Here is a 57,671-nt window from a genome sequence, read left to right as displayed (position 1 = left end):
CTACCCTTCGGCCACCGGCTACGGTGCGGCCCAGACGAACTTCGGCGAAATCACCAACAAGGGCTTCGAAGTGGCCTTTACGGCGGTGCCGGTTGAAGCCGCTGGTTTCCGCTGGAGCAGCACGTTCAACTTCAGCCGCAACCGCAACATTATTGCCAGCACAAACGCCAACGGCGACACGCTTATCCTGGGCAATACATTTGCCGGTCAGGTACGCTCGGTGCACATCCCTGGCCAGCCCTACGGCGTGCTGCTGGGCACCGCCCCCCTGCGCGATGCCAACGGGGAGTTGTACATCAATCCCCTGGACGGCCGCTTGGTACTGTCGCCGAAACTCAAGGTTATCGGCAACCCCAACCCCGACTTCCTGATGGGCTTCATCAACCAGTTTACCTACAAGGGCATTACGATGAACGTAGTGGTGGACTACCGCAAGGGCGGCTCGCTGTATTCGACCACGCTGCAAGAGGAACTGGGCCGCGGGGTAACGAAAGACACCGAAGACCGCAACCGGCTGGTGGTGCTCAACGGGGTTCGTTGGGACCCGGTTACCAAGAAAGCCGCTGTTGACGCAAACGGCACGGTTATTCGCAACACCACGGCCATCACGGTCAACGACCTGTACTTCTCCAGCGGCGGTGTAGGCGGCGGCGCGGCTTCGAACGGCTACAACGAGCAGTCCGTGTACGACGCCACCACGGTGCGCCTGCGGGAAGTTTCGCTGGGCTACGACCTGCCCAAAGGCTTCCTCGGCAAGACGCCCTTCAGCCTCTTCAACATTTCTGTTTCGGCCCGCAACATTTGGTGGTACTCGCCTAACCTGCCCAAGAACAGCAATTTTGACCCCGAAACCAGCACGTATGGTGCCAGCAACCAGCAGGGCTATGAGTTCACCAACGCACCAACCACCAAGCGCTTCGGCGTGAACGTGCGGGCGAACTTCTAAAACATTTGAATTCGGCTTTTTGTCCTATGAAATTTTTGAAATTTTGCCTGGTACTGGCTTCGGCTGGTACGTTGGCCGTAGCCCCTGGCTGCAAAGACTTTTATAATGTCAACGTAAACCCTCTGACGCCAACGTCAGTGGGCCTGTACTCCCTGTTGCCTGTGACGCAGGTAAACATGGCGGAAGCCTTGGGTGACAACATCGGCGGCCTGAGCCAGTACACCATGGCCCTGATGCAGCAGCTCTACAATACCCGCAGCATCGGCAACTTCCAGCAAACCGGTGATTCTTTCAGCGGCGAATGGGCAACGCTCTACCGTGGCGTACTTATCAACAATGAGCGCATCATCACGCAGGGTACTACCGAGCAGCGCTGGAACTATGTGGGCATTGCCCAGCTCCAGAAAGCCTACGTTTTCAGCCAGATGGTTGACGTGTGGGGCGACATTCCTTATTCTGAAGCCTTGAAGGGCGAAGTAAACCCGGCCCCGCGCTTCGATAAGGACGAGGATATTTACAACGGCACCGCCAGTATTCAGGGCCTGTTTTCGCTGATTGACGAAGGACTGGCCAACCTGGCCAAGACCGGTTCGGTACCAACCAAACCTACTTTGGGCGACGTTGACCTGATTTATAAAGGCGACCTGGACAAGTGGGCGCGCTTTGGCCGCACCCTCAAGCTGAAGCTGTACAACCAGCTGCGTAAAACCACCTCCGCAGCTACCGTACGGAATCAGGTTGAGCCCCTGCTGAATGGAACCGCCGGTCCGCTCATGGCCGAGGAAGTTGGTGACTTTCAGCTTGGCTACCTCAATACGGCCAACCCCGATAACCGCAACCCGGGCTACGTGACCGACTACAATGCCAACCCAGAAAACCGCATCGGTCGGTATTTCTACGAAGGTATGCTGACGCTGAATGACCCGCGCAAACCGTATTATTTTTACAACCAGCTGGCCGTTGGTGCCTCGACGACTAACCAGGACTACATCAGCCCCCTGGACCCGCGTTTCGTAACGGTGCGCCCCGGTACGTCGAGCCAGTACGCCAGCGTAGCCAGCACGGCCAGTGTTCAGACCGTACAGGGCCTGTACCCCGTAGGTGGTCGCTACGACGATGGCAAGGGTGGCAAAACCGGCACTACTTCGGGCAAGGCGGAAGCGCCCCAGCGCCTGCTCACGTACTACAGCCTCAAATACACCGAAGCCGAGCTGCGCCTGACCGTATATAACGATGTGGCCGCTGCGCGTCTCGCGTTCAGCGATGCCCTGCAGGCCTCATTCAACAAAGTGAACGTCATTGCTACGGCTGATGGCAGCCCTGTTATTCCGGCCGCCAGCATCACGACCTACAAAAACAGTGCTTTGGCGCGGTTTGATAACGCGGCCACGGCCGAAGACAAGCTCGAGGTTATCATGTACGAGAAGTACGTGGCAAGTTTTGGCTACGGCGTAGATGTTTACACCGACTTCCGCCGCACGGGCCATCCCACCATCCGAGTATCGCAGGAAGCAGTATCGCTGAGCGCGCCCAACAGTGGCCTGCTGGTTGACGACGGCGCTACCCGGGCCAATGGACCGTTCCCCTTGCGCCTGTACTACCCCACCAACGACCTGACGCTGAACCCCAACTCACCCCGCTCCCAGCGCGACGTGACCGCGCCCATTTTCTGGGACAAGTAGGAAGGTGTTCTCTCCTCTTTAACGTCTGACTTCATCTTTGTTGATTCATGAAAAACTATTTTGCCAGTTGCCTGCTGTTGCTCTCGGCAGTTGCTGGGCTGTCGTCTTGCCGCGAAAGCAGCAAGCTTCCCGAGCCTAAAAACGAAAGTGTTCCGCTGATTATCCCGGAAGTAAACGCCGACAAATCCTTCTTCCCTTACAGAAGAAGCCAGCTGTCCGAACAAATTCGGATGGATAGCCTTTCTTCACGGCCAGCCTATTACACCCGGCCCGAGTTTCAGTTTGTCGTGAACCCTTCGCAAGGGTACGCCGAGCTGCAAACCGTTGAGGTATATAAGAGCTTCCGGCGCGGCGGAGCATTCGGCCCGCGGGTGAAAGTTGGGGATATCACCAGCTTTCCAGCTACTGTTACCCTCACCAGCCAGGAAGCTCTTAAGGACCTGTATCCTAGTGCTGTGCCCGGCACTCTCGCGGTGCTAGCAAATCCTGCGGTTCCCACGCTTAACAACCGTATTATCCGGAACGACGCCATTGTATTCACGTTTGAATACGTGCTTAAAGACGGGCGACGCATCGTCCTCACCCCGGTCTCGGCCGACAACACCCTACTTGCCAGCTCGCTGATTAACGCTCCGTTGGCTGCAATTGCCATCTTCAAGTAAAAATCACGGGCCAGCCGCCACATGGTGGCTGGCCCGTGAATTGGCTGAGCACCGCCAACGGTCATTGCGGTTGTAAAAGGCATTAGATAGTGCCCTTCACAACTTTTAATGAAATTTTAATGAAAAAAGAGTGCCCGGAATCAGTCGATTCCGGGCACTCTTTTTTCATTAAAAGCTGCTGTGTAAATGCTTGAATAACGTTGCAATACAGTTTGTTAACCTATTTTCATCACACAACCTGTTACAGATAGCATACATATAAATAATTGTTAATCAGTAGTTTAACATATTTAACGACCTTTAGCAAAATGCTTACGAATGCAGCAATTTTTGGCAGTCATTGTTGGTCATATGCTAACGATATGATAACAATGGCTTATTTTTGATAATCTCAACAGTTCCCCAATTTTTACCCTTTTTCAATTTTAACCCTTAGCCCATGAAAAAAATCTTACTCATGAGTCTGATGCTCATGTTTACCCTTCTTCACGGAGCGATGGCGCAAACGCGCACCGTTTCGGGGAAGGTAACAGACCAAGTATCAGGTAACGGCCTGCCGGGTGTTACGGTGCTTCTGAAAGGCACCACCAACGGCGTTTCCACCAATGCCGACGGGGCATATAGCCTGACAGTACCAGAAAATGGTGGCACTCTGGTATTCAGCTCTGTGGGCATGGTGGGACAGGAGCGCGCCATTGGCAACAACTCCCAGATATCACTGGCGCTGGCAACGGATACCAAGCAGCTCAACGAAATTGTGGTGACCGGCTACGGTACCCAGGAGCGCCGCGACCTGACCGGCTCCATCGCGACGGTGCAGGGCGAAGCCATTGCGGATTTGGCCACGCCTAGCTTCGCCCAGCAATTGGCTGGCCGGGCCGCTGGCGTGAACGTGCAGACGCCAACTGGTCTGCTCGGGCAGCAACCCCGCATTCAGATTCGGGGCACTAATTCCATCTCTTCGGGCACTTACCCGCTGGTGGTAGTAGACGGGCAGCCTATTTTCACGGGCAATACCAGTGCATTCGCCAATGGTTCGAACGCACTGGCGGACATCAACCCCAACGACATTGAGTCGTACGAAGTACTGAAGGACGGTTCTGCAACCGCTATTTACGGCTCGCGGGCGGCCAACGGCGTTATCCTTATTACCACCAAGCGTGGGCGCAAAGGCAAAGCCAACGTTACGTACGACACCTACCTCGGCGTAGCCAAAACCCTGAAGCGCTATGAAGTGCTGGGCGCAGCTGACTTTATTGCTATCAGCAACGAAAAGGAGCGCAACGCAGGCGGCCCGGGCACCATCGCGGCTCCTTACAACGACAGCAACGGCAACCCGGTAAGCACCAACTGGCAGGATGAAATCTTCCGCACGGGCTTCCAGCAGAACCATGTGGTATCGGTGTCGGGGGCAACCGACAAAACCAACTACTACTTCTCGGGCGGCTTCACCGACCAGACCGGCGTTATTAAAGCCAACTCGCTGCAGCGTTTCAGCTTCCGCTCCAACCTTGATTCGGAAGTAAAAAGCTGGCTGAAGGTGGGCATGACGCTTGGCCTGAGCCGCACGCAAACCCTGGGCCTGAACACGGCGGTAAATACCTTGTCGGGCAACGTGGCCAACGCGCTGGTGCTGCTGCCCAACGTGCCTGCCCGCAACCCCGATGGCACGCCGTACTCCAATGCCGCCGGGGCCCTGGGCCAGGGCAGCAACAAAGCAGGCATTTCCTTCGCGTACCCCAACATCATTTTCCCGCTCGAGAACAACATTTACCGCTCCCTGAGCTACCGCATTCTGGGCAGCGGCTACCTCGAAGTAGAGCCGGTGAAGCACCTGCGCCTGCGCTCGCAACTGGGCACTGATACCCAGCTGCAGGACGACTTCCAGTACCTTGACCCCCGCCAGGGCGACGGCAAGGGCCCGAACGGCTCCGTATTCCAGTCGTTCAGCCCCAGCATTCGCTGGAACTTCATCAACACGGCCACCTACAACAACGTCATCGGCGAAAACCACAAAATCAACGTGGTAGTGGGTGCCGAATACCAGAAAACCACGACCTCCTACTATCAGGCGCAAGGCACCGGCCTTTCTGACCGCACCCTGGGCCAGAATGGCATCATCAGCTCCACAATTTCAACCCCCACGGTTTACGGTGACTTCCTGGAAAACGGCCTGCAATCGTACTTCGGACGCTTGAACTACTCGTTCAAAGACCGTTACCTGGTTAGCTTCACGCTGCGTTCGGATGAACTTTCGTCGCTGCCGGTAGCCACCCGCCGCCATGCCTACCCCGGTGGGTCGCTGGGCTGGCGCATATCGGAAGAAGGCTTCTTCAAGAATTCGTCGCTGGTTAATGTCTGGAATGAATTCAAAATCCGTGGTTCGTATGCTTCGGTTGGCAACACCAACATTGGCTACTTCCCTTACGTGGGCTACTATCAGCCAGCCCAATACGCTTCGCAGCCGGGCATCAGCTATGGTCAGTTCGGCAACGACCAGCTGAAGTGGGAAACCTCGAAAAAGCAGGATTACGGTATTGACCTCGGCTTTTTCAAAGGCCGCCTCAATGTGTCGGCCGACTACTACCGCAACGACGTGGATGGCTTGATTCTGGCTGTGCGCACGCCTCTGTCGGTGGGCATCCCCAACAACTCGTCGTACAACGCCAACGTGGGCGCCATGTACAATCAGGGCTTCGAGTTGACGATTGGCACGCAAAACGTTCGCAACGAGAACTTCACCTGGACTTCCAGCTTCAACTTTTCGACGAACAAGAACCGCGTTACCGCGCTTAGCAACAACGAAGACCTGCTCTTCACCTACAACATCACCCGCGTAGGCGAGTCGGTGGGTTCGCTTTACGGCTACGACTACCGCGGGGTAAACCAGGCCAACGGCAGCCCTATTTACCGTCGTCTTGATGGCGTGCTGGTACAGGGCAGCACCGCGCCCTCCGGCACCACGGCCAGCCGCTACTACATCTACGACCCGGCCAACCCCGGCGCGGCCTTCGTCAACAGCGGCACGGGCGCTAACCTGAGCTCGCTGACGGCTGCCGATAAAATCGTATTGGGCCAGACCAACCCGAGCATCTTCGGTGGCCTTGGCAACAACTTCACCTACAAAGGCTTCGACCTGGATGTGTTTTTCCGCTATAGCCTCGGCAACAAGCTGATGAACATCACGCGCCAGCAAATGCTGCGTACGGACTTCCTCAACAACAGCACCGAAATCCTGACCCGCTGGCAGAACCCCGGCGACCAGACCGATGTGCCCCGCATCGCATCGGGCAACAGCGGCTTTGTGAACCAGGACGGCAGCGGCTCGTCGCGGTTTGTAGAAAGCGGCAATTTCCTGCGGATGCAGAACATTACCCTCGGCTACAACCTGCCCGCACGCATCCTCGGCCCCACTACGCTGAGCCGGGTACGGGTATTCGTACAGGCCCAGAACGTGTTCACCGTAACCAAATACAAGGGTGTTGACCCCGAAGTAAACAACTCCCCCACCTCGAACAACACGACGGGAGTTGACTACAACAGCAACCCGCAGCAGCGGGTGTTCACCGGCGGCGTCAACGTAGCCTTCTAATTTTAAATCTTGCTATTTTCATGAAGAACATATTCAGCATAATTGCCGGCAGCCGCCAACGGGTTCTGGCAGTAGCATTTACCGCTACGCTGGGCCTGGGAGCTTGCCAGGTGACGGACCTGCAACCGAAAGATGTACTTTCGGAGACAGCCGTTTACAACGACCCGGCGCGCATTGCGCTGGCCGTAGCCGGTGTTTACAACTCGGCTCAATCGGGTTTTTACGACCCTCTGAACGGCACGGCTCTGGGGGTTCGCGGCTATCCTTTTGGCGCTGCGTCCATTGACCTGGGCGATGCCCGGGGCGAAGACGTGACCGATATGCTCGGCTTCTTCGGCATCGTGTTTTCGAACACCGTGACGACGGCTAGCCCGAACATTGTCAACATGTGGTCGAACTGCTACGCCCTGGCAAACCAGGCCAACGCCACCATCGAAGGCGTTCGGAAAGCGGCTGCGGCCGGGATTATCACCGCTGCCGATGCCGCCGTTTATGAAGGCGAGCTGCGTTTTCTGCGGGCGCTGGCCCACCACGAACTGGTGCTGAACTATTCGCGCCCCTTTGCCGAGAATGGCGGCACCAGCCCTGGCGTGCCCTACCGCGACACGCCGGTGAACACCATTGCCGGACTGGAGCTTGCCAAAACGCAAGGCCGCGGCACTGTAGCCGATGTTTACACCAAAATCCTGGCCGACCTCGACTACGCCGAAGCCAACCTGCCGGTAACCCGTACCCTGGCCATTACGCCCGCTCCACCGGCTCCGTCGGTAACGCGGGCTACCAAAGGTGCGGCCATTGCGATGAAGCAAATCATCCGGCTGCATCAGGCCAACTGGACCGAACTGATTAAAGAAGGTAACAAGCTCATCACGGGCACAACTACTTTCACCAGCCCGGCTCCCTTCGGAGGCTCAACGGCACAGTACCAGCTGATGCCCACGCAGCGCGCGGCTTTCCCCGGCGGACCAGTTGCCACGGCTGAGAGTGTCTTTTCAATTGAAAACAGCACTGCTGACAACACGGGTGTAAACGGCGGCCTGTCGAGCGTATTTGCCACCACCACCATCAACGGTCGCTCTTTGCTCGGGGTCAGCCCCATTCTCTACAATGCGCCCTTCTTCACCTGCGCCGACCTGCGCCGCACCGCGATGATGGTGGCCAACCCAGCCGCTCCGTCGTGCTACGTTATCAGAAAGTACACCGACCCGGCTAACAACTCTGATTTTGCCCCCATCATTCGGTACGCCGAGGTGATACTGAACCAGGCCGAAGCCCTGGCCCGTACCGGCAACAGCCCCCTGGCTCTCAGCATGCTAAATGCCGTGCGCAACCGCTCGGTAACCACCCCTGCTGACCAGTTTGCCGCCGGCTCGCTTACTGGCAATGCCTTGGTTCAGGCCATTCTGAACGAGCGCCGCATTGAGTTTGTGGGCGAAGGCAAACGTTGGGGCGACATTTCACGCCTTTCGTCGGAGCCTGCTTTTGCTCCCATTCCAGGGGGTGGCATCCCGGCCAAGTTCTATGGCAACCTGGGCAGCAGCCAAGTTTCGCTGGCACGCTATGCCTGCGGCAACACCGGTTTGCTCACCGGCCAGCTGGTTTCGGCTACGCCGGCCACGGCTACGCAGTTTCTGTGGCCTATCCCGGCCCTGGAAGTTGGCAGCAACCCCACGCTGGCTGCTCAGCAGAATCCTGGTTACTAACCGCTGCGCGTGCTTGCTACACACAAAAAATCCCGGCCAATTGGCCGGGATTTTTTATTTATCTACGCGAGTGAGGCTAAAGAATGTACTGGCTCAGGTCGCGGTTTTTCACCATGTTGCTCAGCCGCTCATCCACCAAACCGGCGGTGATGAGGATGCGGGCGTTGGCCCCAATCTTATCGGGCACGTCGTAGAGGATGTCGTTGAGCAAACGGCTCATGACGGTGTGCAGGCGGCGCGCCCCAATATTCTCCACCTCGGCGTTCACCTCGAAGGCAATTTCGGCCACCCGCTCTAGGGCAGCATCTTCAAAGGTCAGCTCCACTTCTTCGGCTTTCAGCAGGGCCTCGTACTGCTTGGTGAGCGCATTTTTGGGGTCTTTGAGAATGCGGACGAAGTCTTGCTTGGTGAGGCTTTGCAGCTCGACGCGGATGGGGAAACGGCCCTGTAGCTCGGGAATGAGGTCCGAGGGCTTGGAGACGTGAAAGGCGCCGGCAGCGATAAACAGGATGTGGTCGGTGTTGACGATGCCGTACTTGGTATTCACGGCCGAGCCTTCCACAATAGGCAGCAGGTCGCGCTGCACGCCCTGGCGGCTCACGTCAGGGCCACCGCCACCGCTTTTGCCGCCGCTGCTGGCCACCTTGTCAATCTCATCGATAAAGATGATACCGGCATTTTCGCACTGGCGCACGGCTTCGTCCTTCACTTCGTCCAGGTCGATGAGCTTGGCAGCTTCCTCGTCGAGGAGGAGCTTACGGGCTTCGGCCACGGTGACTTTGCGCTTGCGGGTCTTTTTGGGCATCATGTTGCCCAGCATGTCCTGCAGGCCCGAGAGCGTGCCTTCGTCCATGCCGGGAGGTGCCCCCATCACGCCTATGCTGGGGCCAGCCTGCGCCACCTGGATTTCGATTTTGCGGTCTTCAAGCTCGCCGTTTTTGACTTTCTGCCGGAACCGCTCGCGGGTGCGCTCGTTGAGCTCGGCATCGGAATGGGGCGCTTCGTCTCCTCCCCCGCTGCCGAAACCGAGGCCGGTTTTGGTACCCGCAGGCTGCGAGATGGCCGGAATCAGCGCATCGAGAATAAGCTCTTCCACGGCATCAGCGGCCTGAGATTTCACGGCTTCCTGGCGGCGGGCCTTCACGCGGTTGAAGGACTGCTCGGCCAGGTCGCGCACCATGCTTTCCACGTCGCGGCCCACGTAGCCCACTTCGGTGAACTTGCTCGCTTCCACTTTCACAAAAGGGGCGTCGGCAAGGTGGGCCAGGCGGCGGGCAATTTCGGTTTTGCCCACGCCGGTGGCCCCAATCATGAGGATGTTATTGGGTACTATTTCGGCCTGCATCTCGGCCGGGGCGTGGAGGCGGCGCCAGCGGTTGCGCAGGGCAATGGCCACGTGACGCTTGGCCTCGTGCTGGCCGATGATGTATTTGTCGAGTTCGGCCACGATTTGGGCCGGGGTGAGGAAATCTTGGTTGAGCATTCGTTCTGATGGATTTTCGCGCAGTGTTTCGCGGTGTTAAAACGCAGTGTTCCGCAGTGTTGTTCAGGCAAGAACCACTGCGGAACACTGCGTTTTAACACCGCGAAACACTACGCGAAATAATTATTGCGCTTCTTTCTTCTTAAACAACGAATTCAAATTGCGCGAAATGGTAAAATACTCGCTGGAGCCAGCCGCCTGCAAGGTGGCGTGGGTGTAGTCAATCTGGAAGGTGCTAATCTTCAGCATTACGCCAAACGACAAGCCGGCGCTGCCGCTGGTGTTTTCTAGGCGCAGTTCGCGGCGCTGCAGGTGGTTGTAGGCGGCGCGGAGCTGAAACCCCTTGCCGAGGATGAGGGCGGCGCTGGCGGTGAAGTGCCGGGCCAGGTTATCGCCAAAGCTTTTGGTCGCCTTTTTCTCGTTGCCGCTGGCATCGAGTTGGCCGCGGGCATTGGGGTCGAGGTACTGAATGTCCCACTGCTGCAGGTGGTGGGCCGTGAGCGAGAAGCGCAGCGGCATGTGCTCGGGCTTCACGGTGGCCCCGATTTGCACATCGAGCGGCAATGGGCCGCGCTCAGTGCCGGGATAGGGTGAGAACTGGTATCCGGCATTTTTCACGGCCAGGCCCGCCGTAAAGTCTGCTGTGGGGTGCTTATACACCACGCCCGCATCGGCCACGCCGGCCAGCGAGCGGCTGCCCGCAATGCTGGACACGGCCAGTTTGGTAGTGGCTCCAAACGTGAATTTGCCCTTGGTATAGGAATCCGTCACGCCCACGGTGTACTCGTTCACGCTAAACGTTCCCAAGCTATTGCCGGCCGGGTCGTAGCTCTCGAAGCTGCCATAGTTGAGGTAGGTGACGCCCACGCCGAAGCGCCCGGCCTTCTCGGTATTGAAGACGTAGGCGGCGGTGCTCTGCTTGATATCGGCCAGGTAGGCCACGTAGCTCAGGGCTAAGCGGCCGTCCATGTCGGCATTGAGCAGGGCGGGGTTGCCGTAGAGCATGGTGGGGTCGTCGGTGCGGGCCGAGACGCTCATACCACCCAAAGCTGCCAGGTGGGCGCTGGGCGGCAGGTCCAGAAACGGAAACACGGTACGGCCACCCAACTGCTGCGCGGCTGCCGGCCGCAGCCCCAATCCGCCCATCAGAAGTAAAAACCCGGTAACCCGGCGCGTGGAAAGCTGCTTCATATAGCTAAGGTACGGCGGAAGAAAGGCCTCTTTTGGGCGATAACGCAACGCCCAGCCCGGAAATTACTTTCGGGCCGCTTTTCGTACATCAAAACGTCGTGCGGAGCGCCGCCGAAGCGCTTCTACCACGAGAGTAACTAATTACTTGTGTAGTAGAAGCGCTTCGGCGGCGCTCCGCACGACGTTCTCTGAGTAGATATTTTAGAGCTACTGCACCTCCACGCTGGGGCCGGGGGCAGGCACGGGCTCGTCGCGCACGGGCAGCTTCTGCGGGTGCGGCACCAGCTCATCGAGCAGGGCCACGCGCAGCACGTCGTCCACACGGTCGGCGTAGTGGATGGTGAGGCCCTTGAGGTAATCCTCCTGGATTTCTTCGATGTCCTTGCGGTTTTTCGGGCAGAGGATGATGTCCTTCATGCCGGCGCGGCGGGCCGCCAGCAGCTTTTCCTTGATGCCGCCCACGGGCAGCACTTTGCCGCGCAGGGTGATTTCGCCGGTCATGGCCAGGTGGGCGCGCACCCGGCGTTGGGTGAAGGCCGAGGCCATGCTGGTGAAAATGGCGATGCCCGCGCTGGGGCCGTCCTTAGGCACCGCGCCTTCGGGGAAGTGAATGTGCAAATCGTACTGCTCAAACAGGCGGTAGTCGATGCCGATTTCATCGGCCCGCGAGCGCAGGTAGCTGAGCGCCGTAATGGCCGATTCCTTCATTACATCGCCCAGCTGGCCGCTCAGCGTGAGCTTGCCGCGTCCCCGGCTCAGCAGACTTTCCACGAAGAGAATATCGCCGCCCACAGAGGTCCACGCCAGGCCGGTTACCACGCCGGCCGTTTCATTGTCCTGGTACTGGTCGCGGTCGAAGATGGCCGCACCGAGGATTTTGCGAATTTCGGCCGGCTCCATCGTGGCGGGCAGGGCCTCCTTGCCGGCCTTGCGGCGGGCCAAGTTGCGCGTCACGGCGGCCAGCTTGCGCTCCAAGCCGCGCACGCCGCTTTCGCGGGTGTAGTCGTCGGCCACGCGGTGCAGGGCGGCATCAGTAATTTTTACTTCGGCCTCACCCAGGCCGTGCTCCTTGAGCTGCTTGGGCCAGAGGTGTTTGCGGGCAATCTGTACCTTCTCTTCCTGGGTATAGCCGGTCAGGTCGATGATTTCCATACGGTCGCGCAGGGCGGGCTGGATGGTGTCGAGCGAGTTGGCTGTGGCAATGAACAGGACCTTGCTCAGGTCGTACTCCACCTCCAGGTAGTTGTCGGTGAAGGTGGCGTTCTGCTCGGGGTCCAGCACTTCGAGCAGGGCCGAGCTGGGGTCGCCGCGGAAGTCACTGCTCACCTTGTCAATCTCGTCGAGAATGATGACCGGGTTTGAGGCTCCGGCCTTCTTAATCTGGGCAATAATGCGGCCGGGCATAGCCCCCACGTAGGTTTTGCGGTGCCCGCGGATTTCGGCCTCGTCGCGCACGCCGCCGAGGCTCATGCGCACGTATTTGCGGCCCAGCGCCGTGGCAATGCTGCGGCCCAGGCTGGTTTTGCCCACGCCGGGAGGGCCGTAGAGGCACAGAATCGGCGCTTTCAAATCCTGCTTCAGCTTGAGCACGGCCAGGTATTCGAGGATGCGCTCCTTCACCTTTTCGAGGCCGAAGTGGTCGGCATCGAGGATTTTCTTGGTTTGCTTGAGGTTGAACTTGTCCTTGGTGTACTCGCCCCAAGGCAGGTCGAGCAGGAACTCCACGTAGTTCATGTTCACCGAATAATCGGGGGCCATGGGGTTGGTACGGGTCAGCTTCTCCATCTCCTTGCGAAAGTGAAGTGCTACAGCCTCAGGCCATTTTTTGGTTTCGGCGCGGGCCTTTAGGCGGTGCACGTCTTCTTCGGAGCCGTCCTGGCCCAGCTCATCCTGCAGGGTTTTGAGCTGCTGGCGCAGGAAGTACTCGCGCTGCTGAGCATCGATGCCGGTGTGCGTTTTGGAGCGGATGTCCTGCTTGATTTCGAGTAGCTCGGCCTGACTGAGCAGGGCTTCGAGCAGAAGGCGGGCCTGCTCTTCGGGGTCGGCCAGTTCCAACAGGCGCTGCTTGGCGGGCAGGTCGAGCTGCACGTTGCTCGACAGGAAGTGCGTGAGGAAAGCCGGCGACTGAATGCCGTCGAGCATGGCCCGGGCTTCCATCGGAATCTCGGGCGTGAGCTCCAGCACTTTGGTTGCAGCCTCGCGCATGGCCTGGAGCAGGCCAAATTCGCCGGGAATTTCGGGGTTCAGCGCCACTTCGGGGAAGTAGCTGACGCGGGCCACCAGCGGCGTGAAGCTCAACTGTTCTTCTACCGTGAAGCGCACCTGCCCTTGCAGGATGATGGTAATCTGGCCGTCGGGCTGTTCCAGCAGCTTCAGAATGCGGGCCAGCGTGCCCACAGAATGCAACTCCTCGGTGGTGGGCTCGTCGGCATCGGGGTTGAGCTGGGCTACCACGCCGAGGAGTTTATCGTCGGCGTAGGCTTTGCGCACCAGCTTCACGCTTTTTTTGCGCGTCACGGTCACGGGCAGCACCACGCCGGGAAACAGCACGGTGTTGCGGACGGGCAGGATGGGCAAGGTGGGCGGAGCGTCATCGCCTTGCAGCAGGTGTTCGGGGTCGGCGGCCATAATGGCAATGGCTTCGGGTTGGGAATTAGCGTCGCTAAGCGTGCGAACCTGAGCCGCAGCGGATGTATAAAAAGAGGCCAGATGCATGAAAGGGAATAAAGCAGAAGCAACGGCCGCAGGTGCCAGAATGGCAGTTTGGGGCCTTTTGATAGGGAAGATACAAGGTACGCTTTCCCGGCGCGTTTGGGCTTCAAGGGCCGTGCCAGCGAGCCAAAGCCGCCAAAGCGGCGCACCAGCACCCGCGGCGGGCACCAAATATGGCTAATTCCCTAAATTGTTGGCAACTTGCGCAATATTTTATGGTCAAAACTCTACCCATGTCGGCTTTATTGCGTCGAGGCTGGTTGCTTTTGTTGCTGAGCGTGGCGGCGTGGCTACTGGCCGCGCCCACTGCGCAGGCCCAGCGCCGGCCCGCCAAACGAATTCCCGCCGCCGCCGCCCCTTCGGCCGATACCACCAGCGGCGGGGCATCGGCCGCGCCCAAAAAGGCGGCTGCCCGCAAGCCGGCCGCTACGGCCCCCAAGCCGTCCATTGCGCCCGGCACCTACCGCGTGCGCGGCCTCAACAGCCGCGTGAGCCGCAAGCTGCACCTGCGGCCAGACGGCACGCCCGACTTTATTTTCATCAACAAATACCCGTTTTTCGAGGACAAGAAGGCGCTGAAAGCCATTGCTAAGGCCGAAAAACGGCGGCAGTACCACCAGACGCGTCTGCTGCTGGAGGACTATGTGGCCAAGTTCGGGCCGGTGAACTTTGAGAAGAACACCAACATGCTCTGGCGACTGGGCCAGCTGCTGGAGCGCGACAGCCAGACCGTGAAAGCCAAGGCCTACTACCGCCTGGCCCTGAAGCACAGCCGCGCCGACACCAAGCGCGTGCAACTCTACTACGACTCACTGGAGCAGAAAAACACCGACCTGTATGTGCCCCTGAAAACGTACTACGACCTGGTGGAGTACCGCAAGAACCTCAACACCTTCCACCCGCCCAAAGGCGTGTACACAACCATGGGCGACGCCATTAACAGCAAGGCGGCGGACTATGGGCCGGCACTGGCCGGCAACGACTCGCTCCTGATTTTCAGCAGCAAGCGCAAGCGGCGCGGCCTGACCGGCGTGGTGGACGAGGACCTGTACCTATCGCGCCGCGAGGGCGTGAGCTGGACCGATGCCGAGCCGCTGCCCAAGCCCATCAACTCGCCCAACAACGAGGGCTCGGCCTGCCTGAGCAAGGATGGGAAGACGATTTACTTTGCCCGCTGCGAGTGCGCCACCTGCCACGGCAACTGCGACCTCTACACCGCTACGCGCGGCAAAGACGGCAAATGGAGCGCCCCCAAAAGCCTGGGGCCGATGGTGAACTCGCTGGGCTGGGACTCGCAGCCCACGCTGTCGCAGGGCGAGGACACGCTGTATTTCGCCTCGGACCGGCTGGGTGGGTTTGGGCTGTCGGATATCTACTACACCCGCAAGCTGAAAAACGGGCAGTGGAGCCCGGCCGAGAATGTGGGGCCGGTGGTGAACACGCGCGAGAACGAGGTGAGCCCGTTTTACCACCCCCTGTACCACGTGCTGTATTTCAGCTCGCGCGGGCAATTGCTGAATTTTGGCGATTTCGACATTTACAAAACCTACCGCGTGGGCGGGCGCTGGCAGGAGCCGAAGAACATTGGCCCACTGGTGAACGGCAAGGGTTCGGAGTATTATTTCACCATCGACAGGGAGAGCAAAAACCTGTACTACGCCCGCTCGGAGGCGCAGGAAATCAATAATCTGGACCTGTATTCCTTCCCGCTGCCGATGGAGGCGCAGCCGCTGGCCACTACCCGCGTGGAGGGCACGCTGATGGATTCGGTGAGCAGCAAGCCGCTGAAGGGCATCGTAAGCATCATCGACACCGACAACGGCGTGGAGGTGGCCAGCAAGTTTATCCGGCCCGATGGCACGTTTGACTTTGAGTTGATTGAGGGCTCGCACTACGCCATGCTTATTCAGAGCAACGACTTTTTCTCGGTGGAAAAGCAGTTTGCGCTGAAGGGCGACACGGTGATGACGCTGCTCACGAACAGCATCGACTACAAGCTGCCGCTCATTTTCAAGAACCTGGAGTTTGAGCCGGGCAAGGCCAACGTGCTGCCCAGTATGCACACCACGCTGGACCGCATTGCGCTGTTTCTGGTCGACCACCCCACCTTCCGGCTCAGCATTTCGGGCCATACCGACACCAGCGGCGACCCCGAGGTGAACGAGAAGCTCTCGCAGGACCGGGCCGAGGAAATTCGCAAGTACATCGAGCGCAAAGGCAAGCTGGCCCCCAACCGCATCGAGAGTTTCGGCTACGGCTCCAGCCGCCCACTCAAGGACGAGGTGACCGAGGCCGACGCCAAGGTGAACCGCCGCGTGGAGTTCAAGCTCATCAAGCCCGAAGGCGGCGACAAGCCCGCCGACGGCGGCGGGGCCTGGAAGTAGTATTCCCCCTACTCTACCGCTTCAATTCGAACCGTTTTGCCGTTGAAAACGGCTTCCTCCCCAGCTCGCAACCCTTTGAGAGCCACAGCCACGGGCGCAGCGGGTGATACCGCGAATACATCCGTCCCCTCCAGCTTGCCGGCACTGATGCTGATGTAGAACCGGCCCAGGCTGGTGCTTACCAAGGCCCCAGGGCGCGCGGTATCGCAGGGAGCATCGGGACTGATGCGGGCCAGCTCAGCTTGCAACTGCTGGGCCTGCTGCATGTGGGCAGCGTTACGGTCGCGCTCGGCGTTGGCCATTTCGCGGCCGGTTTCATACTTGTCGCCGGCGCTGCTTTTGGTTTCGGAGGAGGAAGATTCCTGGGCGGCCTGCATGGCGGTGCGGGCGGCGCTGATGCGCTGCTCGATGAAGGCTTGGCAGGCGGCGTGGAGGGCGGGTTTGACTGGGCTCATTTAGGAAGTGTGCAAATGGATAACTACCCGTTCGGGGGCAACCGCTGCTATCTGCCGCTCACATTGCCATTTGGCCTGCGGAGTTAAGCCTTGAATCGTATTGCCATCGGCAATAATATCGCCGTGCTCATACACGTAATAAGCGTAATTCCACAAGGCCTGCCCGACGGCACTCTCATCCAGCCCAGCAAAACGAATTTGAAAATCAGGAAGGCCTAACTGGTGTAGTCCCACCGTATCCATCAGAATTTCACCGTCTGTTCCGTTGCTGATATTGAACAGCCGCACGTTTACGAGCCCGTGTAAGGTTCGTTGGTCGGGGTTGGTCCAGGCATCAATTAGGTCTTCGGGCGCAATAAGTTTCTGAATGGCTACCAGATAAACTACCTGCGGGTGTAAGGAATGCGTGGTTGCCACCAGAAAATCCATGAATAATTGCAGCCGGATTTTATAGTCCAGTGTACGCGACATGAAATCGGAAACCAGCACCTCGTAGTTGCAAGCTTCCGCATTCTCTGCGGCTTCCGCCCAATGCCAGTTTTGTTGCAGAGCCTCGGGGGCAACTTCGGCATTTTCATTTCCCGCATTTGGCTGCATGATAGTCCATTGCGCGGGTATGCTTCCATCCTTGAATTCCACCTCGATGCTAGGAAAGGAAAAAATTGCTACACTCTCGGTATCCGGGCTATGTACGCTCGGATAAGCGCCTGCAAGCGACTCGATGATATTGTTCTTATCGATGGTTGGCTTGGCAGCAAACAGCAGCTTGGCGGTCAGCAACTGCGGATAGTTTCTGAGCGGTTCTTCTGGAACAGCGTCTGCTTTTTTCTTTTTCCCGAAATCAAAGAAGCCCATTATTTTGAATTGCGTTTATCGTCCGTAATTAGTCCCTCCGCCACCTTCCTGTCATTCCCCAGGCGCGGCACCTTGTTCTGGCCGCCCAGCCTTCCCATGCTTTTCATGTAGCGCTGGAAGGCCCCGGTGGGCAGCGGAGTGAGGAGCAGCGGCACGAGGATGTTGCCCCGGCGCAGGTCGTCGTAGTAGGTGTTGCGGCGGCGCAGGGCGTTGTCGAGCGCGGCGGCGAAGGCGGCGGGGTCGTGCGGGGGGCGTGCGAATTCCACCAGCCACTCGTGGCGCGAGGGCGTGGCGGGGTCGTCGCTCACGAGCGGGGCCACGGTAAATTCGGTGACTTCGACCTCGGGCGTCTGGGCCATGACTTCGCGCAGGGCCTGCTCCACCTCCTCTCCTATCACATGCTCGCCGAATGCCGAGAGGAAATGCTTGATGCGGCCTGTGACCACCACGCGGTACGGCCGCAGGCTCACGAAGCGCACTGTGTCGCCGATGCTGTAGGCCCACAGGCCGGCGTTGGAGGTAAGAACGACAGCATAGTTGCGGTCCAGTTCCACGTCGGCAATGGTGAGGCGGGGCGCGTCGGGCTCGAAAAACCGCTCGGCGGGGATGAATTCGTAGAAAATGCCGCTGTTCAGCAGTAGCAGCAGGCCGGGGTTGCCGGGCTCGTCCTGGAAGGCCAGGAAGCCCTCGGAGGCGGGGAATAGCTCGATGCTGTCCACGGGCCGGCCGATGCTTTCGAAGAGCTTGGCGCGGTAGGGTTCGAAGTTGACGCCGCCGTACACGAACAGGTTGAAATCGGGGAAAATATCCTTAATGGGCCGGCCGGTGCGGGCCGTAAGGCGGTCGAAATACATCTGCACCCACGGCGGAATACCGGAAATCAGGGTCATCTTCTGGCCCAGCGTTTCATCTACGATGCGCTCCAGCTTGGTTTCCCAGTCTTTGATGATGTTGGTCTCGTAGCTGGGTAGCTGGTTACGGCGTAAGTATGCTGGCACGTGGTGGTTGGCAATGCCCGAAAGTCGGCCCGTGCGGATGCCATGATGCATCTCCAGCGCCGGCGAGCCCGACAGGAATATTAGCTTGCCATCCAGAAACCGGCTGCGGCCGGTGCGGTAGATGTAATACAAAAGCGCATCCCGCGCCCCGTCGATGTGGTTGGGGATGCTGTCCTTCGTAATGGGGATGTACTTGGTGCCGGAGGTGGTACCGCTGGTTTTGGCCAGGTACAGCGGGCGGCCGGGCCAGAGCACGTCGGCCTCCCCGGCCTGGGTGCGGTCGAACCAAGGCTTTAGGGCTTCGTAGTCGCGCACGGGCACTTGCCGGGCCAAATCGGCCGGCGTGCGGACGCTGCCTAGTTCGTGCGCCCGGCCGAAGGCGGTGCCGGCCGCCGTGGCCGTGAGTTTCGTCAGCAGCTCGCGCTGGGTAGTTTCGGGGCGGTGCTGCCAGCGGGCGTAGCGCCGGACAATGTAGCGGGCCAGGGGCTGGCTCAGGGTGGCTTTCAATCCCATAAATCCGAAGTAAAAGGCCATTGGATGGGCGGCGAAGGTACGTTGGCTGAGTCCAGCCATGGCAGCCGGGGCAACCCGCGCTATTGACTACCGTTAAGGTTTTGAGCTGGGCCGCTACGGCAGCCAGCACCAATCCATTAATCCACCAACCCACCAATTCCCCTCATCATGGCAGACCACGCAGGCAAAGCCGTCTGGAACGGCGACATTAAAGGCAGCGGCACCCTCACCACCGACAGCGGCCTCCTCAACGCGCCCTACTCAGTAGGCAGCCGCTTCGAAGGCAAGCCCGGCACCAACCCCGAAGAGCTCATCGGCGCGGCGCACGCCGGCTGCTACACCATGTACCTCACCAGCGTGCTCACCAAGCACGGCCACAAGGTAGAAAGCATCACCACCACCAGCACCGTGACGATGAACCCCAACAACGGCCACCCCATCATCGAGCACATCCACCTCCGCACCGAGGGCCACGTCACGGGGGGCAATATCAATGCCGACGACTTCCAGAAGCACGCCGAAGACGCCAAGGAAAACTGCCCGGTATCGAAAGTGCTGAGTGCCGTGCCCAAAATGACGCTCGAAGCCAAGTTCGTGGGCTAAGGTCCACAGCTTAGCCGGATAATAAAGGCCGTTATGCAGAGCGCAGCGAAGCATGACGGCCTTATTTAGTTTTGCTACCTAACCGTTCTTTTTGTGCCTGACTAGGCACAACCCGTCACTAGCAACTAAATTTGTCCTTATGCCCACTGGTACCACTCGCATCCGCCTCCGCCCCGCCAACAACTCCCGCGTCCCGTTCTGGGGCCAAATTGCCATTGGTCTGTTCTGGCTGGCCTACGTGCTGTTCGGCATCATCAGCGACAGCGGTGCGACGGACTACCACTTCCTGCACTGGGTGTTCCTGGTATTCACGCTGGTGTACCTGGGCTATGTGCTGGTGAATAATGCTCCCATCTTCGGCACCCAGAGCTACCTCGAATTCACTCCCGGCTACATTGTGCATAAAAACGGCCTGTTCCGCCCCAAGCAGGTATTCGCCGCCGAAAACATTGCCGCCCTAGAGCTAAAGCCCGCCGTGCTGCGCGTGCGCCAGAAAGACGGCGAAATCTACGCCCTCAACCTGCGCGAAGTGAAAGGCAAGCGCCGCAAAATGAACTTCCGCGAGCAGTTGCGCGCCTTCGCCGCCAAGCACAGCCTGCCCCTGCAGGAAGTGAGCCCGACGGCAGCCGCTTAAGTCATTTTCTCAGAAGCAAAAAAGAGGCTCCAGACGCAATGTGTGTCTGGAGCCTCTTTTTTGCTTCTGAGAAAAGTCACAAGCCTTATTTCTTGGCAAATTTCTTCCGCAGCTCCTCCACCTGGTCGCGGAATTTCTTATCCGAGTCCACCAAATCCGACACCGTTTGCACTGAGTGCATCACGGTGGTATGGTCGCGCCCACCAAAGTGAAACCCAATGGTTTTCAGTGTGTGGGCTGTGTGGTGCTTGGCAAAATACATGGCTACCTGTCGGGCCGTAACCACTTCTTTTTTGCGGGTTTTGTCCTTCAGCAAATCAACCGAGATGTTGAAATACGCGGCCACCGTTTTCTGAATGAAGTCGAGGTTCACCTCGGCCTCCACTTCCTCGATGATGTGGCGCAGGGCCTGCTTCACCATCTCCAGGTCGATGTCGCGGCGGCTCAGGCTGCTCTGCGCCACCAGCGAGGCAATTACGCCTTCCAGCTCGCGCACATTGGTGTGCACCGAATTAGCCAGGTAATCAACCACATGGTCTGGCGGAATATCAATGCCGTCCTGCTCCATCTTGTTGCGAATGATGGCCACGCGCGTCTCGAAATCCGGGCTTTGCACGTCGGCCGTCAGGCCCCACTTGAAGCGGTTCAGCAACCGGTCTTCCAGGCCCAGCAGGTCCTTGGGGGGCCGGTCGGAGGTCATCACAATCTGCTTGCCCGACTGGTGCAAGTGGTTGAAAATATGAAAGAACATCTCCTGCGTCTTGCCCTTGTTGGCCAGAAACTGCACGTCGTCCAGAATCAGGGCATCGACCTGCAAATAGAAATTTGCAAAGTCCTGCACCTGCGCGCGCTGCACGCTGTCGATGAACTGGTTGGTGAACTTCTCGGCCGACACATACAGCACGAACCGCTCGGGTGCGGTGGCCTTGATGTGGTTGCCGATGGCTTGCACGAGGTGGGTTTTGCCCAGGCCCACGCCGCCGTACACCATCAGCGGGTTGAAGCTGGTGGTGCCGGGCTTGTTGGCCACCGCGAGGCCGGCCGAGCGGGCCAACCGGTTGCAGTCGCCCTCGATATAGTTGTCGAAGGTGTACGAGCCGTTGAGCTGCGACGGGACCAAGTTGCCGTCCATCGGCCGGGCCTGGTCGAAGGGGTTGCGGGGCGGGGCCAGCGTATCGGCCCCGGCGGCGTTGGCGAAATTGTTGCCGCGCGGCGTGGTGCGCACGGCTGCCGAATTGACGTAGCGGGCCGAGGCGGCGCGGGCGCTGCCAGCCAGCGGATTGGCGGCCAGCGGGTTGCCGACAGACGTACCGGGCATGGGCTGGGGCGCGTCGCGCGGGTCCGGGGCGGCTTGCTTGCGGGTGGGCGGCAGGTGCAGGGCGCGGGGCGGCGTCTGGTCGTTGCCCTGGTCTACCACCACGCTGTATTCGAGGCGGCCTTCGGAGCCCAGCTGTTGGTAGAGGGCGCGGCGCAGCTCGTCCACGTAATGCTCCTCCAGCCAGTCGTAGAAATAGGCGCTCGGCACCTGAATGGTAAGCACGTTGCCCTTCAGCTCGACCGGCACAATGGGCTGGAACCAGGTCCGAAAGCTCTGCTCCCCGATTTCCGCCGAGATACTGCGCAAGCAGCCAGCCCAAACCGTGCGAAAATCCTTGAGCATTTGAACGTTTGAAAGGAAAACGGCTGTAAGCCGGAGGCAAAAAGAGTACCGAAATTGTTCGCCCAAAGGGGGCGTCGCTTCTTAGGGGGCGACAAAATTGTGGAAAACTTTGCGAGAAAAAAAGCCCTTGGCTTCTTGCTTTTTCGCTACTTCTAGCAGCACAGTACAGCTTTCGGCTAACGTCACTTTTTCGCGGACCAACGGCCCGCTGCCCACCCTTGAATCAGGATGCTGCACTATTCAACCTGAGCCGTAAGCACAACGCCAGCGCGGGTTTTTGGACCTAGCAGGCTACTACCCAGGCTAATCTTCGGAACCGTCGTCCACGCAAAAGGCCCGTCGGGAAAAGTCCAACGGGCCCTTTAACGAAGAAACGACCGGTAACCGGTGCGTCTTAGCCAATTATTTCGCGCACCGGCACCACGGCAGCGCTAGCCAGCCCGGCGCGCTTATTTTTTGTTGAAAACTCATAATCCAACCGGCCCAGGTTGATGCCCGACCAGCCCACCTGGTTGATGAGCGTGGCGTGGCCGTCGGGACTAGTGATGGGTTCCGGGGCGTCCATGAACGTGTGGGTGTGCCCGCCTAGGATGAGGTCGATGCCGGAAACCTGGGCGGCCAGCTTGCGGTCGTCGAGCTTGGCCTCGGCGTACTTGTAGCCGAGGTGCGAAAGGCAGATAATCAGGTCGCATTTCTCGGGTCCGCGCAGCTGGGCCACCATTTCCTTGGCCTTGGCCACGGGGTCGAGGTAGACGGTTTGGCCGAAGTTTTTGTCGGCTACCAGGCCGCTCAGCTCAATGCCAATGCCAAATACGCCCACGCGAATGCCCTGTTTGTCGAACACCTTATAGGGCGCGAAGCGGCCGGCCAGCGGGGTTTTCGAGAAATCGTAATTGGCAATGAGGAAGGGGAAGGTAGCGTGGGGCAGCTGGCGCTGGAGGCCATCAAGGCCGTTGTCGAAGTCGTGGTTGCCGAGGGTGCTGGCGTCGTAGCCCATCTGGCTCATGAGCTTGTATTCCAGCTCACCGCCGAAGAAATTGAAGTAGGGCGTGCCCTGGAAAATGTCGCCGGAATCGAGCAGCAGCACATTGGGCTCTTTCGCACGGATATCCTTAATGAGCGCGGCGCGGCGCGCCATGCCGCCCAGCCCGGCCCACTGCCCGCCATTGTCAGGAAAGGGCTCTATGCGCGAGTGCATGTCATTGGTGTGCAGGATAGTGAGCTTGAGCGGCCCCTTGGCAGTAGCGGCAGCTTCAGCCGAATTGGCCAGGCCGCCCAGCACGGTGAGGCCGGCGGTGCCGAGTAGGGAGTTGCGGAGGAATTCGCGGCGTTGCATGATAATTCGACAGTTAGCGGCTGGCAATTAGTTGGCTTTCACCCGGCCTTCGACGCGGGCCGTGATGGGCTGGCCGGCTTTGGTGAGGGCGCGGATGTGGTCGGCGATGGCGGTGCGGAGCAGCACGTTGGTATGGCGCGGCGTAAGCGTTTTGAAGAACGAGAGGTTATCGCCGCCAGTGGCCAGGTAGTCGGAAATGGCAATGGTGTAGGTACGATTTTCGTTCACATCGAAGGGCTTGCCGCCGATGCGAATGTCCTTAGGCATGCCGTCGAAGGTAACGCTATAAGTAGCGCCGGATACCGCCATTTTGATGTGAGCCGCATAGTCGAACAGCTGCTGCACCACCGGGCCGGGGGCGTCGAGCACCACCAGTTCGTTTTCAAATGGCATCAATTCGAACACTGAGCCCAGTGTGACGGGGCCAGCCGCGAAGCCAGCACGTAGGCCGCCGTTGGTCATCACGCCCAGGTCCATGGGGGCTTTCAGTTCCTGGCTGGCGCGCGCGCGCTGCAGGTCGGCCACGAAGTTGGAGAGCGGGTTTTCGCCGGGCGCTTTGGTGAGGGGTTGCGGGGCGGTGCCCAGCACCTCGGTCATCTGAGCCGTCACTTTGTCGTGGTAGGGCGCGATGAGGGCGGCTACGGCAGGGTCCTCGGCCTGGGTTTTGCCCACGACCTGGCTCGTGGTGGGTGCGAAGTGCGCTGTGGGCGCATAGGCGGCGCGCTGGCAGGCGCTGGTGGTCAGCAGGGCGGCCGCCAGCCAGGTGGTGGCCCGGCGCAGAGCAGGTTGCATTGACAAATTAGTGAGGGGAAAGCCCATGAATAGTGGAAGTGTAAGCCAGCGGTCAGGTGTGCGAAAACCGAGTAGCCGCCCGTGTTTGCAGGGTACTGCCCACGGATTGCAAAAATACTTTACTCAGATGAATGCAGGCTTTTACCCCTCGGGCAAGAACCCGCTGGGGCGGTGAACTAGCGGCCTAGATTGTAACCGAGCAGGAAAGAAATTGTCTGGGCACCGCTCAACTGGTTAGCAGCCCGCGAACTACTATCGAGCTGATTGTAACGGGCTTCAAGTTGAAGCGAACCCGGTCCGGCCGGTATAAGCACCCCCAAGGCACCCGTGGCCCCGAAGCCAAAATTCCGCGTTTCTATTTCGCGGGAAGTCGTGGTGGTGCCCACGCCGCCCAGCTTCTGGTTCGTTTCTACAATGAGGGCTTGATGCGAATCGAGCAGCGTTGAAACTTCAGCGCCTACCTGCGCATAGGGGCGCACCAGGCCGTTGGGCAGGGTGTAGCGGAGCATCAGGGGGACACGCACCGTTTGCAGCGCGATTTGCGCATTGCGGCTGCTACTAAGGTTGGTTACCACGCCATTATTGCGCTGGTACTGGCCTTCGTAAAGCTGTTTCTGGTAGAGCAGTTCGATGCGCAGGGCCAGCCGCTCGTTGAAGCTGGCCGGATTGAGAAGCAGGGCGGCCCCGAAAACTGGCCGTGTGCCCGATTTCAAATCTACTTTGCCCTCATCATCGAGCGTGGTAGTACCGCTTTGCACACCCGCCACCAGACCGAAGTGAACTTTAGTTTGCCGGGCCGTGGCCACCGTCGAGGTCTGGCCAGGAGCACAGGAATTGTAGCGGTTGAAGATGGCGACAAGCTGCGATTCTTTTAACTCGGCTTTAATCAGCATGGGTTGCACCACCGGGCAATCGATGAAAGCCTTGCTCAGCACTTGGCGAAACGGGTAGCTTTTTTGCTGCACCAGCACATCGTTCACGGTCACGTTTTGGATGATTTGGACCACCTCGGCTACCGGCCCGTCGGTGGTTCGGAAGAAGTAGCGGCTATTTCCCCCTTCGTCAACATAGGAATAGAGCTTGGCTTTGCCCTGCACCAGTTGCTGCATGAACAACGTGGTGGGCGAGGACGACAGCGCAGCCCCGCCAGGAGCCGTGGTGAGGCCACCCGGCAGTTGGCAGGCTTCGTAGCGGGCTCCGCTTTGCAGCCCATAGGCTTTCAATTCGGTGGGGGTGTATTGGGTAGTCGCAGCGCCAGCATTGGCCCGGAACACGCAGAGCAGGCCCATTCGCTGCTGGCCCCGAACATCAATTTCACCTCGCAGGCTATCGCCGGCGGGCCGCACGATGTAGCCGGGGCGAAAGTTTCTCTGGGCCTGCGCAGGATGCGCCGCTACCACTGACAACAATAAAAAAGAGAACAGTGTGATGTACTGCTTGAACATAAACCCGAGGTTAAAAGGGGGTAGAAAAAATATCCGGAATGGAAACCAGGGTCAAAGCTACGCCCGTTACCAACCATAACACCTATGCAATGGCCTGATTCGGCCTGGCGCAGGTGCGCGTGCGGGAACTATCGTGAAACCAGAATTTATCAGACGGAGGCCGGGGCGGCCGGTCTGCGTTCCTTCACTGTGCAAAACAGGAAGCGGCAAGTAGTGAGACTAAGCCGAAATGGCAACAAGCCGCGGGCTGAAAACGGGTATGAAACGCCCCCGATTATTTGGTCAAATCATAGCTCAGCAGTGCAAAATAACGCTGCTGCGAGCTTTTTATGCCCGACGCATTTATGAGGCCAGAGCTGCTTTCAGCCCGCAGCTCCAAGGCGAGGCTCCGGCCGGCGATGGCTGGCAGAAGTGCCCCCAGACTGCCCGCCAGTCCCATTTCGTAGCTCATCAGGCTGCCGGCCGCGTCCTCCAATGGTTTAGCAGTGTCGTATTCGACGGTACCGGCGCTGTTGGTGCGGCCCAGCTGCACTGCCGTATCGAAGTGAAGGCGTTGGGCATAGCTCACGCCGGCCTGCGCAAAGGGCCGCACTTTGCCCGTAGGATAGGTGTAGCGCAGCAGCAGCGGCACCCGCAGATACGTCAGGTTAAGCCGGACCTGCTCGTAGGTGCTGGGGCCATAGTTGATTCCCCCGATAAATGCATCGCTGTAGCGTTGGTTCTCAACCAACATTTCTGCCCGCAAGCTCAGCTTCTCGCTAATTGAGGCGAATGGAACAGTCAGGCCGAGCCCGACGACGGGCCGGGTGCTCACAAAATTTCCCTTCTCCAGAAAGCTCGCCCCGGTCACCGTCAAACGGCTTGTTTCTACCCCGGCCACTACTCCCAGCCGCACCCGCTCGCCGGAGCGGGCCATCGAACGCATGGGAGCAGGTGCGCTTGCCGGGGTCCGGCAGGCATTGTAGCGCTGCACAATGCCCGTGAGGGCGCTGGCCGTGAAAGGCACACTGGCTACCGCTATCTGCACGGCCGGGCAGTCGGCCATGAGCCCCGTGAGCACGCCCCGGTACAGGCCGGCGTGGAGATAGGCGCGGGTTAAATAATCGGAGCCGGGGTTGCGGCGCGGAATGAGCTCGGTAATTGGGCGGGAAGTATCCTGGGTTGCCGAAGCAACAAAAAACCGGTCGACGCCCGTGTGGCTGCGCATCTGGTACAGGTTGAGCGGCCCCGAAGCCAGTACCTCCATAAACACCAGCTGAGGCGGCGGGGTGGCCTGGTACTGCACGCTGTCGATGGCCGCCAGCAGCTGCGGGCGGTAGTGCCGCCCGCCTGCAAACCCATAGCCCCGCAGCTGAGCAGCGGTGTAGGCCACTACCTCGGCGCCTGCCGTTGGCCGGAAGCGGCAGAGCTCGGCACTGCGCACTCCGCCGCGGTAGTCGGCCAGGCCGCGCACAGTATCGCCGCTGAGGGGCAGGATGTAGCCTGTCCGAAAATCGGACTGGGCCTGCACCACCGTGGTGCAGCCCAGCCAACAAATACTCAGCAGGAGGTAGAATAGCTTTGAAGGCATAAGAAGCGGGTTGGCAGGCGAAAAGGAATTAAAAAGAGCGCGACAAAGCTACTGCGCCGGCCCAGGTGGGCGGGCGGGCAGGACGGAGCCCGATGGCTTTGGGGGACATGCGGTATCTTTCGGCCTGTTTTGGCTAAGGCGCGTAGTGGCAGAACCCACCCCTTCTACCGACCCCAAAACCGCTTTCCTCCTATGTCCGATACCCCCACGGCCGCGCCCGTTTCCTTCGCCGAATTTCCGGCCGTCACCACTGCCGAGTGGCAGGCCCGCCTCACGCGCGAGCTCAAGGGCCAGGACCCGGCCACGCTGCGCTGGCCCCTGCCCGACGGCTTCAGCCTGGAGCCCTTCTACCACCGCGAAGCACTTGCGGCACTCGGCGGCCCGCCCGCGCCCCTGCCCCACCCCCTCGCGCCCTGGCTCAATGTGCCGGCCCTGACCGTGCCCCGGGGTACCGACGGCCGCGCTCAGATTGACCAGGCGGCCAATGCCTTGACCAACGGGGCCGACGGCATCCACTTCATTATTCATGATGTGCCGGCCCTAGCCGTGCACTACCTGGCCGAGCAGCTGCCGCTGGCCAGCACCTTCGTGGGCTACACCGTGCTGGCCGCCCCCGACGAGCTCCTGAGCCAGCTGGTAGAAGCCGCGCCCGGCACCGCCCTGCGCGGGTTCATGCGCTTCGCGCCCGGCCCCGTGCCCGAGGGCGCCGAGCTGGCCGACTACCGCGCCGCCCTGCGCCGCTGCGTGCGCCTGACCACTGGCATGCCCGATTTCCGCGCCCTGGCCGTGAACGGAGCCTTTTTCGGCAACCGGGGCGCTACGGCTTCCCAGCAGATTGCCTTTAGTTTGAACACTGCCGCGGCCCTGCTGGCCGAGCTGCCCGACGCCGAAACCACGGCCGCCGAAGTAGCTGCCGCCATTCACCTGCACGTAGCCATCATGCCCGGCTACTTCCTCGAAATAGCCAAGCTGCGTGCCCTGCGTCGGCTATGGGCCACGCTGCTGCACGGCTTCTGCCTGCCGGCCGAGCTGAACGCGAACCTGCGCATCCACGCCATGACGGCCACTTGGACGCAGACCACCCTCGACGCCCACACCAACCTGCTGCGCCACACCACCGAGGCCATGAGCGCCGTGCTGGGCGGGGCCGATTCGCTGGCCGTGGCCCCGTTCGACTGCCTGTTTGCCGAGGCCAACGAGTTTTCGGCCCGACTGGCGCGCAACCTCTCGGTGCTGCTGCGCGAAGAGGCCGGCCTGGGCCGCGTGCAGGACCCCGCCGCCGGCTCCTACTACCTCGAAACCCTCACTGACCAGCTGGCCCAGGAGGCCTGGACGCTGTTTCAGCGCACCGAAGCGCAGGGCGGGCTGCCGGCCATGCGCGGCCAGCTCATCGAAGATATCAAGGCCGTGGCCACGGAAACCTTCCGGCGCATTGCCAGCGGCCAGCAGGTGATTGTGGGTACCAACCGCTTCCAGAACAAGAACGAGCAATTCCATTTCCACCCCAAGAAGCTGCTGCGCTCCGCCGATTTCGACGTGACGCGCGCCGCCTATCCCACCGAAGTGCTGCGCCTAGCTACGGCTATGCACTTCGAGCGCCGCGACCGCAAGAGCAAGCGCGCCGCCGTGGTGCTGCTGGGGGCCAACACCAACCAGGTTATCCTAGAAAACTTCCTCCAGACCCTGCAGGAACACGAGCGGCCCGAGCTGGCCGCCAGCCACCCAGCTGGCACGCTGTCGCTGCTCTATTCCTCGGCCGAGGAAGCGACGCTGATGTATGCCACCCTGGACCAGTTCCAGAAATTTGCCCGCTTCATCTACCAGATTCCGACCGAAAAGCAGCACTTCATTCCCCCGGCCCTGCTCACCTCCGACCTAGCCACCCTGCACGAGGCCGTGCGCGTGTTCGGCTTCCAGGAAATGAAGGTGCAGGGCTACTCCACGGAGGAAGTACTGGCCCGTTTGCAAGGCCGCTAGAATGTGTCTGTCATTGCGAGGCCGCAGGCCGCGGCAATCCGTCCTATCAATGCCAGACACATTCTTTAGCAACAAACTTTAACAACCCGAGAGCTAAGCTTTTCACATTATCAGGCTGGTCGCATTTGAGAGGTAAGGATTAGCTACGCTGTCCTTCGGGTGCCGCGTTCCGCTGCGCTCCACTCGCAATGACAGACGGCCCGCCGCCATCCCACCTATGAAGCCCGACTTCTCTTCGATTCCCTACAACGCCGCCCCGGCTCCCGCTGCTCCGGCCGCGCCCGAAACGGCTGCCACGCTCACGCCCGAGGGCATTGCCATCAAGCCCGTGTACGGGCCGGAGGATGTGGCCCACCTCGACCACCTGGGCTTTGGTGCGGGGCAGGCGCCCTACCTGCGCGGCCCCTACGCCAGCATGTACACCCAAAACCCGTGGACCATCCGGCAGTACGCCGGCTTCAGCACGGCCGAGGAATCGAACGCGTTTTACCGCCGCAACCTGGCCGGCGGGCAGAAAGGGCTGAGCGTGGCCTTCGACCTGGCCACTCACCGGGGCTACGATTCGGACCACCCTCGCGTGCAGGGCGACGTGGGCAAGGCCGGCGTGGCCATCGACTCGGTGGAAGACATGAAAATCCTCTTCGACCAGATTCCGCTGGGAGAAATGTCGGTTTCCATGACCATGAACGGGGCCGTGCTGCCCGTGCTGGCCTTCTACATTGTGGCGGCCGAGGAGCAGGGCGTGCCGCCCGAAAAGCTGGCCGGCACCATTCAGAACGACATTCTGAAGGAGTTCATGGTGCGCAACACCTACATCTACCCGCCCGCGCCGAGCATGCGCATCATTGCCGACATCTTCAGCTACACGGCGGCGAAAATGCCCAAGTTCAACAGCATCAGCATCTCGGGCTACCACATGCAGGAAGCCGGCGCTACCGCCGACCTGGAGCTGGCCTATACTCTTGCCGACGGCCTGGAATACGTGCGCGCCGGCCTTGCGGCGGGCATGAAGATTGACGAGTTTGCGCCGCGCCTGAGCTTCTTCTGGGCCATCGGCATGAACCACTTCATGGAGATTGCCAAGCTGCGGGCTGGCCGCCTGCTCTGGGCCAAGCTCATCCAGCAGTTCAACCCCACCAACCCCAAAAGCCTAGCCCTGCGCACCCACTGCCAGACCTCGGGCTACTCCCTCACCGAGCAGGACCCCTACAACAACGTGGCCCGCACCGCCATCGAGGCCCTCGCGGCCGTGCTCGGCGGCACCCAGAGCCTGCACACCAACGCCCTCGACGAGGCCATTGCCCTGCCCACCGACTTCTCGGCCCGCATTGCCCGCAACACCCAGCTCTATCTCCAGCACGAAACCGACGTGACCAAAGTGGTGGACCCCTGGGGCGGCAGCTACTACGTCGAAACCCTGACCCACGAGCTGGCCGACCGCGCCTGGGCCCTCATTCAGGAAGTGGAAGGGCTGGGCGGCATGGCCAAGGCCATCGAAACCGGCCTGCCCAAGCTGCGCATCGAGGAAGCCGCCGCCCGCAAGCAGGCCCGCATCGACTCAGGCAAAGAAATCATCGTGGGCGTGAACAAGTACCAGACCACCGAGAAAACGGAGGTCGAAGTGCTCGACATCGACAACGACGCGGTGCGCGAAAGCCAGATTGCCCGCCTCAAAACCATCCGCGCCACCCGCGACAACGTGGCCGTGAAAGTGGCCCTGGCCGCCCTCACCGAAGCGGCAGGAGTCCGCCTCGCCGACCTGGCCGCCGATGCCGACAAGGACGCCCACAACCTCCTGGCCCTGGCCGTGACCGCCGCCCGCGCCCGCGCCACCCTCGGCGAAATCTCCGATGCCCTGGAGGCGCAGTTTGGCCGCCACCAAGCTACCACGCGCACCGTGGCCGGCGTGTATTCGCAGGAGATGAGCCACAACGAAGCCTTCGAGCAGGCCCGCGCGGCGGCCGAGGAATTTGCCGCCCGTGAAGGCCGCCGCCCCCGCATGCTGGTGGCCAAAATGGGCCAGGACGGCCACGACCGCGGCGCCAAAATCATCGCCACCAGCTTCGCCGATGTCGGCTTCGACGTCGACATTGCCCCCCTCTTCCAAACCCCCGCCGAAGTAGCCCGCCAGGCCGCCGACAACGACGTGCACGTGGTGGGCGTGAGCAGCCTCGCGGCAGGACACAAAACCCTGCTCCCCCAGTTGCTGGCGGAGCTGCGGCAGCTCGGCCGCGAAGATATTCTGGTGATTGCCGGCGGCGTCATCCCCGCCCAGGACTACCAGTTCCTCTACGATGCTGGCGTGGCCGGCGTGTACGGCCCCGGCACGGTCATCGCCACGGCCGCGCTGGAGATTCTGGCGAAGCTGGGGGAGTAGGTATTCCAAGAGTTATGGAGATTTCTGACATTGACCAAGAGGTGTCTGACTTCGACTGGTTTGCAGTTGGTGCGGACGGCTACATTCTTCATTTTGCTTCGGCTGGTGGAGTGCTACCTACTTCAGTTGCAGCTTCAAAAGAGGAACTAGCCCTAATTGCAGAACATTTCAATCGTCTACCTGAGACACTACAAGCCGATAAAGTGCAGGTAATTGCTAGTATCAAACAAGAGAAGGGAGTTCGATATGATTCCTTCCTTCATTATGCGCGGCGCGGTCTTTTTTCATTTGACAAAACCCGTCTCGAGGCTCGCCTTGACACTTTCTACCAATTAATAGCACGTCCTCAGCACCCGTTGATGCTGTCAGATTTACCCGCAGAAATAGCCGTTATTTTGAGCAAGACTCGCGGGCATTTTTCTGTTGCTATTATGACAAAGGTTGATGTTTCTGTCATTCTGTAAACCTCCATTCATGCCCCTCTTCGCCGCCCTCGACCGCCTCAAAGCCGCCCCAACGCCCTGCGCCCCCTGGCCCCGGAACAGGAGCAGCGGGGGCTGCAAAAGCCTCTTTAGAAACAGCCGTTATCCCCAGCTAAACGAAGGCCCGCCCCACCAGGCGGGCCTTTTGCGTGCCCACGCCCACTTCTCCCTCACCACCAGCACCAGCGAACTTGACACCACGGCCAAGGCCCTGGGGCCCGACGGCCAGTGGCTGGTGGTGTTCAACGACAGCGATACGCCAGTGCGCGTCGAAATCGCGGTGATTCTCCAAGCCGCATTACTTTCCACAAAAAAGGCCCGGAATGCAGCGTCCGGGCCTTTTTTGTTAAAGCGAAACTGCGCCTAGCGCACGAGCAGCGGGGCCGTGGCGGGCTGGCCGTTGCCCAGTATGGCGCGCAGTTGGTAGAGGCCGGGGGCCAGCCCGGTTAGCGGCACCGGGCAGTCGCCGGCCGTGGCGGGCAGCGCCTGCTGGCGCACGGTGCGGCCCACGGCATCGAGTACGGCCAACTGGCCGCCGCCCACCGGCAGCCGCAGCGTGACGCTGCCACTGGCCGGGTTGGGGTAAGCCGCCAGCACCAAGCCCGCCGCCGGGCGGGCCGCCGTGAGCACGCTGCCGGGCGTGAGCGTAGCTACAAAGACATCGGCCCGGCCCGCGGCGGCCGTGGTGGATAGCGCCCCGAACGCGATGGTGCCCACTGCCGAACCCACGACGTGCATCCGGCCGCTGGCATCGGCCGCGATGCCAGCGGCGGTGGCGGTGTTGATGCCACTGCCTAGGGTTTGGGTGGCCCATACCGAGTTGCCTTGGCCATCGTAGCGCACCACAAACGCCTGCGGGCCCGCGGTGGCCGAGAGCCGGGTGGCGCCCACCATAGTGGTGCCCGCAAGCTGGCCCGTGACGAAGCAGCCGCCGCGCCCGTCATACGCCACGCCGCTAATGAGGCTGATGCCCGTCGCGCTGCTGCCGTAGCCAGTGTAGAGCGGCCCAATGGTTTGCGACCACACCGGGCTGCCCTGGGCTGTGAACTGGTCGACAAACAATGTGCTGCCCACATAGTCCACGTACCCGGTGCTGCTGCCCACCACGGGGTTGCCGGCGGCATCTACGGCCACGGCATTGGCGGTGCCGCCGTTGGCGCCTCCCGTGCGCCGCACCCAGACGGGGGTACCGGTGGCATCGAGCTTGCAGAGAAAACCATAGTAATACCCGCCGCCGCTGGTCAGGGTCAGGGAGCCGAAGGTGGTAGTACCAATAAATCCGCCTGCGAGGTAGGCATTGCCAGCCCCGTCCAACGCCAAGGCCATTTCTGTAGTAAAAGTGCCCTGGGCCGTGGCCACCCGCCGGGCCTGCAGGATGGTGCCGGCCGGCGAAAATTTGTAGTAGCACATGCCGGAGCCCGCCAGGGGTGCTCCACCAAAGGCAGCGGCGGTGTCCGAATAGCCGGCCACGGCCACGTTGCCGCTGGCATCGGTGGCGATGCTGGTGGCCCAGGTGCCGCTGCCACCCTGGCGCACCCACTGCATGGTGCCTTGTGGGTCGAATTTCGCCAGGTACGAATCCGGGTTATTTCCCACCGGGGTGAGGGTAGTACCGCTGAACGTGACGGCGGAAGAAAACGTACCCACCAGGTAAGCATTGCCGGCCGCATCGGTGGCCACATGAATGGTGTAGGCGCTGCCGCCGCCATCGAGTTGGATGGCCCACAACACTGCCCCAGCCGCGTTGTACTTGGCCAGAAACTGGTGCGCGGAGCCGGCCCCCGGCGTGAGGGTGAACGTGCCCAGGGTAAGCGGGCCGACAAATTCGCCGGTGATGTAGCGGCTGCCATCGGCAGCCAGCGCAATGCTGCGGCCCACGCCGTAGCTGGTGGCGTTGGGCGAGGAAGTGCGCTGCACGGTGTCCCAGGCAGGGGCCGTTTGGGCGTGGGCGGCGGGAATGGTCAGCCCGAAGGCCACCAGTAAACCGAATCCAACCCCTAGAGAAGTAGAAATTTTCATGCTGCTGGAAATTATGTGGAAAGGAAGTTCTGACTGCCGCTGCTGCCCGCTCTCAAATATAACATCATGAGTATCTGCCCCCGGTCCAGCCACCTGGGGCGGTTGGGCCGGGGTATCGGAACGCTCTTAATCTATCGCACGAGCAGCGGGGCGGTGGCGGGCTGGCCGTTGCCCAGCGTGGCGCGCAGTTGGTAGAGGCCGGGGGCCAGCCCGGTTAGCGGCACTGGGCAGTCGCCGGCTGTGGCGGGCAGCGCCTGCTGGCGCACGGTGCGGCCCACGGCATCGAGCACGGCCAACTGGCCGCCGCCCACCGGCAGCCGCAGCGTGACGCTGCCACTGGCCGGGTTGGGGTAAGCCGCCAGCACCAAGCCCGCTGCCGCCGGGCGGGCCGCCGTGAGCACGCTGCCGGGCGTGAGCGTAGCTACAAAGACATCGGACGAGCCCGTGCTGGGTGCCGTGACTAGGGGCCCGAATGCGACGGTACCCCCCACCGAGCCCACGAGGTAGGCATTGCCGGCCGCATCGGTCCCGATGCCGTTGGCACTGGAACCATCGATGCCGGGGGTGGAGGTGGCGCCCACGCTCTGGCTGGCCCATACGGCATTGCCCTGGCCATCGTAGCGCACCACAAATAGCTGCGGGTTGAGGGCGTAGAGGGTGGTAGCCCCGAAGGTGGCCGTGCCGCGCAGGCGGCCGGCGATGTAGCAGCCACCGCGCCCGTCGTAGGCCACGCCGAAGGCTAGGCTGGGGCCGGAATTGGTGCCCGGGCCGTTGGCCGCGCCGCTGGGGTTGATGCGTCGCTCCCACAGCGGCGCGCCCTGGGGAGTGAAGCGGGCCAGGTACAGGGTGCTGCCGAAGGGGCCGCCCACCCCGCTCCCGGGTTCCACATATACGCTGCTGGCACACACCACGGCCGAGCCGCTGGCATCCACGGCTACGCCGCCAGCGGTGTCATCGGCGGCCCCGCCCAGCGACGCCGTCCAAACGGGGGTGCCGGTGGCATCGAGCTTGCACAGGTAAACGTCCAGGGAACTCATCAGGCTGGTCACCGTGGCGGGGCCGAACTGCACGGTGCCGCTGAACGCTCCCACGAGGTAGGCATTGCCGGCGGCATCCAGGGCCAGGGCCCGGGTGTTATCGAGCCAGCCACCGGTACCGATGAAGCGGCTTTGCAGGATGCCGCCAGCTGGGGAGAATTTGTAATAGAACACGCCCGTGCCCGCCACGGCCGGCCCGCCAAACGTGACGGCCGTGTTGGCATATCCGACCACGGCCACGTTGCCACTGGCATCGGTGGCCAAGCTGCCGGCGGAGGTGCCGGCCCCGCCTTGGCGCACCCACTGCAGCTGACCCTGGGCATCAAACTTGGCCAAGAAGGAGTCGGGAGTCGCGTCGGTGAGCGTGGTGCCGCCCACCGTAACGGTGCCCGTGAAGAAACCCGCGATAAAGGCATTGCCCGCCCCATCTACCGCCACGCGGCAGTTGAGGGAATTGGCCACGCTGCCCTCTACCGAACGCGCCCAGAGCACGCTGCCGGTGGCACTGTACTTGGCCAGAAAAAAGTGCGCCGCCCCGGAGCCGGCTGCGAGGACGGTGGAGCCTAGCGTGAGGGTGCCGCTGTAGCTCCCGGTTGCGTAGCAGCTGCCATCGGCCGCCACGGCCAGGCCGAGCCCGCCGCCGAAGCTGCCATTGGGCGAAGTGCTACGCTGCACGCTGGCCCAGGCGGGATTGGTTTGGGCGCGGGCGGCGGGCGCAACCAGCAGGCCAGCGGCCACCAGCATTCCCAGGCGGGCCCACCGGGCCCGAAAAACAGTAGTGTTACGCATAAGTAATTGGGTAGATGGGGGAAATGTGAAAAGGACCCCACCTGCTTCCAAATGTAAGCAACCGGCGGCGATGCATCCGGCAACCGCTGTATCTACATTAAAATCAAATATATTATTTATATGATTCTATAAAATTCCTTTCTAAGTTTAGGGTAGAATCGTGTCGCCCGGCCCTGGTGGTGCCGCCGGGCCGTTGGCTGTGCTGCTGAAGGATACCCTGGAGCAAGGCGGGACGGTCTACCAATCATTCCCTCTCATTTTCCCACAATTCCCACAATCCCGCTACCCTATGAAACACTTCCTTCTCTCCGTTTTGCTATTTGTGGGCCTCGGGGCCTGGGCTCAGCCCACCGCCTGGACCTATGCCTTGCCCGCCCCCGCCGGCGTGGCCGCCGTGGCTGCTGATGCGGCCGGCAACGCCTACGTTACGGGTAGCTTCGTGGGCGGCTCCACGCAGCTGGGCGGCACCACCATCAGCAGCAGCCTGCCCGGCCGCTGCCTCTACATTGCCAAGCTCAGCCCCCAGGGCCAGGTGCTGCGCGTGACCAAGCTGGAAGGGGCCGAAGAAGGCAGCAACACCACCGGCATTGCCGTGGATGACGACGGCAATACCTACGTCAGCGGCCGGCTGCACGGCACCATCACCTACACCGGGGGCCAGACGGTGGGGGCCATTGACGAGAATTTTGGCTACACTGTGATGCTGGTAAAATGCGGGGCCAACGGCCGCGTGCGCTGGGTGAAGCAAGCCCACGGCAGCCAGGGCGGGGCCTACGGGGCCAGCCACGGCATGGGCGTGGCCGTAGACCGGGCGGGCAACAGTTACATCAGTGGCGACGTGACGGGCGGCTACGTGGTGGCCGACGCCCTCTACCTCGGGTCGCATCGGCGCGACGGCATTTTGGCGAGCTACGACCGCAACGGCCAGGTGCGCTGGGCCCGGGCGCTAACGAGCATCCGGGGGTCGTCGGGCTCCAGCTTTGCGCTGGGCGTGGCCGTGGACAACGCCGGCCACTGCTACCTGAGCGGGCACAGCGGCGGCGGCTGGCGGCTGGATGGCGTGACGGTGACCAACGCCGTGGAATCTGATTACCTGGCGCTGTTCGACTCGGGCACCGGGCAGGTGCAGTGGGGCCGAAACGTGCCCAGCAATACCTGGGGCGGGGCCCTGGCCATTGACCGGCGGGGCGATGCCTGCATCGGCGGGGATTTTGTGGGCACGGCCGACTTCGGCAACGGCCTCACCCTCACCAGCACCACCCCCACCGGCTACGTGGCCCGCTACGATGCGACCGGCGACATAGACTGGGCCACGGCCGTGAATACCTCGGTGAAAGGGGTGGCGGTCGACCAGCAGTCGCGGAAGGTATTCGTGACGGGCAGCGCCGGGCCGCAGTCCTATCTAACCCGACTCAATGCGAACGGCCGCGTGCAATGGCAGGAGCTGGTGGGCGGCCCCGGCACCAGCGGCGGCAGCGGCATTGCCATCGATGATGAGAACAATGTGTACACCACCGGCTCTTTCACGGGCAGCTGCCACTTCGGGGCGCTGGCCCGCAGCAACGCGGCCACGCAAGGCTACCTGGCCCGCTACGGCAGCCACCAGCCCGGCCGCAGCGGAAGCCACGACAACGACTTTCGCACAACCACGCTAAACCTTTTCCCCAACCCTGCCCAAAACCAGCTCATCCTGCGGCTCGACGGCCAGGCCGAGGCCGGCCAGGCCACGCTCTACGACCACCAAGGCACCCCGGTAGCCAGCCGCACTATTCAGCCCGCCGCGGCCGATGTTCATTTCGATACTTCGGCCCTGCCCGATGGCTTGTACGTGCTGCGGGTAGCGGCCCAGGGCAAAACCACTACCCAGCAGGTGACGGTGCAGCATTAGCACGGCGTGGGCCTTACCTTGTGCGTCCCGGCCGGCTGCTGCAGCGGACCGGGGCGTCACATCTTTCCCGCGTTGCCATGCACCTGCTCAGCCAACTGCTCATCGGCCTGGTGGCCCTCATCCACGCCTACATTCTGTGGCTGGAGATGTTTGCCTGGACTACCCGGGGCCCCAAAACCTTCCGTTCGCTGCGCCCCGAGCTATTTGCGCCCACCAAAGTGCTGGCCGCCAACCAGGGCCTCTACAACGGCTTCCTGGCCGCCGGCCTCGTCTGGGCGCTGCTGATAACGGACCCGGCCTGGCACCGCAACGTGGGCGCGTTTTTTCTGGGCTGCGTGGCCGTGGCCGGCATTTACGGCGGCTTTACGGCCGGCAAGCGCATTATATTGGTGCAAACCGTGCCCGCGCTGCTAGCCCTCGCGGCCCTGCAAATGGCCTGATTCCGCCGCCAGCGTTAGTCGCGTGAGCGGAACAGGAACGGCACCGACATGGTGCGGGCCACGCGCACGGGCTTGCCGGCTACCAGGCCGGGCGTCCACCAGGGCATGAGGCGAATCACGCGCAGGGCTTCTTCATCGAAGCCGTGGCCGCAGCCCTTGGCTACTTCCGCGTCCACGATGCGGCCCTGCTGGTCGACCACAAAGCTCACGTACACCGTGCCCGACAGGCCCTGCTTGAGGGCTTCTTCGGGGAAATGGGCCGTTTGACGCACGAAGGCGTAGTAGGCCGACTCCCCGCCCGGGAAGGACGGCAGCACCTCCGAAAACTTGAGCACTGTGTTGGCGTTAGCGGCCTCGGCTTCGGGAGCCGGGGCCACGGGCACCGGGCCGGCCGGCGGGGCCACGGCTTTGGTGAGCGACTGCATTTTTACGGTCAGCGAATTGCCAGCGGCTACGGCCAGCGTCTGGTCGCGGTAGCCCTGGCACTTGAACAGCAGCACGGATTTGGTGCCCGTGAGGGCCAGCAGGAAGTCGCCGGCGGCGTTGGTGCTGGTGGCCTGGGGAGTGCCCTGCACCGCCACAAACACGCCCGGCAGCGGCACCCCCACTTCGTTGGTGACGCGGCCCGCTACGGCCGGCGCCACCAAAGCAGCGGCCGGGCCAGGGTTGGCTTTCGGAGTCGGCGACGAGCCAGCAGCCAGCAATTGCGTAACGACAAGCAGAGTAGAGAGCAGCATAAGCGGTGGGATTTTGGTGAAGCGAATGGTTGTTTGCAAAGCAGGTGCGCGTGAAAATTTCCTGATGGGCCCAGCCGCAATCGTTTTCAGCTAAAAACGATGAATGAGCGGCTTAAACAGACCATAAATCTGTTTACATCAATTGATTTTTTCCGAGCGAATGGTCCATAAATCACAGAAGACAAACGTTTGCCCATCTTACTTAATTTATAAATAAGACCGTACCGGCGAATAGCTGCCGTTTGCCATCGGCATTTATTTAAAGGCAAATAAAAGACAAAATACATACAAATCAAACCAATAGCCCCAACATCACATTTCAGGCTTTCAACCAATATTTATAATTTCCGGTTAAATCCAGCCATATTAACAAATGCACTATTTCAAGTAGAAATTTCTGGCAAGCCGGTTATGCGAATTGCCGGGCGCGGCTACGCAAAAGCCCCGCCAACAAGCCGGTGGGCATGGGGGGCGGGGCCAGAGCGGTTGGTGCAGTGGGGGATGCGGTGAATTCGGTTGGGCTACTGGGCCTCCTGCGCCTCGCCGCCCAGCAGGGCCCAGGCTTGCGCGTTGCCCTGCTGGCCGGCCAGGTGCAGGGCGGTGAGGCCCCGCGCGTCGGCGATGGTGCGGTCGGCCCCGGCATCGAGGAGCAACTGTACCAGCTCGTTGCGGCCAAACATCGTGGCAAACATGAGGGCGGTGCCGCCGTTGGCGTTTTGCAGGTTAAGGCCGGCCCCGTGGGCAATGAGTTGCCGGGCAATGCCGGGGTAGCCTTTGAAGCTGACGCCCATCAGGGCGGTGTTGCCGCTGACGTCCTGCGCGTTGGGGTTGGCTCCGGCATCGAGCAGGAAGGCGGTGGCATCGGGGTGGTTGTCGTAGGCCGCCAGAATGAGGGGCGTGAAACCTTTGGGGTTGGCCGCATCAACGGCGAGGCCGGCGGCCAGCAGGTCGCGCAGGGCGGGCACGTCGCCGCGCCGGGCGGCGTCAAACAGCAGGTCCTGGGAAGGGGCAGTGGTAAAATCCATGAACGGAGGAATCGATGAAGAATGGGATATGAAACGGGCGGCGGGGCCGGGCGGGCACCCCGGCTCTCGCTTACGGATTGCTGCGGCATTTGATATGCGGCACGGGACTGGCGGCGGGGCTTAGGCCTTAGAAACAGAGCAGCACAACAAGCGTCAGAATGGTCAGCAGCCCGCCCACGGCAGCGGTATTCACGTAGGTTTCGGGCGAATGACCGGGCCAGGCCCCCACGCCTGCTACCACCGCCAACAGCAGCGGCAGTAGGAAAAAAACGCCGTAGATGGTACCGCCGTAGGGCTGAAATGGGGCCGGGCCGTCGGGCGATGCGGGCGCGCTGATGCGCAGCACGATGCCTAGGATGGGCGTTTGCCACACAGTAATGGTCTGGCCGGTGCGCACGCGGTGACCGATGGCGCTGGGCAGCCGGAAGCTGGTGTGCGCCGTGTGCACGCGGTAGGCCACCTCGGGGGCCGACAGCGCCGAGGGCACCGATACCGGAAAGCGGCTTTGCACGGTTTCGTGGGCGTACTGGCGCAGCGGCAGGGCCCAGTCGAGGCCCAGCAGCAGGCAGCAGGCCAGCAGCGCCACGTTGAGGCTACGGGCGATGCGGGCGTAGTGGTACCAGCGCGCCTCGGCGGCGTAGTGGTGGGGCGGCAGCGCAGCTTCGGCCGGTTGCTGGGCCAGCAGCACATCGTAGGCCATGCGGCGGCGCGGGTGGCCAATGATGCCGTAGCCAGCTTCTACTTCGGCAAGGCGGGCCTGCATGGCGGGGTCGGCGGCCAGGCGGCGCAGGCGGGTGCGCTGGGCAAGGTAGGCCTGCTCTATTTGCCCGGCCGTGGCCGTGAGGCTCACGCCCAATACGCGGTAATAATTCTGCATAACCCAAAGCACGACAAGGCTCTAAAGTACGTGGCCGGCCGCAATTGCGGAAACGCGGCGGGCTGGGCACTATTGTCCGGTGCGCGCCAGGGTCGTACTTCGCGGCATCGTGAACGTCTCATCTGCTGCCTCGGGTCTCCCCCACTCCCCGGTTGCTACGGCCGGCAGATGATTGGGCTCGAAAACATGCCCCGTTCCAGCTCCGGAAGCGAATAAAAGGGGAAGCAGACCTTGTATTGGGTGGGGGACTTGTGAATAGTTATTTCTGAAAACGTTTGAGCCCTGCTGATTTCAGGGTGCTCTGAACTATTCCAAAAAAGCAACTCATTCTCCTTGAAGTCGCAGTTCAATCCGGAAAAAAGCGCTTTTAACTTACAGTTGCTTGCGGACTGACGATGCGCGGGAGAGAACCTCACTCCCGGCCCCTCTCCTTGGGGAAGGAGACAGCGGAAATGCTTCTGATAGATAATGTCCTGCTCCCCTCTCCCTAAGGAGAGGGGCCGGGGGTGAGGTTCCGGCGTCAGGCGGCACGTTTTGACATCGTACAACCACTTGAATCAAAACACTAAATACCAACCATATACTACTAAATATCCCTTATTCAGAAATAGTAAACTCACGTACTCCGCCATTTCCTTTCCCGCTCTGACTCTGTTCCTTGTAAATGACCACGCCCCTCTGCTATGACATTCAACAGCCCGCCACCCTCCTCCACTGCTCCTCAGGGCCTCTACCGCCCCGAATTTGAACACGATGCCTGCGGGACTGGTTTCATCACCTCCCTCAACGGCCGCAAAACGCATCAGACGATTACCGACGCGCTGGCCATGCTGGAAAACATGGAGCACCGCGGCGCCTGCGGCTGTGATTCCGACTCCGGCGACGGGGCCGGGCTGCTCATCCAGATTCCGCATTGGTTTCTGCTGCAGGAGTGCGTGGCGCTGGATATTCGCCTGCCCGAGCCGGGCAGCTACGGCGTGGGCATGGGCTTTTTGCCCAAGGATGAAAAGCTGCGCGAAGACTGCCGCGAAGCAATCAATGGAGCCGCCGCGCGGCTGGGATTTCCGCTGCTGGGCTACCGGCCCGTGCCGGTGAACCCGACCGGCATTGGCCCCACGGCGCTGGCGGCCGAACCGGTGATGGAGCAGGTGTTCTTCGGCCGCCCGGCGGGTATTACGAATCAGGAGGACTTCGAGCGCAAGCTCTACGTGCTGCGTCGCTTGATTTTTAAGACGGTGCGCGAGACGGTGCCGGCGGCGATGGAGGTATTCTACTTCGCCTCGCTTTCCTGCAAAACCATTGTCTACAAAGGCCAGTTGACTACCTACCAGGTGCGCGGCTACTTCCCCGACCTCAGCGACGAGCGGGTGACGTCGGCGTTCGGGCTGGTGCATTCGCGGTTTTCCACCAACACATTTCCGAGCTGGAAGCTGGCCCAGCCGTTCCGGTTTCTGGCGCACAATGGCGAGATTAATACGCTGCGCGGCAACCTGAACTGGTTTTATGCGGGCTTACGCAGTTACGTATCGCCCTACTTCTCGGCGGAGGAGATGGACATGCTGCTGCCGGTGGTCGATGCCGGGCAGTCGGACTCGGCCTGCCTCGACAACGTGGTGGAAATCCTGCTGCACTCGGGCCGCCCGCTGCCGCACGTGATGATGATGCTGGTGCCCGAAGCCTGGGACGGCAACACCCAGATGGACCCGCTCAAAAAAGCCTTCTACGAGTTCCACGCCACCTTTATGGAGCCCTGGGACGGCCCGGCCGCCCTCATTTTCACCGACGGCCAGCAGATTGGGGCCATGCTCGACCGCAACGGCCTGCGCCCGCTGCGCTACCTCGAAACCACCGACGGCCGCGTGCTCGTCGCTTCCGAGGCCGGCGTGCTCCACATCGACCCCGCCACCGTGGTGCAGAAAGGCCGCCTGCAGCCCGGCAAGATGCTGCTGGTGGATACCGTGGCCGGCCGCATCATCACCGACGAGGAGCTGAAAACCCAGGCCGCCGGCCGCCAACCCTACGGCGCCTGGCTCAACGAGTACCAGATTCGCCTCGAAGAGCTGCCCGAGCCGCGCCAGATGTTCACGGATTTGGCGGCCGATGCGGTTTTCAAGTACCACCAGGTATTCGGCTATACCCGCGAAGACATCGACGTGCTCATCACGCCCATGGCGCTGGACGGCAAGGAGCCCATCGGCTCGATGGGCGTGGACGTGCCGCTGGCCGTGCTTTCTGACCAGCCGCAGCACCTGAGCAGCTACTTCAAGCAGTTTTTCGCGCAGGTCACCAACCCGCCCATCGACCCCATTCGGGAGCGGCTGGTGATGAGCCTGGCTACTTTCCTGGGCAACAACGGCAACATTCTGGACGAGGACAAGCACCACTGCCATTGCGTGGCCCTGCGCCAGCCCATCCTCAGCAACCACGAGCTGGAGAAGCTGCGCAGCATCGACACCGGCATGTTCAATGCCAAAACCTTGCAAACCTATTTCCGGGCCGATGGCAAGCCCGGCGCCCTCGAAGATGGCCTCGCCCGCCTCTGCCGCTACGCCGAAGACGCGGTGCACGACGGGTTTGAAGTGTTGATTTTGTCAGACCGCGCGGTGGACTCTTTGCACGCGCCCATTCCCTCACTGCTGGCGGTTTCGGCCGTGCATCACCACCTCATCAAGCTCGGCTGCCGGGGTTCGGTGGGCTTGGTGGTAGAGGCCGGCGACGTGTGGGAAGTGCACCATTTCGCCTGCTTGCTGTCGTTCGGGGCCACGGCCATCAACCCCTACCTGGCACTTTCCACGGTGCGGACCATGCGCGAGGCGGGCCACTTGAACACCTCGCTCGACCAGTCGCAACTGACCTACAACTACATCAAAGCCGTGTGCGACGGCCTGCTGAAGATTTTCTCGAAAATGGGGATTTCCACCCTGCAGAGCTACCACGGCGCGCAGGTGTTTGAGATTCTGGGGCTGAACCAAGCCGTGGTGGACGCCTATTTCTGCGGCGCGGTAACGCGAATCGGCGGGCTGGGATTAGATGAAATAGCCCGTGAAACGCTGTACAAGCATTTTCAGGGATTTAAGAGCACCACTCCCGAGGAGCAAACACTGCTGCCCGACGGCGGCCTCTACCACTGGCGGCGGCGCGGTGAGGCGCACATGTTCAACCCCGAAACCGTGCACCTGCTGCAACTAGCGACGCGCACCAACAATTACGCTACCTATCAGCGGTATGCGAAGTTGGTGAACGAGCAGCCGGAGCGCATGTTTACCCTGCGCGGCCTGCTGGGTTTTGCCCGCCACCGCGACCCGATTTCACTCGACGAAGTGGAGCCGGCCGAGGGCATTATGCGGCGGTTTGCGACTGGGGCCATGTCGTTTGGCTCGATTTCGCACGAGGCGCACAGCACGCTGGCCATTGCCATGAACCGCATTGGCGGCAAAAGCAACACCGGCGAGGGCGGCGAAGACCCACTGCGCTACGAGCAGATGCCCAACGGCGACTCCATGCGCTCGGCCATCAAGCAGGTGGCTTCGGCCCGCTTCGGCGTGACCGCGCACTACCTCACCAACGCCGACGAGCTGCAAATCAAGATGGCCCAGGGCGCCAAGCCCGGTGAGGGCGGCCAATTGCCCGGCCACAAGGTGGACGAGTGGATTGCCAAAGTGCGCCACGCCACGACCGGCGTCGGCCTGATTTCGCCCCCGCCCCACCACGACATCTACTCCATCGAAGACCTGGCCCAGCTCATCTTCGACCTGAAAAACGCCAACCGCGCCGCCCGCATCAACGTGAAGCTGGTGAGCAAGGCGGGCGTGGGCACCATCGCGGCCGGTGTCGCCAAGGCCCACGCCGACGTCATTCTCATTGCCGGCTACGACGGTGGCACAGGTGCCTCGCCCATCAGCTCCATCAAGCACGCCGGCCTGCCCTGGGAGCTGGGCCTGGCCGAAGCCCACCAGACACTTGTGCGCAACCAGCTCCGCAGCCGCGTCGTGCTGCAAGCCGACGGCCAACTGAAAACCGGCCGCGACCTAGCCGTGGCCGCCCTGCTGGGGGCCGAAGAATGGGGTGTGGCAACCGCCGCGCTGGTGGCCGGCGGCTGCGTGATGATGCGCAAATGCCACCTCAACACCTGCCCCGTGGGCGTGGCCACCCAAGACCCCGAGCTGCGCAAGCTCTTTACCGGCCAGCCCGAGCACATCGTGAACCTGTTCCGCTTCCTGGCCGAGGAGCTGCGCGAAATCATGGCTGAGCTGGGTTTCCGCACCATCAATGAGATGGTGGGCCGCCCTGAATTCCTGAAAGTGCGCGAGGGCATCACCCACTGGAAAGCCCGCCACCTCAACCTCGCCGACATGCTGCACCCCGCCGTGAACATCTCCGGCGGCACGCTCTACAACAGCGAGGCGCAGGACCACGGCATCCACGGCATTCTGGACTGGCAGCTGCTCGACCACGCCCAACCGGCCCTGAATGAGCAAACGCCGGTTTTCGCCGAGTTCGAGGTGCAGAACATTGACCGCACCATCGGCACGCTGCTTTCCAATGAGATTGCCAAGCGCTACCATGCTGCCGGCCTGCCCGCCAACACGATTAACTACCGCTTCCGTGGCTCGGCGGGCCAGAGCTTCGGGGCGTTCAGCGTAGCGGGGCTTTCGTTCTCGCTCGAAGGCGAGGCCAACGACTACGTGGGCAAGGGCCTAAGCGGCGCACAGCTAGCCATCTTCCCCTCCCCCGCCGCCCACTTCGTGCCTGAGCAAAACATCATCATCGGCAACGTGGCGCTGTACGGGGCCACCTCCGGCGCGCTGTTTGTGCGCGGCCAGGCTGGCGAGCGGTTTGCCGTGCGCAACTCCGGTGCCACCGCCGTGGTGGAAGGCGTGGGCGACCACGGCTGCGAGTACATGACGGGCGGCCGTGCCCTTATCCTAGGCCAGACGGGCCGCAACTTCGCAGCCGGCATGAGCGGCGGCATTGCCTGGGTCTACGACCCTAACGGCACGTTCCCAACCAATTGCAACCCCGAAATGGTGGAACTCGACCCGCTCGACGCCGACGACGAGGACCAGATTCAGGAGCTGCTGCGGCAACACGTGGAACTGACGGGCAGCTAGGTCGGCGCGTTCCTGCTGGGAAACTGGCCGGAGGAAGCCGGGAAGTTCGTGAAGGTGTTTCCGAGCGAGTATAAGAAGGTGCTGCAAAAGGCACGGTATGCGGAGGTGAGGTAATGCCCTCATGTGGTGCCTCACCCCCGGCCCCTCTCCCGGGGAGAGGGGTGCCAGTCGACTACAAACAGCGCATAACCGGTTCCCCCTATCCATCGGAGAGGGGGTCAGGGGGTGAGGCCCACGTCTGCGCCATTAAAATAATCAGTCAACATGCCCAACCCCACCGGTTTCAAAGAATTCGCCCGCCAGCTGCCGCCCAAAGCCGCGCCGCAGGAACGAGTGGCCCACAACCACGAGTTCGTGGGCACCTACGACGAAAGCCAGCTCACCCAGCAGGCCAGCCGCTGCATGGATTGCGGCATTCCGTTCTGCCATTCGGGCTGTCCGCTAGGCAACATCATCCCTGAATTCAATGATGCCGTGCGCGATGAGAAATGGGAAGATGCCTACCAGATTCTCGGCGCCACCAACAACTTCCCGGAATTTACCGGCCGCATCTGCCCCGCGCCCTGCGAGGCGGCCTGCGTGCTCAGCATCCACAGCAGCCCGGTCGCCATTGAGGAAATCGAGAAGCACATCATCGAAATTGCTTTCGCGAAAGGCTACGTGCAGCCCACCGCGCCGGTCCTGAAATCGGGCAAGACGGTGGCCGTAGTAGGCTCGGGGCCGGCGGGGCTAGCGGCAGCGGCGCAGCTGGCGCGGGCTGGCCACAGCGTCACAGTGTTTGAGCGCGACGACCGGCCCGGCGGCCTGCTCCGCTACGGCATCCCCGATTTCAAGCTGGATAAATGGGTCATCGACCGCCGCATCGACCTGCTGAAGGAGGACGGCATCATGTTCCGCTGCAACACCGAAATCGGCCGCGACCTGCCGCTAACCCAGCTCCGCCGCGACTTCGACGCCGTGGTGCTGGCTGGCGGGGCCAGCGTGCCGCGCGACCTGAACATTCCCGGCCGTGAGCTGCCGGGCATCCACTTCGCCATGGACTACCTCACCCAGCACAACCGCCGGGTGAGCGAGCTGGCGCTGACCGATGCGCCCATCTGGGTGGAAGGCGAGGACGTGGTAGTCATCGGCAGCGGCGACACGGGCTCCGACTGCGTGGGTACGGCCAACCGCCAGCGGGCGCGGTCCGTCACGCAGTTTGCCCTCATGCACCAGCCCGGCACCGAACGTCCCGCCCACACGCCCTGGCCACAGGAGCCGCACATTTTCCGCAGCAGCACCTCGCACGAAGAAGGCTGCCAGCGCTACTGGGGCATCAACACCAAGGAATTCCTGGCCGATGAGGCCGGCCGCCTCCGCGCCCTGCGCGTGAGCGACGTGACCTGGGAAACCGACGTCATGGACCGCCGCATACGCTTCGAGGAAGTGCCCGATTCCGACCGCGAAATCCCCTGCCAGCGCGTGCTACTGGCCTTGGGCTTCACCGGCCCTCGCGTGGATGGCTTAGGAGCCGACTTGGCGTTGGACCCACGCGGCAACGTGCTGGCCGACGACAAAACCTTCATCACGAACCAGCCAAACATCTTCGTGGCCGGTGACATGCGCCGCGGCCAGTCACTGGTCGTCTGGGCCATCTCGGAAGGCCGTGAGGCCGCCCGGCAAGTGGATTTGCTGCTGACCGGCAAGACGGCACTGCCGAGTAAGAATGCGGTGGGAATGTTTAGCTGAGTTGCTCACCCCGCCCGCTCCTCCCCCACCACAGCATACTGCGGGTCCTCCTCAACGTTCACCTCAATCAGCGCTCCGGCGTTGCTGAGTAGCTGGCGGCAATCGGGGCTGAGGTGACGCAGGTGCAGGGTTTTGCCGGCGCGGTGGTAGCGCTCGGTGAGCTTGTGCAGGGCGTCAATGGCCGACATATCGGCCACGCGGCTGTCGCGGAAGTCGATAATGACTTCGGCGGGGTCGCGGGCTACGTCGAACTTTTCGCCGAAGGCCTGGACGGAGCCGAAAAAGAGCGGGCCGTAGATTTCGTAGTGCTTCACGCCGGCCGCGTCGAGGTGGTGGCGGGCGCGGATGCGCTTGGCGTTTTCCCAGGCAAAGGCCAGGGCCGACACCACCACGCCCAGCAGCACGGCCAGCGCCAGGTTCTGCGAAATGGCCGTGACCAGCGTCACGAGTAGCATCACCAGCACGTCGGTGCGGGGCATGCGGCGCAGGATGCGCAGGCTGGCCCACTCAAACGTGCCGATGACCACCATGAACATTACGCCCACCAGCGCGGCCAGCGGCAGCCGCTCAATCACGGGCGCGCCCACCACCACGAACAAAGCCAGCGCCACCGCCGCCACCACGCCCGATAGCCGCCCGCGCCCCCTCGATTCGAGGTTGACCATCGTCTGGCCAATCATGGCGCAGCCGCCCATGCCGCCGGTCAGGCCCGAGGCCACGTTGGCCAAGCCCTGGGCCACGCAGTCCTGGTTGCCGCGGCCGCGGGTATCGGTCATTTCGTCCACCACCGTGAGGGTGAGCAGGCTTTCGGTGAGGCCCACCAGCGCCATAATGAAGGCGTAGGGAAGCACCAGCGCGAACGTGGCCCAGGTGAAGGGCACCTGCGGCAAGTGCAGGCTGGGCAGCCCGCCCGCGATGGAGGCAATGTCGCCCACCGCTTTGGTTTGCAGCCCGCCGAAAATCACCAGCGCCGACGTGACGACGATGGCCACCAGCGAGGCCGGTACTGCCTTCGTGAGGCGCGGCAGGAAGTACACAATGGCCATCGTGAGGGCCACCAGCCCCGCCATCAGCAGCAATGCGTTACCGGTGAGCCAGTGCTCGGCCCCGGCCGCGTCGCGCACCTTGAACTGCTCCAGCTGCGCCATGAAGATGATGACGGCCAGGCCATTCACGAAGCCATACACCACCGGCTGCGGCACCAGCCGAATGAACTTGCCCAGCTTCAGCAACCCGATGGCAATTTGAATCAGACCCATGAGAGCCACGGCCAGAAACAAGTATTCGGCCCCGTGCTGCTCCACCAGCGCCACGATGACCACCGCTACCGAACCGGCCGCGCCGGAAATCATGCCCGGCCGCCCGCCGAATACACTTGTGATTAAGCAGATGACAAATGCCGACCCAATGCCCACCAGCGGGCTGATATGGGCCAGCAGCGCAAAGGCCACCACCTCGGGCACCAGGGCCAGTGCGGTGGTAAGGCCGGCGAGAATTTCGTTTTTAGGATTGGCTTTGTATTGCGAGAAATAAGCGGAAAGCGAAGACATTAATAGCGGAGAAAAAGGCAAAAGAAAAGCCGCACGCTTCCGGCGGGAAGCGGCGGCACTAGGGTTTGGGGCCTATTCTCAGGGTGGGGTGAGCTTAAAAATAACGCGAGGCAAGAAGGGTGTAGGTGCGCGCAAAGGTACGGTTACCGGTTTAGCTGAAGTGGATAAATAACGCCAAGCCAAACGCAGCCGAGGTATCTCGCTTGGGCTAGCAATCCAATTATTAGGGGTTGCTGCTGCACGCGATAGGCCTCGGCTGCGCTTGTATAAGTTACTCTCATCGTTACATCTTGGAGCCATGCGGCGCCCCAAATAGCTCCACCAGGTATCCCAGCGCTCCCGGCGCGTGCAGCCGCTCGGTCTGCTCCAGGGTTTCCTGGGCTACTGCCGAGGCACGCTGGCGCATGTCCTGCTCGTAGTGGGCAATGGCTGCCTGCATGGTTGGGAACAGCTCGCTGGTCAAGTACTCGCTTAACTCCAGGGCGTCGAGCATGGCCATGTTCACGCCTTCGCCGGCGTAAGGCGGCATGAGGTGGGCCGCGTCGCCGAGCATCGTGAGATTGGGCTGGGCGGGCCAGGTTTGGTCGAGGGGCATGCAGTACTGCGGCCGCGGCACACAACGGGTGGTTTCGCTGGCGAACAGCTCCTGCCAGATTTCATCCCAGCCCGCAAACCCCTGCCGGAACCAGGCCCGCACTTCGGCCGCGTCGGCGAAGTCGATGCCGCTGTCGCGCGCCCAAGTTTCGGGCATTTTGCAGCCGGTGTAGAAGGTCAGGCTGCCGTCACCTTTGGCGCTTACCACCAAGGTTTTTGCATCATCAAGCGCAAAGATTTTTCCGCCCTTCGTCAGCGCGTGCAGCTGGGGCGCGTTTTGCGCCGAGTCGTACACGGTGCCCTCCACTATGGTCACGCCCGAGTAAAAGGGCCGAATGGGCGTGAGCAGGGGGCGGATTTTGGAGTTAGCCCCGTCGGCTCCGATGAGGATATCCGCCGTGGCCGTGGCGCCGCCCTGGAACGTGAGCTGCCAGCCGGCGCCCAGCGGCTGCACCGCCAGCAGCTGGCTATCCCACACCACCGTGCCGGGCTGCAGCGAGTCGAGCAGAATGTCGCGCAAGGGGCCGCGGTCGATTTCGGGCCGGAACGCCGCGTCGCCGAACGTGTCGGCGGAGGCATCGGCGTGCTGGTCGAGGGCTACGGTGGCGTGTTTATCGGTCAGGCGCAGGAGGTCGGCACCGGGGCGGTAGTGGGCCCGGAAGGCGTCGAGCAGGCCCGCGGCGCGCAGGGCGGCCAGGCCCGATTCGTCGTGCAGGTCGAGGGTGCCGCCCTGCACCCGCTCGCGGCGGCTGCGGTCGCGCTCGTATACGCGCACGGCGGCGCCTTGCTGCTGGAGCAGGCGGGCCAGGGTGAGGCCGCCGGGGCCGCCGCCCACAATGGCTACTTGTTTGTGTTGCAATAACATGGCTGAACGGGTTTCGTAAGTTCAGCACAAAATTATTTTCCGGGCAAAGCCGATAATTGTATAAATCGGTCGTCCTGGTTGCGGGCCAGTTCTTTAGGCACCACGCCCGCGTACTTTTTGATTTCGCGTATGAAATGGGCTTGGTCGGCGAAATTTTCTTCAGGGAAAAGCCGGCCGGCCTTAAGCTGCGGCAGCGAGGCCCGAAACCGCAGAATGTTGGCGTAAGCCTTCAGCGAAAGGCCAAATTGCTGGGTGAAGTACCGGTTGATTTGCCGGCTGCTCCAGCCCGCCGCTTTGGCCAGGGCTTCCACGGTCAGAGCGCCATTGCTGGCGTAAAGCTGCTCGAAAAGCTTGCGCTTCCGGGCATCTAATTCGGCGGGCATTTGCTGCGCAATAGTCGTTGCAGCCTTGGCGCAGAAACCGTCGAAATCGCGCAAGTCGGCCGCACTCAGGCCCAGGTAGTCGGACGGTAACGGGCAGCCGCTTTCCAGCAAGCCGGCCAGCCGCACGGGCAGCAGGTATTCCGCTGCCAGCAGTTTCAGGCTAATGGCAAACACGGGCCGGTGCGGCGGAATGACCTGCGCGCTGGGCTGGGTATCGAGTCCGCGCAACGTCACCTGGTAGCCTTCGGGCGCAGTATTTGTAAAAAACACGTCAATCCTCCCATCGGGAATGAGCACCATCGGCTGCGCGGCGTCGGCGTGGTTTACCAGCATCCAGAAGCTTTCCACGAACCCGGCCAGCGCCGGGGGCGGCTGAAACTCGCGCAGCTCAATGTCGCTGAAAGCCATTGTGATATTGATTCATTTCCTGGATGATAGCAGCGGCTGCCTGGTAACTAGTACCGGTTCAACTTACGGAATGTGCCGACGTTACAACGCCCTTGCGCATCGGCCGGCCACCGGCCAGCAGACGCACAAGGGCGCATTTTACTTCTTGAGCCGGGTTTTAAAACGCCGCTTTCACGATGCGGAAGCGCGGGGCCGTGGCGCTGTACGGGTACAGCACGTAGGCGTCGGAGCCGCGCTTGGTGATGGTGGTGGGGCTCACGGCGCCCGTGGCGAAGCTGCCCGTGGCCGTGGTGCTGGCCCAGGCATCGGTGCTGGCCATGCGGAACACGGTGCCTTGGCTGCCGGCCACCACCAGCAGGGTGTTGTTGTCGAACAGCAGCAGGCCGTCGGCGCCCACCAGGCTTTGCGTCTTGGCTACCGTAGTGAAGCCGAGGGGATTGCCGACAGGCACTTTGTACAGCGTGCCGTCGCTGGTTTTGGCCGTGAGCAGGTAGCCGTCGGGGTGGTACACGATGCCGTTAAGGCCAAAGCCGGAGCCGCCGCTGAGTTGGCTGTTTTCCAGAAAAACCGTGGCTTTGCCTTGCAAATCAACCTTGTAGATAATAGGCGACATGCTGTCGGTGATGTAGGCGTTGCCGTCTTTGTCTACGGCAATGTCGTTGGCGAAGTGGTTGGGGTTCCTCCCAGGGTCGGCCAGGCCGCCTAAGTCCACGAAGCTGCTCAGCGCGCCGGTGCTCGTGTTGAAGATGGCCAGGGCGGCCAGTTTGCCTTTGGTCGGGGCATTCACCACGCTGGGATTAAAGCCGTTGTCGGACACGGCCGCCAGCAGGCGCGAGCGCGAGGCATCGAGGTTGAGGCCGATAGTGGAAATCAGCTTGGAATCCTTACCAAACTCCGTGTAGGTGCTGTCGTCGCGCACGGTGCCCACGGTGCCTTTGGCGCGGGAACTCACGTAGAAGCGCTTGTTGGCTTCGTCCCACTGAATGCCTTCGGGATAGATGCCGGCTTGCCGCACGGAGATTTGAGCGGGATTGGTGACGGCCGGCGTGTCGTCATCTTTGGAGCAACCCGGCAGCAGGACCAGAAGCCCGGCGGCGGCCGTCAGGCGCGCGAAACGGGGCAGCGAAGCAAAGCCGGCTGCGGCCGGTGAGAGTCGATTAGCCATAATGAGCAGGAATAAGGAACAGTGAATGAGGTGCCTGCTTGTACGAACCTCATCCGTACGCGGCTGCTCAAAACGGCTTATTCTTAGCCCAAATAGATTAAAAGCACATTAAAACTGTCGCTGTGCCATGGGCCACCAACTTCAGCTTGCTATCCAATTGCCTTCTGCACCCACGGTTTGAGCCCCGGCACGCGGGCCAGGCACACGGCCGCATTCACCAGCCACGCTTTGTTGCTGAGGAAGCGCATGAGGCGGTAGCTTTTGGCCAGCTTCCGGCCGATTTTATGCTCTACGCGCGCATCATACTGCCGCATGAATTCGGCGCTGAAATCTTGTTTTTCAAAGCAGGACGCAGCCTGCGCGCCCGCTAGTATTCCGCTCTGAATAGCCGTATCGATGCCGTGGCCCTGAAGGGGGTCAATCAGCGAAGCCGCGTCGCCGCACAGCATGAACCGGCCGCCACTAATGCGCCGAGTGCGCCCCCCGCCCAGCGGCAGACCGAAGCCCACTATGGGCCCCAATTGCCGGGCCTGGGCAAAGCGGCCGGCCAGCTCGGGGTGGGTGGCCAGCACGTGGGTCAGCGTCTCTTTGAGGTCGACTTTGTGTTCCGACACAATTTCGGACAACATGCCCAGGCCCACGTTGCAGCGCCCCTCCCCCACCGGAAACAGCCACACGTAACCAGCCAGGTAGTCGCTGCTGAGAAAGAACTCCGTGGTGCCGCTGCTGGCGCCGCCCACGTTTTCGTAGTAGGCCCGCACGCCGGCGCAGTGGTGGGCGCGGTCGAGCGGGGCGGGCAGCAGCTTGCGGCCCACCACGGAGTTGGCGCCGTCGCAACCTATTACCACGCCGCAGGTCAGCTCGGCGCCTTCGGCCAGGTGCAGGCGCACGGCCTCGGGCATCACCTCCAGGCCTTTAAGACCCGTGTTTTCCAGAATAGTGGTGTCGGAATGGGCCCGCACCAAACCCAGCAGAGCCGCGTCGAAGGTTTCGCGGGGGCTGTTGAAGCTAGGCAGCTTCCATTGCAGCGTGAGGCCGGCGCCGCTGGGAGCCACGAGGCGGGAGTCGCGCACGTCGTCGCGCGGCTGCAGCTGCCATAATTCATCCACGAAGGCGGGGTCGAGTTGGCGCAGAGCCTTGAAGGCCTGGCCGGGCACGGCGTCGCCGCACACCTTGTCGCGCGGGAACTGGGCCTTGTCGAGCAGGGCCACGCGCAGGCCGCTGTGGCGCAAAGCCAGCGCGCAGGCCGTGCCCGCCGGCCCGGCACCGATGATGGCGACGTCGTAGTCGAGAATATTTTCGGGAAAACCAGACACGGCACCAAAGGTAACGGGCGGCGCCCGGGCGGCTGGACGCGGGCACGTCACATTTTCGGTCATTCTGCGTATCTTCATCTACACTTCAGCTCCTGGCCTTGACTGCTCTACCGAACATCCTGCTTCCGGCCGATGACGCGGCCCGCCTCCAGGCCCTCGGCCGCTACCGGCTGCTGGACGCGCACCGCGAGCAAATCCTCGACGATGTGGTGGCCGCCACCGCCCACCTCTTCCGGGTTTCCAACGCCATGCTCACCATGGTGGAGGGCACTACAGTACTGCTCAAAGCGCCTTACAACCTGCCGGTACCCCTCGAGCGTCTGCCCCGCGAGCAAAGCCTGTGCTCGGCCACCGTTCTGCAAAACGAGACGGCCGTATTCGAAGACCTCAACCAAAAGAGCGCGCCGGGCGTCGATATTTCGTTGATTCTGCAATTGGGGCTGCATTTCTACGCCGGCCACAACCTGCGCACGGACGACGGCTACAACATCGGTACGCTCTGCCTCTTCGATGGCCCGCCCCGCCACTTCCCGTCCGCCGAGCGCCACCTGCTGAGCCAGCTGGCCGCCCTGGTCATGCACCTACTGGAGCTGCGCCGCGTGATGGGGCCACATTCCGGCCTCACGGCGCTGCTTTGGGGCACTATTTACCGTAGTATGAGCGAACAGCTGGCGGTGCTCAATAACCTGGCCCAGCACGCAGGTCCGCCCAATGGCCCGCTTGCCCCGGCCGTGGCGCAGGAAGCCAGCAGCATTGTGGCCAACTTGGACCAGTTGGTGGCTAACACCCTGCGCCGCAAGTAGCCGCGCCAGCACAACTCGTCGGAGAATTTTCCTGACCTGTTTGGGGTTTGCGTTGAAAACCGCCCCCTCAACCCGGTGCAATCACGTAACCCTGGCCCGCTGCCCGGGGTACAAGCAGCACCTGAAAGCTCGGCGGTAACCGCGTCCGCTCCCGTGGCCGGCCAGAACCAAGCGCTTCTTACCAGCCGCTCCTATTTACCTCTTTTTATTTTGGTTGATACTTCTAGTTCCCTGATACCGGCCAACGACGCGGCCCGGCTGCACGCCCTCGAAGGCTACCAGTTGCTGGACGCACGCAGCGAAAAAGTGCTGGATGATGTGGTGGCCGCCACGGCCCGGCTCTTCGGCGTTTCCAACGCCATGCTCTCCATTGTGGAAAAGGACGAAGTGCTGGTGAAAGCGCCTTACAACCTGCCGGTGGCCATCGAGCGGGTACCGCGCGGACAAAGCATGTGCTCGGCCACCATTCTGCAGGACGAAACGGCGGTGTACGAAGACATGAATAAGGCCAGCGCGCCCGGCGTCGATATTTCCTTGCTTCAGCAGCTGGGCCTGAGCTTTTATGCCGGCCACAACCTGCGCACCCCCGACGGCTACAACCTCGGCTCGCTGTGCGTGTACGACGGCCCGCCCCGGCAGTTTGCCCCCGTCGAGCGCGAACTGCTGGCCACTTTGGCCGGCTTGGTGATGCGCCTGCTGGAGCTGCGCCGCACCCTGGGCGCACACGCCGACAGCACCGCCGTGCTCTGGAACCCCGTGTACCGGGCCATTGGCGGGCAGCTTTCCCGCCTCAGCGCCCTGGCCGAGCGCACCACGCCTCCCGGTGGCCCCGCTCAGCTCACGGAAAGTGTGGTGGCCGAGGTAAAATCCATTGCGGGCGTAGTCGACCAGTTTGTGACGGCCACCCTCAAGCGGGTGTAACCGTCCGTTGCCCTGTCATTCCGACGCAGGAGGAATCTGAGTGAAGTGGTCAGAACTGCTTACTTCGGGTTCCTCGTGCGTCGGCATGACAATCTGGTTGGTGAGCGCAGGGGCAGCGTACTTTTGCGCCGTTTCCGTGTTTGCATCATTATGCTTGAAGAAAAGAAGGTAAAAACGCTGGCCCTGCTAGGCGCAACGGGTTCCATTGGTACGCAGGCGCTGGAGGTGGTGCGGCAGCAGCCGGGCCGGTTCCGGGTGGCGGTGCTCAGCGCGCAGCGGCAGTGGGAACTGCTGGCGCAGCAGGCGCGGGAGTTTCGGCCCGCCGCCGTGGTTATCGGCGATGACAGCCTGTACCAATCCCTGAAAGCCGCCCTGGCCGACCAGCCCGAAACCGAGGTGCTGGCCGGCGCCGCAGCCCTGGCCGAAGTAGTTACCCGGCCCGAAATCGACATCGTGCTTACCGCCCTCATGGGCTACGCCGGACTGCTGCCCACGGTGGCCGCCATCCGGGCCGGCAAGGACATTGCCCTCGCCAACAAGGAAACCCTGGTGGTGGCCGGCGAGCTGATTACCAGCCTCATCAAACAGCACAAAGTGCGCCTGCTGCCCGTCGATTCGGAGCACTCGGCCATTTTCCAGTGCTTGGTGGGCGAGGAAGTGAACCCCATCGAGAAAATCATTCTCACCGCCTCGGGCGGCCCCTTCCGCGGCCGCTCGGCCCGCGAGATGGAGGCCGTGACCAAGGCCCAGGCCCTGAAACACCCCAACTGGGAGATGGGCGCCAAAATCACCATCGACTCGGCTTCGCTCATGAACAAGGGCCTGGAAGTCATCGAAGCCAAGTGGCTCTTCAGCCTGCGCGATGAGCAGATTGACGTGGTGGTGCACCCGCAAAGCATCGTGCACTCGCTGGTGCAGTTCGAGGACGGCTCGCTGAAAGCCCAGCTCGGTTTGCCCGATATGAAACTGCCCATCCAGTACGCGCTGGGCTACCCGCAGCGGCTGGCCAACACCTTCCCGCGCTTCTCCTTTCTCGATTACCCTACGCTCACGTTTGAGGCGCCCGACCGCGTGGCATTTCCCAACCTGGAGCTGGCCTTCGGGGCCATGCGGCGCGGTGGCAACGCGCCCTGCGTGCTCAACGCGGCCAACGAAGTGGCCGTGGCCGCATTTTTGCGGGAGCAGGTGGGCTTCCGTCAAATGTCAGACCTAGTGGCCGAGTGCCTGGCGCGGGTATCGTACCTTGCAGAGCCGATATTGGCCGACCTGGTGGCTACCGACGCGGAAACGCGGCAGTTGGCCGAAAGCCTGGTCTGACAACTTTTGTCATGCTGACGAAGGAAGCATCTTATCACGGCTACTTTCGTCAGATTTACTCATACATGCAGCGCGAGCGTGATAAGGCCCTTCGACCTCGCTTAATGCGCGACATGCTCACGATAACAGATTAATAAAAATTCCCCTTGGCTATCCTCACCATGATTGGCCAGCTTGTGCTGGCACTTTCTATCCTCGTTGGCTTGCACGAATTCGGCCATTTCGCCTTCGCCAAGCTCTTTAAAATCCGGGTCGATAAGTTCTACATCTTCTTCGACTTCCTGTTTCCGATGCCCAACGTGGCCAATTTCGCGCTTCTGAAAAAGAAGATTGGCGAGACGGAATACGGCATTGGTTGGTTCCCGCTGGGCGGGTACGTGCAGATTCACGGCATGATTGACGAGACGCAGGACGCCTCGGCCCTGGCCGGCCCGCCGCAGCCCGACGAGTTCCGCGGCAAGCCCGCCTGGCAGCGCCTGCTGGTGATGCTCGGCGGCATCATCATGAACGTGGTGCTGGGCATCATCATCTTCGGGGCGATGACGTTCCATTACGGCGACACGTTTCTGCCGGCTTCGGAGGCCCGCTACGGCATTCTGCCCAACGGCTTGGGCCGCGAAATCGGCTTCCGCACCGGCGACAAGAT

The 57,671-nt window shown here is 61.8% G+C and carries 40 protein-coding genes and 1 pseudogene (2 of these 41 running past the window's edge); 20 read left to right on the top strand and 21 right to left on the bottom strand.

What is annotated here, in order from left to right; translation table 11 throughout:
- From I7X13_RS09675 to I7X13_RS09655, 5 genes are all read left to right on the top strand, one after another.
- A protein-coding gene (locus I7X13_RS09675; RefSeq protein WP_317191557.1) for a SusC/RagA family TonB-linked outer membrane protein crosses the window boundary here: on the top strand, positions 1-946 show its final stretch. The gene continues 2,363 nt to the left of window position 1, outside the view; the window shows 946 of its 3,309 coding nt (coding positions 2,364-3,309); its start codon lies beyond the left edge, outside the window; the stop codon is at positions 944-946.
- Between the two features lie 26 nt (positions 947-972).
- Entirely contained in the window at positions 973-2,628 is a 1,656-nt protein-coding gene (locus tag I7X13_RS09670; RefSeq protein WP_198067835.1) for a SusD/RagB family nutrient-binding outer membrane lipoprotein, read from the top strand.
- A gap of 47 nt (positions 2,629-2,675) precedes the next feature.
- On the top strand, positions 2,676-3,290 hold the full coding sequence (locus tag I7X13_RS09665) for a hypothetical protein (protein WP_198067834.1): 615 nt from the start codon (positions 2,676-2,678) through the stop codon (positions 3,288-3,290).
- 439 nt (positions 3,291-3,729) lie between these two features.
- Entirely contained in the window at positions 3,730-6,882 is a 3,153-nt protein-coding gene (locus I7X13_RS09660) for a SusC/RagA family TonB-linked outer membrane protein (RefSeq protein ID WP_233454731.1), read from the top strand.
- 20 nt (positions 6,883-6,902) lie between these two features.
- On the top strand, positions 6,903-8,585 hold the full coding sequence (locus I7X13_RS09655) for a RagB/SusD family nutrient uptake outer membrane protein (protein ID WP_198075319.1): 1,683 nt from the start codon (positions 6,903-6,905) through the stop codon (positions 8,583-8,585).
- 76 nt (positions 8,586-8,661) lie between these two features.
- Here I7X13_RS09655 and hslU read toward each other — a convergent pair whose 3' ends face one another.
- The 3 genes from hslU to lon all read right to left on the bottom strand — a co-directional run bounded on the left by hslU (position 8,662) and on the right by lon (position 13,974).
- Positions 8,662-10,068, bottom strand: coding sequence for an ATP-dependent protease ATPase subunit HslU (gene hslU / locus I7X13_RS09650; protein WP_198075318.1), 1,407 nt, complete (start codon positions 10,066-10,068; stop codon positions 8,662-8,664).
- Between the two features lie 123 nt (positions 10,069-10,191).
- Positions 10,192-11,259 carry a type IX secretion system protein PorQ gene (gene porQ, locus I7X13_RS09645; RefSeq protein ID WP_198067831.1) on the bottom strand — a complete coding sequence of 356 codons (1,068 nt, stop codon included), beginning with the start codon at positions 11,257-11,259 and terminating at the stop codon, positions 10,192-10,194.
- A 207-nt stretch (positions 11,260-11,466) separates the two neighbouring features.
- The gene (lon, locus tag I7X13_RS09640) at positions 11,467-13,974 is read right to left on the bottom strand and encodes an endopeptidase La (protein WP_198075317.1); all 2,508 of its coding nucleotides are present in this window, start codon (positions 13,972-13,974) and stop codon (positions 11,467-11,469) included.
- A 212-nt stretch (positions 13,975-14,186) separates the two neighbouring features.
- On the opposite strand from lon, the gene I7X13_RS09635 reads away from it, so the two are divergent.
- Positions 14,187-16,355: an OmpA family protein gene (locus I7X13_RS09635; protein ID WP_233454730.1), complete on the top strand. Its 2,169-nt coding sequence runs from the start codon at positions 14,187-14,189 to the stop codon at positions 16,353-16,355.
- Between the two features lie 8 nt (positions 16,356-16,363).
- On the opposite strand, the gene I7X13_RS09630 is transcribed toward I7X13_RS09635, so the two are convergent.
- From I7X13_RS09630 to I7X13_RS09620, 3 genes are read right to left on the bottom strand one after another with little or no spacing between them, the layout of a single operon-like run.
- Complete coding sequence (locus I7X13_RS09630; RefSeq protein WP_198067830.1) at positions 16,364-16,810, bottom strand: 3-oxoacyl-ACP synthase; 447 nt, start codon at positions 16,808-16,810, stop codon at positions 16,364-16,366.
- Entirely contained in the window at positions 16,811-17,665 is an 855-nt protein-coding gene (locus I7X13_RS09625) for a DUF4261 domain-containing protein (RefSeq protein ID WP_198067829.1), read from the bottom strand.
- The gene (locus tag I7X13_RS09620) at positions 17,665-19,176 is read right to left on the bottom strand and encodes a GH3 family domain-containing protein (RefSeq protein ID WP_198075316.1); all 1,512 of its coding nucleotides are present in this window, start codon (positions 19,174-19,176) and stop codon (positions 17,665-17,667) included. The genes I7X13_RS09625 and I7X13_RS09620 overlap by 1 nt, the downstream gene beginning before the upstream one ends.
- Before the next feature lie 168 nt (positions 19,177-19,344).
- Here I7X13_RS09620 and I7X13_RS09615 point away from each other — a divergent pair, with 168 nt between their 5' ends.
- Both I7X13_RS09615 and I7X13_RS09610 read left to right on the top strand, forming a co-directional pair.
- Positions 19,345-19,779, top strand: coding sequence for an OsmC family peroxiredoxin (locus I7X13_RS09615; RefSeq protein ID WP_198067828.1), 435 nt, complete (start codon positions 19,345-19,347; stop codon positions 19,777-19,779).
- Between the two features lie 139 nt (positions 19,780-19,918).
- The gene (locus tag I7X13_RS09610) at positions 19,919-20,413 is read left to right on the top strand and encodes a hypothetical protein (protein WP_198067827.1); all 495 of its coding nucleotides are present in this window, start codon (positions 19,919-19,921) and stop codon (positions 20,411-20,413) included.
- Positions 20,414-20,498: 85 nt separating this feature from the next.
- On the opposite strand, the gene dnaA is transcribed toward I7X13_RS09610, so the two are convergent.
- The 5 genes from dnaA to I7X13_RS09585 form a co-directional block, all read right to left on the bottom strand.
- Positions 20,499-22,073 (bottom strand): chromosomal replication initiator protein DnaA, encoded by a 1,575-nt coding sequence (gene dnaA / locus I7X13_RS09605; RefSeq protein WP_198075315.1) that lies wholly within the window; start codon positions 22,071-22,073, stop codon positions 20,499-20,501.
- Between the two features lie 394 nt (positions 22,074-22,467).
- Positions 22,468-23,409, bottom strand: coding sequence for a bifunctional metallophosphatase/5'-nucleotidase (locus I7X13_RS09600; RefSeq protein WP_198075314.1), 942 nt, complete (start codon positions 23,407-23,409; stop codon positions 22,468-22,470).
- A 27-nt stretch (positions 23,410-23,436) separates the two neighbouring features.
- The gene (locus I7X13_RS09595) at positions 23,437-24,201 is read right to left on the bottom strand and encodes a 5'-nucleotidase C-terminal domain-containing protein (RefSeq protein WP_198075313.1); all 765 of its coding nucleotides are present in this window, start codon (positions 24,199-24,201) and stop codon (positions 23,437-23,439) included.
- A gap of 176 nt (positions 24,202-24,377) precedes the next feature.
- On the bottom strand, positions 24,378-25,646 hold the full coding sequence (locus I7X13_RS09590) for an outer membrane beta-barrel protein (RefSeq protein ID WP_198075312.1): 1,269 nt from the start codon (positions 25,644-25,646) through the stop codon (positions 24,378-24,380).
- A gap of 274 nt (positions 25,647-25,920) precedes the next feature.
- A complete protein-coding gene (locus I7X13_RS09585; protein ID WP_198075311.1) occupies positions 25,921-27,216 on the bottom strand; it encodes an outer membrane beta-barrel protein in 1,296 nt (431 codons plus the stop codon).
- A gap of 192 nt (positions 27,217-27,408) precedes the next feature.
- Between I7X13_RS09585 and I7X13_RS09580 the strand changes: the two genes are divergently transcribed.
- The 4 genes from I7X13_RS09580 to I7X13_RS09565 all read left to right on the top strand — a co-directional run bounded on the left by I7X13_RS09580 (position 27,409) and on the right by I7X13_RS09565 (position 32,419).
- Positions 27,409-29,193, top strand: coding sequence for a methylmalonyl-CoA mutase family protein (locus tag I7X13_RS09580; RefSeq protein ID WP_198075310.1), 1,785 nt, complete (start codon positions 27,409-27,411; stop codon positions 29,191-29,193).
- A 217-nt stretch (positions 29,194-29,410) separates the two neighbouring features.
- Complete coding sequence (scpA, locus tag I7X13_RS09575; protein WP_198075309.1) at positions 29,411-31,570, top strand: methylmalonyl-CoA mutase; 2,160 nt, start codon at positions 29,411-29,413, stop codon at positions 31,568-31,570.
- A gap of 14 nt (positions 31,571-31,584) precedes the next feature.
- A complete protein-coding gene (locus I7X13_RS09570) occupies positions 31,585-32,034 on the top strand; it encodes a hypothetical protein (protein WP_198075308.1) in 450 nt (149 codons plus the stop codon).
- Between the two features lie 10 nt (positions 32,035-32,044).
- On the top strand, positions 32,045-32,419 hold the full coding sequence (locus I7X13_RS09565; protein WP_198075307.1) for a hypothetical protein: 375 nt from the start codon (positions 32,045-32,047) through the stop codon (positions 32,417-32,419).
- Here the strand turns inward: I7X13_RS09565 and I7X13_RS09560 are convergent.
- Both I7X13_RS09560 and I7X13_RS09555 read right to left on the bottom strand, forming a co-directional pair.
- Positions 32,416-34,071, bottom strand: coding sequence for a hypothetical protein (locus I7X13_RS09560; protein ID WP_198075306.1), 1,656 nt, complete (start codon positions 34,069-34,071; stop codon positions 32,416-32,418). The two genes, I7X13_RS09565 and I7X13_RS09560, sit on opposite strands and share 4 nt — an antisense overlap.
- Before the next feature lie 131 nt (positions 34,072-34,202).
- The gene (locus I7X13_RS09555) at positions 34,203-35,897 is read right to left on the bottom strand and encodes a hypothetical protein (protein ID WP_198075305.1); all 1,695 of its coding nucleotides are present in this window, start codon (positions 35,895-35,897) and stop codon (positions 34,203-34,205) included.
- 289 nt (positions 35,898-36,186) lie between these two features.
- Here I7X13_RS09555 and I7X13_RS09550 point away from each other — a divergent pair, with 289 nt between their 5' ends.
- Positions 36,187-37,785 (top strand): T9SS type A sorting domain-containing protein, encoded by a 1,599-nt coding sequence (locus I7X13_RS09550; RefSeq protein WP_198075304.1) that lies wholly within the window; start codon positions 36,187-36,189, stop codon positions 37,783-37,785.
- A gap of 77 nt (positions 37,786-37,862) precedes the next feature.
- Positions 37,863-38,225 (top strand): DUF1304 domain-containing protein, encoded by a 363-nt coding sequence (locus tag I7X13_RS09545; protein WP_198067815.1) that lies wholly within the window; start codon positions 37,863-37,865, stop codon positions 38,223-38,225.
- A 14-nt stretch (positions 38,226-38,239) separates the two neighbouring features.
- On the opposite strand, the gene I7X13_RS09540 is transcribed toward I7X13_RS09545, so the two are convergent.
- The 3 genes from I7X13_RS09540 to I7X13_RS09530 all read right to left on the bottom strand — a co-directional run bounded on the left by I7X13_RS09540 (position 38,240) and on the right by I7X13_RS09530 (position 40,864).
- Positions 38,240-38,962 carry a TonB family protein gene (locus I7X13_RS09540; RefSeq protein WP_198075303.1) on the bottom strand — a complete coding sequence of 241 codons (723 nt, stop codon included), beginning with the start codon at positions 38,960-38,962 and terminating at the stop codon, positions 38,240-38,242.
- Between the two features lie 521 nt (positions 38,963-39,483).
- Complete coding sequence (locus I7X13_RS09535; protein ID WP_198075302.1) at positions 39,484-39,987, bottom strand: ankyrin repeat domain-containing protein; 504 nt, start codon at positions 39,985-39,987, stop codon at positions 39,484-39,486.
- A 127-nt stretch (positions 39,988-40,114) separates the two neighbouring features.
- Complete coding sequence (locus I7X13_RS09530) at positions 40,115-40,864, bottom strand: J domain-containing protein (protein ID WP_198075301.1); 750 nt, start codon at positions 40,862-40,864, stop codon at positions 40,115-40,117.
- Between the two features lie 683 nt (positions 40,865-41,547).
- Between I7X13_RS09530 and gltB the strand changes: the two are divergent.
- Together gltB and I7X13_RS09520 are read left to right on the top strand one after the other, a co-directional pair.
- A pseudogene (gene gltB, locus I7X13_RS09525) lies at positions 41,548-46,089 on the top strand (glutamate synthase large subunit).
- A gap of 150 nt (positions 46,090-46,239) precedes the next feature.
- A complete protein-coding gene (locus I7X13_RS09520; protein WP_198075300.1) occupies positions 46,240-47,703 on the top strand; it encodes a glutamate synthase subunit beta in 1,464 nt (487 codons plus the stop codon).
- Between the two features lie 5 nt (positions 47,704-47,708).
- Here I7X13_RS09520 and I7X13_RS09515 read toward each other — a convergent pair whose 3' ends face one another.
- The 5 genes from I7X13_RS09515 to I7X13_RS09495 form a co-directional block, all read right to left on the bottom strand.
- Positions 47,709-49,253 (bottom strand): SulP family inorganic anion transporter, encoded by a 1,545-nt coding sequence (locus tag I7X13_RS09515; RefSeq protein ID WP_198075299.1) that lies wholly within the window; start codon positions 49,251-49,253, stop codon positions 47,709-47,711.
- 283 nt (positions 49,254-49,536) lie between these two features.
- Positions 49,537-50,712 carry an FAD-dependent oxidoreductase gene (locus I7X13_RS09510; protein ID WP_198075298.1) on the bottom strand — a complete coding sequence of 392 codons (1,176 nt, stop codon included), beginning with the start codon at positions 50,710-50,712 and terminating at the stop codon, positions 49,537-49,539.
- A 32-nt stretch (positions 50,713-50,744) separates the two neighbouring features.
- Positions 50,745-51,503 (bottom strand): helix-turn-helix domain-containing protein, encoded by a 759-nt coding sequence (locus tag I7X13_RS09505; RefSeq protein WP_198067806.1) that lies wholly within the window; start codon positions 51,501-51,503, stop codon positions 50,745-50,747.
- A 157-nt stretch (positions 51,504-51,660) separates the two neighbouring features.
- A complete protein-coding gene (locus I7X13_RS09500) occupies positions 51,661-52,668 on the bottom strand; it encodes an SMP-30/gluconolactonase/LRE family protein (RefSeq protein WP_198075297.1) in 1,008 nt (335 codons plus the stop codon).
- A 149-nt stretch (positions 52,669-52,817) separates the two neighbouring features.
- Entirely contained in the window at positions 52,818-53,984 is a 1,167-nt protein-coding gene (locus tag I7X13_RS09495; RefSeq protein ID WP_198075296.1) for an NAD(P)/FAD-dependent oxidoreductase, read from the bottom strand.
- A gap of 98 nt (positions 53,985-54,082) precedes the next feature.
- On the opposite strand from I7X13_RS09495, the gene I7X13_RS09490 reads away from it, so the two are divergent.
- The 4 genes from I7X13_RS09490 to rseP form a co-directional block, all read left to right on the top strand.
- Positions 54,083-54,787, top strand: a complete 705-nt coding sequence (locus tag I7X13_RS09490; protein ID WP_198067803.1) for a GAF domain-containing protein — start codon at positions 54,083-54,085, stop codon at positions 54,785-54,787.
- Positions 54,788-54,997: 210 nt separating this feature from the next.
- A complete protein-coding gene (locus I7X13_RS09485) occupies positions 54,998-55,708 on the top strand; it encodes a GAF domain-containing protein (protein WP_198075295.1) in 711 nt (236 codons plus the stop codon).
- A 150-nt stretch (positions 55,709-55,858) separates the two neighbouring features.
- The gene (locus tag I7X13_RS09480; RefSeq protein WP_198075294.1) at positions 55,859-57,025 is read left to right on the top strand and encodes a 1-deoxy-D-xylulose-5-phosphate reductoisomerase; all 1,167 of its coding nucleotides are present in this window, start codon (positions 55,859-55,861) and stop codon (positions 57,023-57,025) included.
- A gap of 146 nt (positions 57,026-57,171) precedes the next feature.
- Positions 57,172-57,671, top strand: partial view of an RIP metalloprotease RseP gene (rseP, locus tag I7X13_RS09475; RefSeq protein ID WP_198075293.1) — the beginning only. The gene runs 847 nt beyond the window's last position; the window shows 500 of its 1,347 coding nt (coding positions 1-500); it begins with the start codon at positions 57,172-57,174; its stop codon lies beyond the right edge, outside the window.

The organism is Hymenobacter negativus, from assembly GCF_016056375.1.
Lineage (GTDB): Bacteria > Bacteroidota > Bacteroidia > Cytophagales > Hymenobacteraceae > Hymenobacter > Hymenobacter negativus_A.
The sequence above is the reverse complement of the archived record's forward strand: the minus strand, read 5'-3'. Positions and strand labels throughout refer to the sequence as shown.

Coding starts and splice junctions, on each gene's coding strand:
- I7X13_RS09670 (WP_198067835.1), top strand. CDS start 973: ATGAAATTTTTGAAATTTTGCCTGGTACTGGCTTCGGCTGGTACGTTG.
- I7X13_RS09665 (WP_198067834.1), top strand. CDS start 2,676: ATGAAAAACTATTTTGCCAGTTGCCTGCTGTTGCTCTCGGCAGTTGCT.
- I7X13_RS09660 (WP_233454731.1), top strand. CDS start 3,730: ATGAAAAAAATCTTACTCATGAGTCTGATGCTCATGTTTACCCTTCTT.
- I7X13_RS09655 (WP_198075319.1), top strand. CDS start 6,903: ATGAAGAACATATTCAGCATAATTGCCGGCAGCCGCCAACGGGTTCTG.
- hslU (WP_198075318.1), bottom strand. CDS start 10,068: ATGCTCAACCAAGATTTCCTCACCCCGGCCCAAATCGTGGCCGAACTC.
- porQ (WP_198067831.1), bottom strand. CDS start 11,259: ATGAAGCAGCTTTCCACGCGCCGGGTTACCGGGTTTTTACTTCTGATG.
- lon (WP_198075317.1), bottom strand. CDS start 13,974: ATGCATCTGGCCTCTTTTTATACATCCGCTGCGGCTCAGGTTCGCACG.
- I7X13_RS09635 (WP_233454730.1), top strand. CDS start 14,187: ATGGTCAAAACTCTACCCATGTCGGCTTTATTGCGTCGAGGCTGGTTG.
- I7X13_RS09630 (WP_198067830.1), bottom strand. CDS start 16,810: ATGAGCCCAGTCAAACCCGCCCTCCACGCCGCCTGCCAAGCCTTCATC.
- I7X13_RS09625 (WP_198067829.1), bottom strand. CDS start 17,665: ATGGGCTTCTTTGATTTCGGGAAAAAGAAAAAAGCAGACGCTGTTCCA.
- I7X13_RS09620 (WP_198075316.1), bottom strand. CDS start 19,176: ATGGGATTGAAAGCCACCCTGAGCCAGCCCCTGGCCCGCTACATTGTC.
- I7X13_RS09615 (WP_198067828.1), top strand. CDS start 19,345: ATGGCAGACCACGCAGGCAAAGCCGTCTGGAACGGCGACATTAAAGGC.
- I7X13_RS09610 (WP_198067827.1), top strand. CDS start 19,919: ATGCCCACTGGTACCACTCGCATCCGCCTCCGCCCCGCCAACAACTCC.
- dnaA (WP_198075315.1), bottom strand. CDS start 22,073: ATGCTCAAGGATTTTCGCACGGTTTGGGCTGGCTGCTTGCGCAGTATC.
- I7X13_RS09600 (WP_198075314.1), bottom strand. CDS start 23,409: ATGCAACGCCGCGAATTCCTCCGCAACTCCCTACTCGGCACCGCCGGC.
- I7X13_RS09595 (WP_198075313.1), bottom strand. CDS start 24,201: ATGCAACCTGCTCTGCGCCGGGCCACCACCTGGCTGGCGGCCGCCCTG.
- I7X13_RS09590 (WP_198075312.1), bottom strand. CDS start 25,646: ATGTTCAAGCAGTACATCACACTGTTCTCTTTTTTATTGTTGTCAGTG.
- I7X13_RS09585 (WP_198075311.1), bottom strand. CDS start 27,216: ATGCCTTCAAAGCTATTCTACCTCCTGCTGAGTATTTGTTGGCTGGGC.
- I7X13_RS09580 (WP_198075310.1), top strand. CDS start 27,409: ATGTCCGATACCCCCACGGCCGCGCCCGTTTCCTTCGCCGAATTTCCG.
- scpA (WP_198075309.1), top strand. CDS start 29,411: ATGAAGCCCGACTTCTCTTCGATTCCCTACAACGCCGCCCCGGCTCCC.
- I7X13_RS09570 (WP_198075308.1), top strand. CDS start 31,585: ATGGAGATTTCTGACATTGACCAAGAGGTGTCTGACTTCGACTGGTTT.
- I7X13_RS09565 (WP_198075307.1), top strand. CDS start 32,045: ATGCCCCTCTTCGCCGCCCTCGACCGCCTCAAAGCCGCCCCAACGCCC.
- I7X13_RS09560 (WP_198075306.1), bottom strand. CDS start 34,071: ATGAAAATTTCTACTTCTCTAGGGGTTGGATTCGGTTTACTGGTGGCC.
- I7X13_RS09555 (WP_198075305.1), bottom strand. CDS start 35,897: ATGCGTAACACTACTGTTTTTCGGGCCCGGTGGGCCCGCCTGGGAATG.
- I7X13_RS09550 (WP_198075304.1), top strand. CDS start 36,187: ATGAAACACTTCCTTCTCTCCGTTTTGCTATTTGTGGGCCTCGGGGCC.
- I7X13_RS09545 (WP_198067815.1), top strand. CDS start 37,863: ATGCACCTGCTCAGCCAACTGCTCATCGGCCTGGTGGCCCTCATCCAC.
- I7X13_RS09540 (WP_198075303.1), bottom strand. CDS start 38,962: ATGCTGCTCTCTACTCTGCTTGTCGTTACGCAATTGCTGGCTGCTGGC.
- I7X13_RS09535 (WP_198075302.1), bottom strand. CDS start 39,987: ATGGATTTTACCACTGCCCCTTCCCAGGACCTGCTGTTTGACGCCGCC.
- I7X13_RS09530 (WP_198075301.1), bottom strand. CDS start 40,864: ATGCAGAATTATTACCGCGTATTGGGCGTGAGCCTCACGGCCACGGCC.
- I7X13_RS09520 (WP_198075300.1), top strand. CDS start 46,240: ATGCCCAACCCCACCGGTTTCAAAGAATTCGCCCGCCAGCTGCCGCCC.
- I7X13_RS09515 (WP_198075299.1), bottom strand. CDS start 49,253: ATGTCTTCGCTTTCCGCTTATTTCTCGCAATACAAAGCCAATCCTAAA.
- I7X13_RS09510 (WP_198075298.1), bottom strand. CDS start 50,712: ATGTTATTGCAACACAAACAAGTAGCCATTGTGGGCGGCGGCCCCGGC.
- I7X13_RS09505 (WP_198067806.1), bottom strand. CDS start 51,503: ATGGCTTTCAGCGACATTGAGCTGCGCGAGTTTCAGCCGCCCCCGGCG.
- I7X13_RS09500 (WP_198075297.1), bottom strand. CDS start 52,668: ATGGCTAATCGACTCTCACCGGCCGCAGCCGGCTTTGCTTCGCTGCCC.
- I7X13_RS09480 (WP_198075294.1), top strand. CDS start 55,859: ATGCTTGAAGAAAAGAAGGTAAAAACGCTGGCCCTGCTAGGCGCAACG.